Origin of the sequence: Streptomyces sp. NPDC046215 (genome assembly GCF_040646215.1) — a bacterium.
Taxonomy (GTDB): Bacteria; Actinomycetota; Actinomycetes; order Streptomycetales; family Streptomycetaceae; genus Streptomyces; species Streptomyces stramineus.
On the sequence record NZ_JBEYZW010000056.1, the window covers coordinates 1 to 46,937 of the forward strand.

General features: G+C 72.4%; 36 protein-coding genes and 1 tRNA gene. 23 read left to right on the plus strand and 14 right to left on the minus strand.

The features are described 5' to 3' along the window. The first annotated feature begins 352 nt into the window (after positions 1 to 352). The 6 genes from ABZ951_RS22765 to ABZ951_RS22790 all read left to right on the plus strand — a co-directional run bounded on the left by ABZ951_RS22765 (position 353) and on the right by ABZ951_RS22790 (position 7,657). Positions 353 to 2,221, plus strand: coding sequence for a PQQ-binding-like beta-propeller repeat protein (locus ABZ951_RS22765; protein ID WP_344086282.1), 1,869 nt, complete (start codon positions 353 to 355; stop codon positions 2,219 to 2,221). Between the two features lie 302 nt (positions 2,222 to 2,523). Beyond that, positions 2,524 to 3,234, plus strand: a complete 711-nt coding sequence (locus ABZ951_RS22770; RefSeq protein WP_344086279.1) for a LuxR C-terminal-related transcriptional regulator — start codon at positions 2,524 to 2,526, stop codon at positions 3,232 to 3,234. A gap of 90 nt (positions 3,235 to 3,324) precedes the next feature. Then, positions 3,325 to 4,371, plus strand: coding sequence for a galactose-1-phosphate uridylyltransferase (galT, locus tag ABZ951_RS22775; protein WP_344086275.1), 1,047 nt, complete (start codon positions 3,325 to 3,327; stop codon positions 4,369 to 4,371). After that, positions 4,368 to 5,336: a UDP-glucose 4-epimerase GalE gene (gene galE / locus ABZ951_RS22780; protein WP_344086272.1), complete on the plus strand. Its 969-nt coding sequence runs from the start codon at positions 4,368 to 4,370 to the stop codon at positions 5,334 to 5,336. Before galT ends, galE begins: the two co-directional genes overlap by 4 nt. Then, on the plus strand, positions 5,333 to 6,484 hold the full coding sequence (galK, locus tag ABZ951_RS22785; protein ID WP_344086269.1) for a galactokinase: 1,152 nt from the start codon (positions 5,333 to 5,335) through the stop codon (positions 6,482 to 6,484). The genes galE and galK overlap by 4 nt, the downstream gene beginning before the upstream one ends. 390 nt (positions 6,485 to 6,874) lie before the next feature. Continuing rightward, positions 6,875 to 7,657: a response regulator transcription factor gene (locus ABZ951_RS22790; protein WP_344086266.1), complete on the plus strand. Its 783-nt coding sequence runs from the start codon at positions 6,875 to 6,877 to the stop codon at positions 7,655 to 7,657. Here the strand turns inward: ABZ951_RS22790 and ABZ951_RS22795 are convergent. Next, positions 7,616 to 8,113: a MarR family transcriptional regulator gene (locus ABZ951_RS22795; protein WP_344086263.1), complete on the minus strand. Its 498-nt coding sequence runs from the start codon at positions 8,111 to 8,113 to the stop codon at positions 7,616 to 7,618. The genes ABZ951_RS22790 and ABZ951_RS22795 overlap by 42 nt on opposite strands. 119 nt (positions 8,114 to 8,232) lie before the next feature. On the opposite strand from ABZ951_RS22795, the gene ABZ951_RS22800 reads away from it, so the two are divergent. Beyond that, positions 8,233 to 9,057 carry a trans-aconitate 2-methyltransferase gene (locus ABZ951_RS22800; protein ID WP_344086260.1) on the plus strand — a complete coding sequence of 275 codons (825 nt, stop codon included), beginning with the start codon at positions 8,233 to 8,235 and terminating at the stop codon, positions 9,055 to 9,057. Between the two features lie 124 nt (positions 9,058 to 9,181). Here the strand turns inward: ABZ951_RS22800 and ABZ951_RS22805 are convergent, their stop codons facing one another. Continuing rightward, positions 9,182 to 9,871, minus strand: a complete 690-nt coding sequence (locus ABZ951_RS22805) for a TetR/AcrR family transcriptional regulator (RefSeq protein WP_344086430.1) — start codon at positions 9,869 to 9,871, stop codon at positions 9,182 to 9,184. Then, positions 9,846 to 10,871, minus strand: a complete 1,026-nt coding sequence (locus ABZ951_RS22810; protein WP_344086257.1) for a fatty acid desaturase — start codon at positions 10,869 to 10,871, stop codon at positions 9,846 to 9,848. Before ABZ951_RS22810 ends, ABZ951_RS22805 begins: the two co-directional genes overlap by 26 nt. A gap of 275 nt (positions 10,872 to 11,146) precedes the next feature. Between ABZ951_RS22810 and ppc the strand changes: the two genes are divergently transcribed. Beyond that, positions 11,147 to 13,840, plus strand: coding sequence for a phosphoenolpyruvate carboxylase (ppc, locus tag ABZ951_RS22815; RefSeq protein ID WP_344086427.1), 2,694 nt, complete (start codon positions 11,147 to 11,149; stop codon positions 13,838 to 13,840). Positions 13,841 to 13,919: 79 nt separating this feature from the next. Here the strand turns inward: ppc and pth are convergent, their stop codons facing one another. The 6 genes from pth to ABZ951_RS22845 all read right to left on the minus strand — a co-directional run bounded on the left by pth (position 13,920) and on the right by ABZ951_RS22845 (position 18,787). Then, positions 13,920 to 14,510: an aminoacyl-tRNA hydrolase gene (gene pth / locus ABZ951_RS22820; RefSeq protein ID WP_344086254.1), complete on the minus strand. Its 591-nt coding sequence runs from the start codon at positions 14,508 to 14,510 to the stop codon at positions 13,920 to 13,922. A gap of 85 nt (positions 14,511 to 14,595) precedes the next feature. Then, positions 14,596 to 15,171, minus strand: a complete 576-nt coding sequence (locus ABZ951_RS22825; RefSeq protein WP_344086251.1) for a 50S ribosomal protein L25/general stress protein Ctc — start codon at positions 15,169 to 15,171, stop codon at positions 14,596 to 14,598. 188 nt (positions 15,172 to 15,359) lie between these two features. Continuing rightward, positions 15,360 to 16,337 (minus strand): ribose-phosphate diphosphokinase, encoded by a 978-nt coding sequence (locus ABZ951_RS22830; RefSeq protein WP_344086248.1) that lies wholly within the window; start codon positions 16,335 to 16,337, stop codon positions 15,360 to 15,362. A gap of 73 nt (positions 16,338 to 16,410) precedes the next feature. Then, the gene (gene glmU / locus ABZ951_RS22835; protein WP_344086245.1) at positions 16,411 to 17,886 is read right to left on the minus strand and encodes a bifunctional UDP-N-acetylglucosamine diphosphorylase/glucosamine-1-phosphate N-acetyltransferase GlmU; all 1,476 of its coding nucleotides are present in this window, start codon (positions 17,884 to 17,886) and stop codon (positions 16,411 to 16,413) included. Between the two features lie 116 nt (positions 17,887 to 18,002). Next, a tRNA-Gln gene (locus ABZ951_RS22840) sits at positions 18,003 to 18,074 on the minus strand. A 29-nt stretch (positions 18,075 to 18,103) separates the two neighbouring features. Further along, entirely contained in the window at positions 18,104 to 18,787 is a 684-nt protein-coding gene (locus tag ABZ951_RS22845) for a hypothetical protein (protein WP_344086243.1), read from the minus strand. 155 nt (positions 18,788 to 18,942) lie between these two features. Between ABZ951_RS22845 and ABZ951_RS22850 the strand changes: the two genes are divergently transcribed. Then, a complete protein-coding gene (locus ABZ951_RS22850) occupies positions 18,943 to 20,313 on the plus strand; it encodes a histidine kinase (RefSeq protein ID WP_344086240.1) in 1,371 nt (456 codons plus the stop codon). Positions 20,314 to 20,401: 88 nt separating this feature from the next. On the opposite strand, the gene ABZ951_RS22855 is transcribed toward ABZ951_RS22850, so the two are convergent. Together ABZ951_RS22855 and ABZ951_RS22860 are read right to left on the minus strand one after the other, a co-directional pair. Next, on the minus strand, positions 20,402 to 20,908 hold the full coding sequence (locus tag ABZ951_RS22855) for an SUKH-3 domain-containing protein (RefSeq protein ID WP_344086237.1): 507 nt from the start codon (positions 20,906 to 20,908) through the stop codon (positions 20,402 to 20,404). 3 nt (positions 20,909 to 20,911) lie between these two features. Next, a complete protein-coding gene (locus ABZ951_RS22860; protein ID WP_344086234.1) occupies positions 20,912 to 21,451 on the minus strand; it encodes a YwqJ-related putative deaminase in 540 nt (179 codons plus the stop codon). Between the two features lie 353 nt (positions 21,452 to 21,804). On the opposite strand from ABZ951_RS22860, the gene ABZ951_RS22865 reads away from it, so the two are divergent. The 3 genes from ABZ951_RS22865 (at position 21,805) to ABZ951_RS22875 (ending at position 26,457) form a co-directional block, all read left to right on the plus strand. Next, positions 21,805 to 22,782: an HNH endonuclease gene (locus ABZ951_RS22865; RefSeq protein ID WP_344086231.1), complete on the plus strand. Its 978-nt coding sequence runs from the start codon at positions 21,805 to 21,807 to the stop codon at positions 22,780 to 22,782. A 7-nt stretch (positions 22,783 to 22,789) separates the two neighbouring features. After that, positions 22,790 to 25,357, plus strand: a complete 2,568-nt coding sequence (locus tag ABZ951_RS22870) for an SUKH-4 family immunity protein (RefSeq protein ID WP_344086228.1) — start codon at positions 22,790 to 22,792, stop codon at positions 25,355 to 25,357. Between the two features lie 260 nt (positions 25,358 to 25,617). Next, the gene (locus tag ABZ951_RS22875) at positions 25,618 to 26,457 is read left to right on the plus strand and encodes a cellulose-binding protein (RefSeq protein WP_361280561.1); all 840 of its coding nucleotides are present in this window, start codon (positions 25,618 to 25,620) and stop codon (positions 26,455 to 26,457) included. 49 nt (positions 26,458 to 26,506) lie between these two features. Here ABZ951_RS22875 and ABZ951_RS22880 read toward each other — a convergent pair whose 3' ends face one another. Continuing rightward, a complete protein-coding gene (locus ABZ951_RS22880; RefSeq protein WP_344086222.1) occupies positions 26,507 to 28,303 on the minus strand; it encodes a lytic transglycosylase domain-containing protein in 1,797 nt (598 codons plus the stop codon). A gap of 551 nt (positions 28,304 to 28,854) precedes the next feature. Here ABZ951_RS22880 and ABZ951_RS22885 point away from each other — a divergent pair. The 5 genes from ABZ951_RS22885 (at position 28,855) to mfd (ending at position 36,690) form a co-directional block, all read left to right on the plus strand. Next, positions 28,855 to 29,643, plus strand: coding sequence for an ABC transporter ATP-binding protein (locus ABZ951_RS22885; RefSeq protein WP_344086219.1), 789 nt, complete (start codon positions 28,855 to 28,857; stop codon positions 29,641 to 29,643). After that, complete coding sequence (locus ABZ951_RS22890) at positions 29,640 to 32,201, plus strand: FtsX-like permease family protein (protein ID WP_344086216.1); 2,562 nt, start codon at positions 29,640 to 29,642, stop codon at positions 32,199 to 32,201. The genes ABZ951_RS22885 and ABZ951_RS22890 overlap by 4 nt, the downstream gene beginning before the upstream one ends. A 214-nt stretch (positions 32,202 to 32,415) precedes the next feature. Further along, entirely contained in the window at positions 32,416 to 32,775 is a 360-nt protein-coding gene (locus ABZ951_RS22895; protein WP_344086213.1) for a hypothetical protein, read from the plus strand. After that, positions 32,753 to 32,896: a hypothetical protein gene (locus ABZ951_RS22900; protein ID WP_344086210.1), complete on the plus strand. Its 144-nt coding sequence runs from the start codon at positions 32,753 to 32,755 to the stop codon at positions 32,894 to 32,896. Before ABZ951_RS22895 ends, ABZ951_RS22900 begins: the two co-directional genes overlap by 23 nt. A 263-nt stretch (positions 32,897 to 33,159) precedes the next feature. Next, positions 33,160 to 36,690, plus strand: coding sequence for a transcription-repair coupling factor (mfd, locus tag ABZ951_RS22905; protein ID WP_344086207.1), 3,531 nt, complete (start codon positions 33,160 to 33,162; stop codon positions 36,688 to 36,690). Positions 36,691 to 37,051: 361 nt separating this feature from the next. Here the strand turns inward: mfd and ABZ951_RS22910 are convergent, their stop codons facing one another. Both ABZ951_RS22910 and ABZ951_RS22915 read right to left on the minus strand, forming a co-directional pair. Then, positions 37,052 to 38,518, minus strand: a complete 1,467-nt coding sequence (locus ABZ951_RS22910) for a DUF2079 domain-containing protein (protein ID WP_344086204.1) — start codon at positions 38,516 to 38,518, stop codon at positions 37,052 to 37,054. Between the two features lie 145 nt (positions 38,519 to 38,663). Then, entirely contained in the window at positions 38,664 to 39,407 is a 744-nt protein-coding gene (locus ABZ951_RS22915) for a hypothetical protein (RefSeq protein ID WP_344086201.1), read from the minus strand. 179 nt (positions 39,408 to 39,586) lie between these two features. On the opposite strand from ABZ951_RS22915, the gene ABZ951_RS22920 reads away from it, so the two are divergent. The 6 genes from ABZ951_RS22920 to ABZ951_RS22945 all read left to right on the plus strand — a co-directional run bounded on the left by ABZ951_RS22920 (position 39,587) and on the right by ABZ951_RS22945 (position 46,767). Next, positions 39,587 to 41,662: an N-6 DNA methylase gene (locus ABZ951_RS22920; RefSeq protein ID WP_361280565.1), complete on the plus strand. Its 2,076-nt coding sequence runs from the start codon at positions 39,587 to 39,589 to the stop codon at positions 41,660 to 41,662. Between the two features lie 290 nt (positions 41,663 to 41,952). After that, positions 41,953 to 42,864 (plus strand): hypothetical protein, encoded by a 912-nt coding sequence (locus ABZ951_RS22925; RefSeq protein WP_344086196.1) that lies wholly within the window; start codon positions 41,953 to 41,955, stop codon positions 42,862 to 42,864. Next, positions 42,861 to 44,411, plus strand: a complete 1,551-nt coding sequence (locus ABZ951_RS22930) for a serine/threonine-protein kinase (protein WP_344086193.1) — start codon at positions 42,861 to 42,863, stop codon at positions 44,409 to 44,411. Before ABZ951_RS22925 ends, ABZ951_RS22930 begins: the two co-directional genes overlap by 4 nt. Before the next feature lie 122 nt (positions 44,412 to 44,533). Beyond that, positions 44,534 to 45,154 carry a SurA N-terminal domain-containing protein gene (locus tag ABZ951_RS22935; protein ID WP_344086190.1) on the plus strand — a complete coding sequence of 207 codons (621 nt, stop codon included), beginning with the start codon at positions 44,534 to 44,536 and terminating at the stop codon, positions 45,152 to 45,154. A 34-nt stretch (positions 45,155 to 45,188) separates the two neighbouring features. Further along, positions 45,189 to 46,166, plus strand: coding sequence for a nucleoside triphosphate pyrophosphohydrolase (locus ABZ951_RS22940; protein ID WP_344086187.1), 978 nt, complete (start codon positions 45,189 to 45,191; stop codon positions 46,164 to 46,166). A 169-nt stretch (positions 46,167 to 46,335) separates the two neighbouring features. Continuing rightward, the gene (locus ABZ951_RS22945; protein ID WP_344086184.1) at positions 46,336 to 46,767 is read left to right on the plus strand and encodes a DUF6479 family protein; all 432 of its coding nucleotides are present in this window, start codon (positions 46,336 to 46,338) and stop codon (positions 46,765 to 46,767) included. Positions 46,768 to 46,937: the final 170 nt, after the last annotated feature.

Genomic DNA, 46,937 nt, shown 5'->3' on the forward strand with positions numbered 1-46,937 from the left:
AGACCTCGCCGACGCGGCGCACCGTCTCGATCCAGCAGCCGATACCAGCCCGCCCGGGGGGCTTCGCGATCCGCCGGGTCGGCCCTGAAAACCCCCTCGTTGCAAGGCCCCCGAACCTCCCGCTGACGGCCGGCCGAGGGGCAACATTCTCGTCACGGGCCGGTCTCAGGTGGTGGTCTCCCCCGGGATCGGCCCGTGCCGTGTCGGCGTCGGGTGATACAAAGAACACCCGCTCGCCTGCCGCCTGACTGGCGGGATGCCTGCCCGATTCGCTCCTTCCCGGTGGATTTTCGGCCATTGGGAACGCGGGGGAGACCGATCGGGTCAAGGACCCGCGTAAAGAGGAAAGCTGATGTCACAGCCGCCCCAGCCGCCCAACCAGCCGCAGGGGGTTCCCCCGACGCAGCCAGGCGGAGGTTTCGGAGCGCCGAACCCCTCGTACGGCTACCCGCCCCAGCAGCCGCAGGCACAGCCGGGGTACGGCTACCCCCAGACCCCGCCCCCGCCGCCGGCCGGCGCGCCCCAGATGCCGCCCCCGCCGCCGGGAGCCCCCCAGACGCCCCCGCCGCCCCCCGGGATGCCGCAGACCCCGCCCCCGCCGGGCGGCGGCTACGGCTACCCCGGCGCGCCCACCCCGCCCCCGCCGAACGGCGGCTACGGCTACCCCGGCGCCCCCACCCAGCCCTACGGCGCGCCCCAGGTGCCGCCCTTCGGCACCGCCCAGCAGCCCGGACAGTTCCCGGGCTACCCCGGCCACCCGGGCGCGCCCGCCCCGGGCCCCGGCAACGGCGGCTCCAAGCAGCGCATGATGGCGATCGTCGCCGGTGCCGTCGCGCTCGTCCTCCTCGTCGGCGGCGGCATCTGGTTCGCCACTTCCGGTGACGACAAGGACCCCGAGGTCTCCAGCGCCGGCAGCAGCCAGGGCACCGGCGGCAAGGGGGACAACGGCAACGGCAAGGGCGGCACCAAGCCGCAGACCGTCGACGGAAAACTGCTCTTCGAGGTGGAGCAGGAAGAAGTCAAGGACATGGTCAACGCCAAGGGCATGTGGGTCACCGACCAGGTCGTCGCCAAGAGCGACAACTACAAGATCGTCGGCTACGGCCTCTCCGGCGGCAAGAAGTGGGACCTCCCCCTCGACGGCGCGGTCTGCTGGGCCAATCCCAAGGCCACCGCCGACGGCAAGGCCGTCGTCCTCGTCAGCGACGGCAAGCCCAGCGAGGAGAAGAAGTACGGCGGCCCCTGCACCCAGGTCATCGCCCTCGACCTGAACAAGGGCACCAAGCTCTGGCAGAAGTCCGTCAAGGCCGGTGACCGGGACGTCACCTTCGACGAGGTCACCATCGGCGGCGGCACCGTCGCCGCCGGCGGCATCCGCGGCGGCGCCGCCTGGTCCCTCGACGGCGGCAAGGAGCTGTGGAAGCCCAAGGAGGACAGCGACAACTGCAAGGACGCCGGCTACGGCGGCGGCACCGACAAGCTCGTCGCCGTGCGCCGCTGCGGCGACTACGAGCGGCCCCTGGTGACCGTCCAGACGCTCGACCCCAAGTCGGGCGCCGTCAAGTCCTCGTACAAGGTCCCGGCCGGGCTCAACTACCCGCACATCGCCTCCGTCGACCCCCTCGTCGTCGCCGTCGCCGCGGGCGACTCCACGGGCAACGGCGCCTCGGACTTCCTCGTCCTCGACGACAGCGCCAAGGACGCCACGCTCCGCACCAAGATCTCCACGGGCAACGGCAAGTACGAGCCCAAGTGCCCCTCGACCGAGGTCGAGGGCTGCACCAAGATGGCCATCACCAAGGACACCCTCTACCTGGCCACCGAGGAGCACTCCTCCGGCAACGCCAACGAATACGGCCGCGTCAACGAGATCGTCGCCTTCGACCTGACCTCCGGCCAGACCAAGGGCAAGGTCGACGGCACCCCCGGCGCCCAGCTCGTGCCCCTCGGCGTCGACAAGGACGGCTACGCCCTCGGCTACCGCAACCCCACCTACAACGCCGGCGGCGCGGTCCTGCGCATCGACCCCAAGACGTACAAGGCCGACGTCGTGCTGAAGAACGCGGACTCCACGTCGAAGGCCGAACGTGAGCTCTCGCCCAACTACCAGCAGGCCGTCTTCGCCCAGGGCCGGCTCTTCCTGGGCACCAACTACCTCCACAAGAGGACGATCTCCGGCCTCGGCAAGCAGTACACCCTGCTGATCTTCGGCGGGAGCTGAGCACTCCCGGGAGTTGACGCCCCCGCCCACCCCCTCGCCCCCGCCACGCCGACCCGGTAGCGGTTTCCGACCGGTTGACGCACGATGAAGGGCGAGGAACGTCACTGAAGCCGCCATCCCTGTCCCTCACGCCTCCGTGCCTGAACGATCCGTTTCAGTCTCGAAGTACACGTGATTGACAGGGATTTCGGCATTCCGGGGGACTTCTCACGGGTAAGGGGCGCGGAACGTCGAACAAGCGTGTAGCTTCCGGGGGCAAGAGGGCCGAGGAGACGTACGCGGGCGACAGGGGGCAAGCGCACATGGGCGTGCGGCTCATGGTGGTCGACGATCACCGACTGCTGGCCGAGGCGCTCGCCTCGGCACTGAAGCTCCGCGGACACCGCGTGCTGGCCGCGGCCGCACCGAGCGCGGGCGCCGCCGACCTGGTGGTCAGCCGCGCACCCGAGGTGTGCCTGCTGGGCACCGCGACCCCCGCCGAGCCGGGGGCCTTCGACCCCGTCGTGCGGATCAAACGCGAACGCCCGCAGGTCGCCGTCGTCGTGCTCGGCCCCGTCCCCAGCCCGCTGGGCATCGCCGCGGCCTTCGCCGCCGGCGCCTCCGGCTACGTCCGCCACAACGAACGCATCGAAGGCGTCGAACGGGCCATGATGAAGGCCCGCGCCGGCGAGGCCGCCGTCGACCCCCAGCTGCTCCAGGGCGCCTTCGCCGAGCTCCTCAACCCCGCCGCCCAGCCCGACGACGAGGGCGCCCGGCTGCTCCAGCTGCTGACCCCCCGCGAGGTGGAGGTCCTCGTCCGGGTCGCCGAGGGCGAGGACACCCGCCTGATCGCGGCGGGCATGGGAATAGCGCCCAGCACCGCGCGCACTCACGTCCAGCGCGTCCTGATGAAGCTCGGCGTCGGCTCCCGCCTGGAAGCCGCCGCCCTCGCCGCCCGCACCGGCCTCCTCGACCGCGCCGCCGCCGGCGCCACGCCCCCCGCCCAGCGAACCCGCCCGCCGGGCGGCCCCTGAGCGCCCCCGCACCCCCGCCGTTGACGCACCCCGATTCCCCGTGATTCGTTGTGTGCGGTTCTGTCGGCGGGGACGGCGAGGGAGCACCGTGTGAAGAAGACGTCGACCCGCCTCGCGGACGGGCGGGAGCTCCTCTACTACGACCTGCGGGACGACGCGGTGCGCACCACCACCGACCCCCGGCCCCTCGACGCCGTCACCACCGGCTCCGAAATCCGCCACGACCCCCTCCTGGGCGACGCGGTGGCCATCGCCTCCCACCGCCAGGGCCGCACCTACCTGCCGCCCGCCGACGCCTGCCCGCTCTGCCCCTCCCGCCCCGGCCGGCCCACCGAGATCCCCGCCGACGACTACGACGTCGCCGTCTTCGAGAACCGTTTCCCCTCCCTCGCCGGGGACTCCGGCCGCTGCGAGGTCGTCTGCTTCACCCCCGACCACCACGCCTCCTTCGCCGACCTCGACGAGGAGCACGCCGCCCTCGCCCTGGCCGCCTGGGCCGACCGCACCGCCGAACTGGCCACCCACCCGGCCGTCCGGCAGGTCTACTGCTTCGAAAACCGCGGCGAGGAGATCGGCGTCACCCTCGGCCACCCGCACGGCCAGATCTACGCCTACCCCTTCGTCACCCCCCGCACCGAGCGCATGCTCGCCTCCGCCGCCGCCCACCGCGCCCGCCACCCCCACCAGAACCTCTTCGACGACGTCGTCACCGCCGAGCGCGCCGACGGCCGCCGCACCGTCCTGGACACCGCCCACTGGACGGCCTTCGTGCCCTACGCCGCCCACTGGCCCTACGAGGTCCACCTCTACCCCCGCCGCCGGGTCCCCGACCTGCCCGCACTCGACGACGCCGCCCGCGCCGAACTCCCCGGGCTCTACCTGGAACTCCTGCGCCGCTTCGACCGCCTCTTCGGTCCCGGCCACCCGCCCACGCCCTACATCTCCGCCTGGCACCAGGCCCCCTTCCACCACCCCCACCGCACCGAATTCGCCCTGCATCTAGAGCTTTTCACCGTCCGACGCACCCCCGGTAAGCTCAAATTCCTCGCGGGTTCCGAATCCGGCATGAGTGTGTTCATCAACGACGTGCCGCCCGAAGCCGCGGCTCAGCGACTGCGAGAGGCAGCGACCGAATGAGCACCCACAGCTACCTGGTCACCGGCGGCGCCGGCTACATCGGCAGCGTCGTCGCCGCCCGCCTGCTGGCCGCCGGGCACGCCGTCACCGTCCTCGACGACCTCTCCACCGGCCACCGCGCCGCCGTCCCCGACGGCGCCCGCTTCATCGAAGGCCGCGTCCAGGACGCGGGGGAGTGGCTGGACAGCTCCTACGAGGCGGTGCTGCACTTCGCCGCCCACTCCCAGGTGGGCCAGTCCGTCGCCGACCCCGAGCCCTACTGGCGCAACAACGTCGGCGGCACCGCCGACCTCCTCGCCGCCATGCGCGACGCCGGCATCCGCACCCTCGTCTTCTCCTCCACCGCCGCCACCTACGGCGAGCCCGCCACCGTCCCCATCACCGAGGACGCCCCCACCGCCCCCACCAACCCCTACGGCGCCACCAAGCTCGCCGTCGACCACATGATCAGCGGCGAGTGCGCGGCCCACGGCCTGGCCGCCGTCTCCCTGCGCTACTTCAACGTCGCGGGCGCCCACGGACCCCACGGCGAACGGCACGACCCCGAAACCCACCTGATCCCCCTCGTCCTCCAGGTCGCCCTGGGCGAGCGCGCGGCCGTCTCCGTCTACGGCGACGACTACCCCACCCCCGACGGCACCTGCGTCCGCGACTACATCCACGTCGCCGACCTCGCCGAGGCCCACCTCCTCGCCCTCACCGCGGCCCGCGACGGCGAACACCTCATCTGCAACCTCGGCAACGGCAACGGCTTCTCCGTCCACGAAGTCATCGAGACCGCCCGCAAAGTCACCGGCCACCCCATCCCCCACATCACCGCGCCCCGCCGCCCCGGCGACCCCGCCACCCTCGTCGCCTCCGCCGCACGCGCCCGGGAAACCCTCGGCTGGCACCCCACCCGCCCCGACCTCGCCGACATCGTCGCCGACGCCTGGGAATTCGCCCGCAGGACCGCGACCCCATGACCGCCCGGGCCGCCGCGACCGCCTTCACCCACACCTTCGGACACCCCCCGGACGGCGTCTGGGCGGCCCCCGGCCGCGTCAACCTCATCGGCGAGTACACCGACATCAACGAAGGCTTCGTGCTGCCCTTCGCCCTGCCCCACCGGACCTGGGCGGCCGCCTCCGCCCGCACGGACGGACGGCTGCGCCTGCACACCCGCCACGGCACCGGCGGCACCGTCGAGCTCCGCCTCGCCGACCTGCGCCCCGGCAGCGTCCGGGGCTGGGCCGCCTACCCCGCCGGCGTCGCCTGGGCCCTGCGCGCGGCCGGACACCCCGGCACCGGCGCGGACCTGCACTTCCAGGGCGACGTACCCGCCGGCGCGGGCCTGTCCTCCTCCGCGGCCCTGGAGCTCGCCACGGCCCTCGCCCTGGACGGCCTCCACGGCCCGGGGCGCAGCCTGCCCGAACTCGCGGCCCTGAGCCGGCGCGCGGAGAACGCATTCGTCGGCGTCCCCTGCGGCCCCATGGACCAGACGGCCTCCGCCTGCTGCATCCCCGGCCACGCCCTCCACCTCGACACCCGCGACCTCACCCACCGGCACGTCCCCTTCGACCCGGCGGCCGCGGGCCTGCGGCTGCTCGTGGTGGACACCCGGGTGAAGCACTCCCTCGGGGACGGCGCGTACGCGGCACGGCGCGCCGGGTGTGCGGCGGGGGCGCGCGCCCTGGGGGTGCGGGCGCTGCGCGACCTTTCTCCCGAGGACCTGCCGGGCGCGCTCGCCGAGCTGCCGGATCCGGCCGTGCGACCCCTCGTCCGCCATGTGGTCACCGAGAACCACCGGGTCGGTCAGGTGGCCGGCCACCTCGACGCGGGCGACCTCCGCGCCGTCGGCCCCGTCCTGACGGCCGGGCACGCCTCGCTCCGCGACGACTTCGCCGTCTCCTGCCCGGAGCTGGACCTGGTGGTCGCAGTCGCGAACGAGGCGGGCGCCCTGGGGGCCCGGATGACCGGCGGCGGTTTCGGCGGCTCGGCGGTGGTGCTGGTGGAGGAGGCGGCCGCGGAGGCCGTCGCCACCGCCGTGACGGCCGCCTTCGCGGCGGCCGGGCACCGCGCGCCGCGCGTCTTCACGGCCACCGCGGGCGCGGGCGCCCGGCGCATGGCCTGACGGCGCCCGCGCGGCAGGGGACCGACCAGCGCGTTCGGCCAACACCCCCGGCGGGCGGGGGCGGTGGGCCGGGGCGGGCGTGAACGACCGTGAATGACACGGACAACATCGAGTCGTTCCGTGTCGTTCGCTGCCCCAATACTGAACATAAAGCTCACCATGAACAGGCGGGTCAAGCAGTTTTGCCAATCGGCTTCCGGCGGCGGACCCCGGCCGTACGCTGATGCACAGCGTCGGTGGGGGCCGACGCTGATCAGGGGGCGAGACAGGCAGGTACGACGCCCGGGGTGGGGCAGTTGTCAGTGCACGGCGGCGGCCGTGCGCGCGTGACGGCTCCCGGACCCGGGCGCCGTACCCGCACTGGCCGCCTCCCGGGATATGGGGGTGGCTGTGGCACGTATTCGGGTTCTGGTGGTCGACGACCACCGCATCTTCGCCGAGTCGCTCGCCGCCGCCCTCGCGGCTGAGCCGGACGTGGACGTCTCGGCGGCGGGCAGCGGGCCGGCGGCGATGCGCGCACTGGAGCGCGCGCAGGGCGAGGGGCGGCGGTTCGACGTCCTGCTGGTCGACGCCGACCTGGGGGCGGTGGCCACGGACGTCGTACCGGGGCAGCTCCGCGGCCCCGTCCAGGAAGGCGCCGGGCAGCAGGAGGGCGCGGTCGACGGCATTTCCCTGGTGGCGGGCGTCCGCAGCGGCCAGCCCGCCGTGCGGACGGTGGTCCTCGCCGAGCGGGACGACCCCCGGCGGGCGGCCGCCGCGCTGCAGGCCGGTGCCGGTGGCTGGGTGGCCAAGGACTGCTCGCTGTCCCGGCTGCTGGCCGTCATCCGCGGGGTCCTGCGGGACGAGACGCACCTGCCGCCCGCCCTGCTGACGGGCGTGCTCAGGGAGCTCACCGCGGCCCGCAAACACCGCACCGAGAGCGAACGGCTGGTGGAGTCGCTGACCCCGCGCGAGCGCGAGGTCCTGCGGTGCATGGTGGCGGGGCTGGGGCGCAAGGCCGTCGCCGAGCGCCTCTACCTCTCCCCGCACACCGTCCGTACGCACATGCAGAACGTGCTGGGGAAGCTCGGGGTGCACTCCACCCTCGCCGCGGTGGCCCTGGCCCGGCGGGCCGGGGTGGGCCCGGTGGACCTAGCCGGGAACGTTGTCGAACGGGGCGGTCAACTGGCGTAGCAGGTCGGCCAGTTCGCGGCGCTGGGCGTGGGACAGCTCGGCGAGGATGGCGCGCTCCTGGGCCAGCAGCCCGGCGAGCGCCTCATCGGCGCGGTCCCGGCCCTCGGTCGTCAGGCGGACGAGCACGCCACGCCGGTCGCTGGGGTCGGGCAGCCGCTCGACCAGGCCCTTCTTGGCGAGCCGGTCGATGCGATTGGTCATGGTGCCCGAGGTGACCAGGGTCTGGGTGAGCAACTGCCCGGGGGAGAGCTGATAGGGCGCCCCGGCCCGGCGCAGCGAGGTCAGGACATCGAACTCCCACGGCTCCAGCTGGTGCTCGGCGAAAGCGATCCGGCGGGCCCGGTCGAGGTGGCGGGCCAGTCTGCTGACACGGCTCAGGACCTCGAGTGGTTCCACGTCGAGGTCCGGGCGCTCCCGGCGCCACGCTGAGACAAGCCTGTCGACCTCGTCCTCCATGACGATCAGTGTAGAGGGTCTGTCGACATGAAGTCTCTTGACGTCAAGAGACTTCTCCGGGGAAGCTGGGAAGGAGACCGTACGCGCCCCCGCACCCGGCGCCGCAAGGAGGCCCCGCCATGGACGCCACCCCCGCCTGGGACCCGCGGCAGTACCTCCGCCACGCCGGCCACCGCACCCGCCCCTTCCATGACCTCGTCGCCCGCGTCCCCGAGCTCCCCAGGACCCCGGCCCGCATCGCCGACCTCGGCTGCGGCCCCGGCACCGGCACCGCGCTCCTCGCCGCCCTCCGGCCCGACGCCCGCATCACCGGCCTCGACAACTCCCCCGACATGCTCGCCGCGGCCACGGCCCACACGGGCCCCACCGGCGGTGGCGGCCGCATCGACTTCGCCCACGCCAACATCGGCGCCTGGGAGCCCACCGAGACGTTCGACCTGATCATCTCCAACGCGGCACTCCACTGGGTCCCCGGCCACACCGACGCCTTCCCCCGCTGGGCGGACGCCCTCACCCCCGGCGGCACCCTCGCCTTCCAGGTGCCGGGGAACCACAGCGCACCCAGCCACACGATCCTGCGGGAGCTGTGCGAGGAGCCGCGGTGGCGGCAGCGGCTGGGCGCCGCGCGGACCGGGTCGGCCCGCGAACCCGCCGACTACCTGGCACACCTCTCCGGGCTCGGGCTCACCGCGGACGTCTGGGAGACGACCTACCTCCAGCTGCTGCCGGGGGAGGACCCCGTCCTGGACTGGCTGAAGGGGACGACCCTCCGGCCCGTACTCACGGCCCTCGCGGACGACCCGGGCGCCACGGAGGAATTCCTCCACACCTGCGCGACCCGCCTGAGAAAGGCGTACCCGAGGGGCCCGCACGGCACGGTCTTCCCTTTCCGCCGGATCTTCGCGGTGGCACGGAAGCCGGCGCCCAGCCCGCCCGGCGTTTGAGGGCAATCTTTGACCGTACGCAGGTCCGGGCGGCACGCCAGTGCCGGCCGCACGCCGGTACAAGCGGCACGTCAGCGCCAACCGCACGTCAGCGCAAGCGGCGAAGGGAAAAAACCCCGGGCCGTCAGGCCCGCCGGTGCCCGACGAGGCGCGGCTTCGCCTCCAGGCCGTCCAGCCCGTGCCACGCCAGGTTCACCAGATGCGCCGCCACCTCGGCCTTCTTCGGCTTGCGGACGTCCAGCCACCACTGACCCGTCAGCGCCACCATCCCCACCAGCGCCTGGGCATACAGCGGAGCCAGCTTCGGATCAAAGCCCCGCGCCTTGAACTCCAACCCCAGAATGTCCTCGACCTGCGTCGCGATATCGCTGATCAGCGACGCGAACGTGCCCGTCGACTGGGCCACCGGGGAATCCCGGACCAGAATGCGGAAGCCGTCCGTGTACGACTCGATGTAATCCAGCAGGGCGAACGCCGCCTGCTCCAGCAGCTCCCGCGGATGCCCCGCCGTCAGCGCCCCCGTCACCAGATCCAGCAGCTGCCGCATCTCGCGGTCGACCACCACCGCGTACAGCCCCTCCTTGCCGCCGAAGTGCTCGTACACCACCGGTTTGGAGACCCCGGCCTTCGCCGCGATCTCCTCCACCGACGTGCCCTCGAACCCCCGCTCGGCGAACAGCGTGCGACCGATGTCCAGCAGCTGCTCACGGCGCTCGGCGCCGGTCATCCGCACCCGCCGGGTACGACGGGCCCCCGCATCGGCCGCCCGGTTCTTGTTACTGGTGGAACTACTGTCGATCGCCACGCTGCCCATCATGCCTCCCCCCGCTACCGGCGGAAGCACCCACGGGCGGCGCAGTCCTCCGGGAGTCGATGCGGCTCGCGTCCGGCCACCGCACGTCATAGGCCCAGCCGGCCTTCTCGAACCAGCGGATGATGCGGGCGCTGGAATCCAGCTGCCCCTTCAGCACGCCGTGCCGCGCCGACGTCGGATCCGCGTGGTGCAGGTTGTGCCAGGACTCGCCGCACGACAGCACCGCCAGCCACCACACATTGCCCGACCGGTCACGCGACTTGAACGGCCGCTTGCCCACCGCGTGACAGATCGAATTGATCGACCACGTCACATGGTGCAGCAGCGCCACCCGCACCAGCGAACCCCAGAAGAACGCCGTCGCCGCGCCCTGCCACGACCACGTCACCAGCCCGCCCACCAGCGGCGGGATCAGCAGCGACACCGTCGTCCACAGGACGAACTGCCGGGACACCCGGCGGACCGCGGAATCCTTGATCAGATCCGGCGCGTACTTCGCCTGCGACGTCTGCTCCTCATCGAACATCCATCCCATGTGGGCCCACCACAGGCCCTTCATCAGCGCCGGCACGCTCTCCCCGTACCGCCACGGCGAATGCGGATCACCCTCCGCGTCCGAGAACCGGTGGTGACGCCGGTGGTCCGCCACCCAGCGCACCAGCGGCCCCTCCACCGCCAGCGACCCCATGATCGCCAGCGCGATCCGCAGCGGCCGCTTCGCCTTGAACGCCCCATGGGTGAAATACCGGTGGAAGCCGATCGTGATGCCGTGGCAGCCGATGTAGTACATCGCCACCATCAGCCCCAGATCCAGCCAGCTCACCCCCCACCCCCAGGCCAGCGGCACCGCGGCGAGCAGCGCCACGAACGGCACGGTGATGAAGAGCAGCAGCGCCACCTGCTCCACCGAACGCTTGCTGTCACTGCCCAAAGTGGCGGACGGAAGTGGGGTTTCCTGGGCCTTCGGCGCGTCTTCGATCACGTCGGGGCTTGCAGTCATGGGATCCCTCAGGGGCTCGGGGCACGGCTACGGGTCCGTAACCTACGGCTTCGTAAGTATGGCAGGGCGGCACCCCGAAGCACGAGGGCTGTGGACGACCGCGCGTCGGACGGCGACCTATGCTGGGGGACGTCGGACAGCGCGGTCCGCAACCCCTCCAGACGTGCTCAGAAACTCTGCAAGGAGCCGCACCTGTGAGCAGTGCCGACCAGACCCTCCCCGCCGCCGGAACCACCCCGCAGAGCGACGGCGACGAAGCACAGCGCAGCGCAGCCCTGCGCGCCGACATCCGCCGCCTCGGCGACCTCCTCGGCGAAACCCTGGTCCGCCAGGAGGGCGACGACCTCCTCGCCCTCGTCGAACGCGTGCGCGCCCTCACCCGCACCGACGGCGAGGCCGCCGCCCGCCTCCTGGGCGACACCGACCTGGAGACCGCCGCCAAGCTCGTCCGCGCCTTCTCCACCTACTTCCACCTGGCCAACGTCACCGAACAGGTCCACCGCGGCCGCGAGCTCCGGGCCAAGCGCGACGCCGAGGGATCGATCCTCGCCCGCACCGCCGACCAGCTCAAGGACGCCGACCCCGACCACCTCCGGCAGACCGTCCAGCACCTCGGCGTACGCCCCGTCTTCACCGCCCACCCCACCGAAGCCGCCCGCCGCAGCGTGCTCAACAAGCTCCGCCGCATCGCCGAGCTCCTCGACGCCCCCGCCACCGCCGGCGGCGAAAAGCGCCGCACCGACCTCCGCCTCGCCGAGAACATCGACCTGCTCTGGCAGACCGACGAACTGCGCGTCGCCCGCCCCGAGCCCACCGACGAGGCCCGCAACGCCATCTACTACCTCGACGAACTCCACGCGAACGCCGTCGGCGACGTCCTGGAGGACCTCGCCGCCGAGCTCGACCGCGTCGGCGCCGAGCTCCCCGCCACCACCCGCCCGCTCACCTTCGGCACCTGGATCGGCGGCGACCGCGACGGCAACCCCAACGTCACCCCCCAGGTCACCTGGGACGTCCTGATCCTCCAGCACGAACACGGCATCACCGACGCCCTCGAACTCGTCGACCTCCTCCGCAGCGCCCTCTCCAACTCCATCCGCAACAGCGGCGCCACCGAGGAACTCCTCACCTCCCTCCGGCGCGACCTGGAACTCCTCCCCGAGATCAGCCCCCGGTACAAGCGCCTCAACGCCGAGGAGCCCTACCGCCTCAAGGCCACCTGCGTCCGCCAGAAGCTCGTCAACACCCGCGAGCGCCTCGCCCGCAACACCCCCCACGAGCCCGGCCGCGACTACCTCGGCACCGCCGAACTCCTCGCCGACCTCCAGCTCATCCAGGACTCCCTGCGCGCCCACCGCGGCCGCCTCATCGCCGACGGCCGCCTCGAACGCGCCCTGCGCACCCTCGCCGCCTTCGGCCTCCACCTCGCCACCATGGACGTCCGCGAACACGCCGACGCCCACCACCACGCCCTCGGCCAGCTCTTCGACCGCCTCGGCGAGGAATCCTGGCGCTACGCCGACATGCCCCGCGACTACCGCCGCAAGCTCCTCGCCAAGGAACTGCGCTCCCGCCGCCCCCTCGCCCCCCAGCCGGCCCCCCTCGACGCCGACGGCGAGAAGACCCTCGGCGTCTTCCACACCATCCGCGAGGCCCTCGCCCGCTTCGGCCCCGAGGTCGTCGAGTCCTACATCATCTCCATGTGCCAGGGCGCCGACGACGTCTTCGCCGCCGCCGTCCTCGCCCGCGAAGCCGGCCTCATCGACCTCCACGCCGGCTGCGCCAAGATCGGCATCGTCCCCCTCCTGGAGACCACCGACGAGCTCAAGGAAGCCGACCGCATCCTCGACGAGATGCTCGCCGACCCCTCCTACCGGCGCCTCGTCGCCCTCCGCGGCGACGTCCAGGAGGTCATGCTCGGCTACTCCGACTCCTCCAAGTTCGGCGGCATCACCACCAGCCAGTGGGAGATCCACCGCGCCCAGCGCCGCCTCCGCGACGTCGCCCACCGCTACGGCGTGCGCCTGCGCCTCTTCCACGGCCGCGGCGGCACCGTCGGCCGCGGCGGCGGCCCTACCCACGACGCGATCCTCGCCCAGCCCTGGGGCACCCTCGAAGGCGAGATCAAGGTCACCGAACAGGGCGAGGTCATCTCCGACAAGTACCTCATCCCCGCCCTCGCCCGCGAAAACCTGGAACTGACGGTCGCCGCCACCCTCCAGGCATCCGCCCTGCACACCGCACCCCGCCAGTCCGACGAAGCCCTCGCCCGCTGGGACGCGGCCATGGACACCGTCTCCGACGCCGCCCACGACGCCTACCGGCACCTCGTCGAGGACCCGGACCTGCCCGCGTACTTCTTCGCCTCCACCCCCGTCGACCAGCTCGCAGAGCTGCACCTGGGCTCCCGGCCCTCCCGCCGCCCGGACTCCGGCGCCGGCCTCGACGGCCTCCGCGCCATCCCCTGGGTCTTCGGCTGGACCCAGTCCCGCCAGATCGTCCCCGGCTGGTACGGCGTCGGCTCAGGACTCAAGGCCGCCCGCGAAGCAGGACTCGACACCGTCCTGGACGAAATGCACGAACACTGGCACTTCTTCCAGAACTTCCTCTCCAACGTCGAGATGACCCTCGCCAAGACCGACCTGCGCATCGCCCAGCACTACGTCGACACCCTCGTCCCCGACCACCTCAAGCACGTCTTCGACACCATCCGCGCCGAACACGAGCTGACCGTGCAGGAAGTCCTGCGCATCACAGGAGAGCGAGAACTGCTCGACTCCAGCCCGGTGCTCAGGCAGACGTTCCACATCCGGGACGCGTACCTGGACCCGATCTCCTACCTCCAGGTAACGCTGCTGCACCGCCAGCGGCTCGCCGCGGAGCGGGGAGAGGAAGCCGACCCCACGCTGTCGCGAGCACTGCTGCTCACCGTGAACGGTGTGGCCGCGGGCCTGCGCAACACCGGCTGACGCCCCCGAGCGGCCTCGCCGCTTGTCCTCGAACGCCGGACGGGCCACCTGTCAGCCCGTCCGGCGTTCGCATGCCGGATCAGGAGTTGTACGTCCCCTGCGCCCGCTCCAGACCGTCCACGATCAGCGTCTCCACCGCGTCCGCCGCCCGGTCCACCTCGAACGCCAGCTCCTTGCGCTCGGTGGACGAGAAGTCCTTCAGCACGAAATCCGCGACCTGCATCCGCCCCGGCGGACGCCCGATCCCGAACCGCACCCGGCAGTAATCCGGCCCCAGCGCCTTCGTGATCGACTTCAGCCCGTTGTGGCCGTTGTCGCCACCGCCCAGCTTCAGCCGCAGCTGCCCGAAATCGATGTCCAGCTCGTCGTGCACGGCGACGATCCGCTCCACCGGCACCTTGTAGAAGTCCCGCAGCGCGGCCGTCGGCCCGCCCGACAGATTCATGAACGACATCGGCTTCGCGACGACCACCCGCCGGCCGGCCGGACCCGGCCCACCGAGCCGCCCCTCGACGACCAGCGCCCGCGACTTGTGCACCTTGAACTTCGCCCGCATGCGCTCCGCGATCAGGTCCGCGACCATGAAACCCACGTTGTGCCGGTTCGCCGCGTACTCCGGGCCCGGATTGCCCAGGCCCACGATCAGCCAGGGACTCGTGTCGTCCGTCATCTGCATACCTCCTTATAGCCAACCGCCGCCCCGCTCCGTGCGGAGCGGGGCGGCGGCGGCGAAGAAAAACCGAAGCAGGCGAGGATCAGGCCTCGGTGCTCTCGGCCTCGGCCGGGGCCTCGGTCTGGGCGGCCAGAACCTGCAGGACGACGGTGTCACCGTCGACGGCCAGGGAGGTACCGGCCGGCAGGACGACGTCCTTGGCCAGCACGGAGGCACCGGCCTCCAGGCCCGCGATGTTCGCGGTCACGGACTCGGGCAGGTGGGTGGCCTCGGCCTCGACCGTCAGGGTGTTCAGGACGTGCTCGAGCAGGTTGCCGCCCGGGGCCAGCTCGCCCTCGGTCTGAACCGGAACCTCGACCGTGACCTTCTCGCCCTTGGAGACGACCAGCAGGTCGACGTGGACCAGGAAGCCCTTGAGCGCGTCACGCTGGACGGCCTTGGGGATGACCAGCTCTTCGCGACCCTCGATGTCCAGGGAGATCAGAACGTTCGGCGTCTTGAGCGCCATCATCATGTCGTGGCCCGGCAGCGTCAGGTGAACCGGCTCGCCACCGTGACCGTAGACAACGGCGGGAACCTGACCGGCAACACGGGCGCGGCGGGCGAAGCCCTTGCCGAACTCGCGGCGGACCTGTGCGGGGATCTTGACCTCGGACATGAGCACTCCTCGTGAGCAAAAGGATCTGACGGCCGTTACCCGGCCCACGACAGACCTGCTGCGAAGAGCGCGTCGATAACGGACCGCCGCACAAAAAAGTGCGGCCTCCCTCGCCGAGCAACTTGTGAAGTGTACCCGGCGGGGAGACCGCCCAGAAATCGATCAGTACGCGACCGACCGGCAGACGACTACGCCTGCTCCTCGAAGAGGCTCGTCACCGAACCGTCCTCGAACACCTCGCGCACCGCACGCGCGATCGTCGGCGCGATCGACAGCACCGTGATCTTGTCCAGCTCCAGCTCACCCGGCGTCGGCAGTGTGTTCGTGAACACGAACTCACTCACCTTCGAGTTCTTCAGACGATCGGCCGCCGGACCCGACAGCACACCGTGCGTCGCCGTCACGATGACGTCCTCCGCACCATTGGCGAACAGCGCGTCCGCCGCGGCGCAGATCGTGCCACCCGTGTCGATCATGTCGTCCACCAGGACACACACACGACCCTTCACATCACCGACGACCTCGTGCACGGTGACCTGATTGGCGACATCCTTGTCACGGCGCTTGTGCACGATCGCCAGCGGCGCGCCCAGACGGTCGCACCAGCGGTCGGCGACCCGCACGCGGCCCGCGTCCGGAGAGACAACCGTCAGCTTGTCGCGGTCCACCTTCGCGCCCACGTAGTCCGCCAGGATCGGCAGCGCGAACAGGTGATCCACCGGGCCGTCGAAGAAGCCCTGAATCTGGTCCGTGTGCAGATCGACCGTGAGAATACGGTCCGCACCCGCCGTCTTGAACAGATCCGCGATCAGGCGGGCCGAGATCGGCTCACGGCCACGGTGCTTCTTGTCCTGACGGGCATAGCCGTAGAACGGCACCACCACGGTGATGCTCCGGGCCGAGGCACGCTTCAGGGCATCGAGCATGATGAGCTGCTCCATGACCCACTTGTTGATCGGAGCCGTGTGGCTCTGCATCAGGAAGCAGTCCGCGCCACGCGCCGACTCCTGGAAGCGGACGTAGATCTCGCCGTTGGCGAAGTCGAACGCCTTGGTCGGGACCAGGCCGACGCCCAGCTGATGCGCGACCTCCTCGGCAAGCTCGGGGTGGGCGCGGCCGGAGAAGAGCATCAGCTTCTTCTCGCCGGTCGTCTTGATCCCGGTCACAGCACAGTCTCCTTGGATGTCGCTTTGTGTGCGCTTATCACGGTACGCCCCGCATGACGTACCCGTGTCACGGTCACTGCCCGCCGTCGGTCTCCCGACCCTCCGCACGGGCGTCCTGGCCAGCAGCAGAAGCGGCCTGAGCGGCTGCGCTTCCCGGGCGCTTACGAGCCACCCAGCCCTCGATATTCCGCTGCTGCCCACGTGCGACAGCCAGCGAACCCGGGGGCACATCCTTGGTGATGACCGAGCCGGCCGCGGTGTACGCGCCGTCCCCGATCGTGACCGGAGCCACAAACATGTTGTCCGAGCCGGTCCGGCAGTGCGAGCCGATCGTCGTGTGGTGCTTGTTCACACCGTCGTAGTTCACGAAGACGCTCGCGGCGCCGATGTTCGTGAACTCACCGATCGTCGCGTCACCGACGTACGAGAGATGCGGCACCTTCGTGCCCTCGCCGATCACGGCGTTCTTCATCTCCACGTACGCGCCGGCCTTGGACTTCGCCCCCAGCCGCGTGCCCGGCCGCAGGTACGCGAACGGGCCGACGCTCGCACCCTCGCCGATCAGCGCGCCCTCCGCCACGGTGTTGCTCACCGTGGCGCCCGCGCCGACCGTGGTGTCCGTCAGCCGCGAGTTCGGCCCCACCTCGGCGCCCGAGGCCACATGGGTGGCGCCCAGCAGCTGGGTGCCCGGGTGCACGACCGCGTCCGGCCCGAACGTCACCGTCACGTCGACCAGCGTCGAGGCCGGGTCCACGACCGTCACACCGCTCATCATCGCCGCGTGCAGCAGCCGCTCGTTGAGCAGCTTGCGGGCCTCGGCGAGCTGGACGCGGTTGTTGATCCCCAGGATCTCCCGGTGGTCCCCGGCCACGGCCGCGCCCACCCGGTGCCCGGCCTCGCGCAGGATGCCCAGCACGTCGGTCAGGTACTCCTCGCCCTGGCTGTTGTCCGTGCGGACCTTGCCGAGGGCGTCGGCGAGAAGCTGGGCGTCGAACGCGAACACCCCGGAGTTGATCTCCCGGATGGCGCGCTGCGCGTCGTCGGCGTCCTTGTGCTCGACGATCGCCGTCACGGCACCGGTCGCGTCGCGGACGATGCGCCCGTAGCCGGTGGAGTCGGGCACCTCGGCGGTCAGCACGGTGACGGCGTTGCCGTCGGCCGCGTGGACGTCGCTGAGCTTCTTGAGCGTCTCGCCGGTCAGCAGGGGGGTGTCGCCGCAGACCACGACGACGGTGCCGGCGAGGACGACCCCGCTGTCACCGAGGGCCTCCAGGCCCATGCGCACGGCGTGCCCGGTGCCGTTCTGCTCGTACTGCACGGCGGTGCGGGTGCCGGGGTCGATCTCCGCCAGGTGTGCGGATACCTGCTCGCGGGCGTGCCCGACGATCACCACGAGGTGCTCGGGGTCCAGCTCGCGGGAGGCGGCGACGACGTGTCCGACGAGGGAACGGCCGCAGATCGCGTGCAGGACCTTGGGGGTCGCCGACTTCATGCGGGTGCCCTCACCCGCTGCGAGGACGACGACGGCTGCCGGGCGGTTGGCGCTCACGGGTGTGCCCTTCGGCTTCGGGTGGTGGACATCCGAAGGATACCGGTGCGATTTCCGGTCGAAACGCGGGCGGGTCCTGACCTGGGGGTCAGGACCCGATGCATTCGAACTTTGAGCTCCGCTGCCAGGACTCGAACCTGGAAAAAGGACTCCAAAGGTCCCCGTGTTGCCAATTACACCACAGCGGATAGCAAGCCGCCCCAAAAGGGACATTCCGCTAGGCGGCTGGCTTGACCCCCAACACTATGCCGTACCACCAGCCTTCGATGCGACGGTATAGGTCAGCGCCTTGTAGGACCCGTACCGTCAGGCACCCTCGGTAGTTCTCTCCTACGTTCTTGCGGACAGTCTTCGGGTTGTGTCTCTTGAGGGTCGTCTTGCCGAAGGAGCCGATACCGATGCCGACGTGTTCTGCCCAGAAGTGCTCTGCTGCGGCTACATCGGCGGACTCATGGATCAAGACATGGAATCTGAGCCGGCTGTTCTCAACCCCGAGTAGGCGTAGCCAGGCCAGGTAGAGGCTGATCATGTCCGGGTCGCTGTTGACGAAGGTGACGAGTTCACTCCGTCGGTGGGGCTTGCTCTTTGTGCCTTCTGCCCAGTAGAGGGCAACGCCCGCGATGAACAGCTCGCGGTCGGAGATGCGGCCTATCTCCTGGGTCGCAGCGCTCTTCGTCTCCTGTCGTTGCAGGTCGCGTGCCCTGCGGAGTGGTTCCCAGCGTGCCTCGGCCATCGCGCGGCTGTGCTCTGTGATCTTCCTTGCCGGTCTCGGCAGATCCCTCACCCACAGCGACACCGAGCTCTTCGACACCCCCAGCTCCGCGACGATCTCGTCGTACGTCCTGCCCGCCAGCCGCAGCTCGCGGGCCCGGGCCTGCATGTCCGTTTTCGGTTGGACCATGTGCTCAGCTTCGTCTCGCATGGGCTTGCATGTGGCGAAAACACGGTCGATTCAACAGTTCGAGGGAAACCGGCAGGTTTCACCCCCAATCGCACCCGCCCCGTGCTGCCGCGCGTACCGGAAAACGGGTGGCGGGCGCCCGTAGTCTGGGTGGTATGACCACAACGGGGGCAATCGCGGAGGCGGGCGCGCGGGGCGCGTCCGACGGGCCGTGGTGGTGGGCGCGCAAGCGCGGTTTCGTACTGGATGTCCTGCTGGCCTTGGTGTCGGCGGTGGAGTGCGCGGTGGAAGGCGTCGTCTTCGCCGAGCAGGTCGGTGCGCCGGAGCCGCTCGGCGCGGCGGTGGGGGTGCTGGTCGGTGCCTCGCTGGTGCTGCGGCGGCGGTTGCCGATAGTCCTGGTGCTCGTGGCGATCGCGATCACGCCGGCCGAGATGGGTTTCCTGCTGAGCGTCGTGGGCCTGTACACGCTGGCCGCCTCGGAGGTGCCGCGCCGGCTGACGGTCGTGCTGGCCGGGGTCTCGGTCGTCGGGACGTTCGTCGTGGCGTTCGTGCGGTTCAAGCAGGACCTGAGCCAGGACGGCTACGAGCCGGGCGTGTGGCTGGTGATGTTCTTCTCGGCGCTGATGGCGCTGGGGCTGGCCGCGCCGCCGGTGCTGATGGGCTTGTACGTGGGGGCGCGGCGCCGGCTGGTCGAGAGTCTGCGGGAGCGGGCGGACGGCTTGGAGCGGGAGCTGTCGCTGCTGGCGGACCGGGCGGAGGAGCGGGCGGTCTGGGCGCGGAACGAGGAGCGCACGCGGATCGCGCGGGAGATGCATGACGTGGTGGCGCACCGGGTGTCGCTGATGGTGGTGCACGCGGCGGCGTTGCAGGCGGTGGCGTTGAAGGACCCGGAGAAGGCGTCGCGGAACGCGGGTCTGGTGGGGGATATGGGTCGCCAGGCGCTGACGGAGTTGCGGGAGATGCTGGGGGTGCTGCGGACGTCGTCGGACGGGGCGGTGGCCGGGATGTCGGCGGCGGCGGATTCGCAGCGGTTGGCTGAGGTGGCTTCGGCGGCTTCGGCGCGGGTGTCGGTGGGTGCTGTGCCGGGTGGTGCGGCCGGTGGCGCGGATGCGGGTGGTGAGGGTCCGAGGCTGGTGGAGCTGGAGGATCTGGTGGGTCAGTCGCGGGCGGCGGGGATGGTCGTGGAGCTGTGTGTGGAGGGGGAGGAGCGTTCGTACGGGGTGCGGGTGGAGCGCACGGCGTACCGGGTGGTGCAGGAGGCCCTGACGAATGTGCACAAGCACGCGCCGGGGGCGAAGGCGACGGTCCGGGTGGCGCACCGGGAGGGTGAGGTGGCGTTGCAGGTGGAGAACGGTCCGTCGGAGGGTGGGGCGGATGCGGGGTTGCCGAGTGGTGGCAATGGGCTGGTGGGGATGCGGGAGCGGGTGTCGGCGCTGGGTGGGGTGTTTGTGTCGGGGCCGACGGATGCGGGTGGTTTTCGGGTGTCGGCGGTGATCCCGGGTGCCGGGGGCGTCGGCGGGGTGTGAGTTCGGCTGGTTTTCGCCCTGGTTTTGGCTGGTTCTCGCTGCCTGGGCGGGGCTGTGTGGGTGGTGGGTGGCGGCGGCGCCGGAAGGTTCAGGTGCGGGGGCCTGCCGAGAGGCGTGAGGGGCGGGTTCCGGTGACGAGGGCGCCGATGGCGCGGTCGATGTCGGAGCCGAGGTACCAGTCGCCGGAGTGGTCGAGGCTGTAGACGCGGCCGTGGGTGTCGATGGTCAGGAGGGCCTGGCCGTCGGCTTCCTGGCCGAGGGGGCAGACGTCGGCGCCGAGGGCGCGGCCGAGGTCGGCGACGGTGCGGGCGAGGTGGAGCCCGTGGAGCGGGTCGATGTGGAAGGGCGTGGGGGCGATGTGGCGCCCCGGACCGGGTGCGGTGATGTGGAGGCCGCCGAATTCGGCCCACGCCTCGACGGCGGCGGGGAAGACGGTGTGCCGGTGGCCCGCGGGGGAGGTGTGGGCGCGCAGGGCGTCGGCCCAGTTCTCGGCGGCTTTGATGTCCCAGCGGCCGGGTTGCCAGCCGGCTTCGCGGAGGGCGGCGTCGACGGCGACGGGGAAGCGGGTGGCGGCGGTGCGGTCGAAGGCGCGCATGGGTCAGCTCTTGCCGTTGGCGGGGGCGGCGGGGTCGACGGCGCGCACCCCGAAGTGGGTGAGGAGGGCGGTGCAGGAGCGGCAGGGGGGTGCGTAGCCGCCGTGGTGGGGGTCGCCGTCCTCGCGGATGTGGCGGGCGGTGAGTTTGGAGTGTTTGAGGGCGCGTCTGGCTTCGCCGTGGGTGAGGGGTTTGCGGGCGGCGCGTTTGCTGCGGCTGCTTTCGAAGGCGCTGAGGTAGCGGGTGAGGAGGACGGCTTCGGGGCAGCGGCCGGTGAAGCGTTCGCGGCGGTCGCTGGTGAGGGTGTCGAGGAAGTCCTGGACGAGGGGGTGGAGTGCCGGGGGCTGGTCGGCTTTGCCTCCGGTGCAGGTGAGGGTCTCGCCGCGGACGGAGAGTGCGGCGGCGACGGCGGGCAGGATGCCGTCGCGGCGGTGGAGCAGGGCGGGGGGCCGTTCGGCGTCCTCGGTGGCGCTCCAGCTGAGCCGGGGGTCGCCGGGTGCGGTGGCACCTTCGTCGGCGGTCCGGCGGTCCTGAGTCGTGTGCATGGTGGTTCTTCCCTCCCGTGCAATCCCCCTGTTGCGGGGATCAGACTGCCAAATGGGATGGCCGGTGTGGAAGTCAGGTCTGGGTTGGGTGAGTGCTGTGTGATGTTCATGTGTCGGGTGATCACTCCGGGGACTCGGCTGGTCGTGGGGGTGGGCGGGGGTCCGGGGCGGGGGTGCGGGGCGCGGTCCGCCGCTTGCGGCACCGCATAGGCTGTGCCGCACGGGGTGTTCTCGGCCATGGGGACACCGTCCGGCCGGGCCGTCCCGTGGCACGGCCGGGGGTCTGGTGGTTCGCGGCGTTCGCCGCATATGTCCGGGCCGCCAGGGGACACAGCCAGCAGGGGGCATCCGCCATGACGACAGGTCGGCTCGGGCAGCAGGCCGCGCCACCGAACACGGCCTACGCCGGGCAGGTCGTGTTTTTTCCGGATCCGGTGCGGTCCGGCCGCTATCCCAAGGGTGTGCGGGTGGACGAGGACGGTTTCCCGGATTTCTCGCCGTACGCGCGGGCCGCCGCCGAGATCGCGGAGCCGCCGGAGGGGTTCGGCGTCGACGAGCTGCGGCTGACGGACTACGTGTCGGCGAACGCCGCCCTGCACGCGGAGGGGCACGAGCTGTGGTCGTCCCTGCCGCCGGTGGCGACGCCGCACGGCTGGACGTGGCACCACGTGGCGGGCACGCGCCGGCTGGAGCTGGTGCCGGTCGAGGTGAAGGCGCTGCTGCGGCACCACGGTGGGCTGGCGACGGCCGCCGTGGACCAGGACAAGCGGGGCACGCGGCCGTTGCAGGAGACCCGGCCGGTGCACTTCGCGCTGCCGCAGCGGGATCTTGCGGTGACCGAGGAGCAGGTGCAGGGCGTCGAGGAGGATCTCGGGTACCGCCTGCCGGGTGCTTACCGGGCGTTTTTGAAGGCGGCGGGCGGCTGTGCCCCGGTGGGCGCGGCGCTGGACGCGGAGCTGGGTCTGCTGGTGGACCAGCCGTTCTTCACCGTCCGGGACGAGTCCGCGGTCAATGACCTCGTGTATGTGAACAAGTGTCTGCGTGACCACTTCACCAAGGACTATCTGGGTGTCGGTTTCGTGCAGGGCGGTGTGCTCGCGGTCAAGGTGAAGGGCGAGGCGATCGGGTCGGTGTGGTTCTGCCCGTACGACGACGCCCGGGACCAGGACGGCTGGACGGTGCAGGAGCGGGTGGAGCGGCTGCTGCTGCCTTGTGGTGAGGACTTCGACGTGTTTCTCTCGCGGCTGGCCGGCGGCCCGCCGGAGCTGGAGACCGTCGCGAACCTGATGGTCGACGGTGGCTTCGCGTACGCCGTCCCGGTGGAGGGGTGAGCGCGGGATGGTGACGTTCGCGCAAGCGCAGGAGCGCGGGGAGCGCTGGGCCAATGCCGAGGTTCCGGCGTATCAGCACCGGGAGGTCCGGGTGCGGGAGTTCGACCTGGGCTTCGTGGTCTGGGCCGAGGACCGGGCGGAAGGCCCGACGTCGGACGGTGGCCAGGTGCGTCTGGTGATCGCCCGGGACAGCGGGGAGACCACGCTGTGGCCGGGGCTGCCGGTGGGTGAGGTGATCCGGCGGTACGAAGAGGAGTACGGGGTCGTGGACGAGTCGGTGCCGGTGGCGGACACGCCGCCGAAGCGGCTGGACCTGGAGGCGACGTCGTTCCTGCTGAGTCCGCCGCAGTGGCTGCAGGACGCGGCGGACGCGATCGGGATCCCGGACCGGCGGTCGGGCGCGGGCTCCTCGCCGGCTCCGGCGCCGGCCCCGGTGCCCGTTCCGCCGCCGCCGGCACCGGTGGCGGCGGCCCCTGAGGTTGCTTCCGCAACGGACGAGCCGGTCGCCGCCGCGGCGGTGGACGAGCCGGCGGGTGAGCCCGCCTGGGCCGACGCGAACGTGGCGGAGGCCGCGGAGGACCGGTCCGTCGGTCTGCCCGCGACGGTCCTCGCGCCCGCGCTGTCGGGTACGGACGAGGACGACACCCCGCCGGCGGGCAGCCGGCCGGACGCGAAGACGGCTCTGATGGCGACGGGCAGCGCGCTGCCGCCCACGGCGATCGCTCCGGCGATCGAGGACCCGAACGCGGGGGCCTCTGGTGTTTCGCAGGGGGCTGCCGGAGTGCATGGTCAGTCGCAGGCGCCGGGCGCTCCGGTGCCGCCCGGTCCTCCTGGCGCGCCGGGGATGCCGGGTGCGCCCGGTGCGCCCGGTGCCCCTGGCGGGCCTGCCGCCGGGGCGGGCCGGCCGGGTGCCGGTGGCCCGGTGCCGCCGGGCCCTCCCGGGGTTCCTGGTGCTTCCGGTGCTTCCGGTCCTTCTGGTCCTTCTGGTCAGCCGGGTGCCGGTGGTCCTGGGCAGGTCGGCGAGCCGGGTGCGTCCGGGGTGGGCCGGCCGGGTGCCGGCCCGGTGCCGCCCGGGCCTCCTGGTGCCCCGGGTCAGCCCGCTGCTCCTGTGCACCACGCCGCGACGATGCTGGCGAGCCCGGGGACGCCGGGCATGCCGGGTGCCCCCGCGGCTCCCGGTCAGCCGCACCTGCCGGGCGCTCCCGGCGCCCCGGCCGGCCGGCCGGGTGCGGGCGGCCCCGTGCCTCCGGGTCCCCCCGGCGCTCCGGGACAGCCCGCCGCGGGCGGTCCCGTACCGCCCGGGCCTCCCGGTGCCCCGGGTCAGCCCGCTGCTCCTGTGCACCACGCCGCGACGATGCTGGCGGGTCCGGGGACACCGGGCATGCCGGGTGCGCCCGGTGCCCCCGGTCAGCCCCCCGCCGCCCCCGGGCAGGGTCCCGGCGGTGTGCACCACGCCGCGACGATGCTGGCGGGTCCGGGGACGCCGGGGATGCCGGGTGCGCCCGGTCAGCCGCACCTGCCGGGTGCCCCTGGTCCGGCCCCCGTCCCGCAGGCTCCCGCGTACGGCTATCCGCAGGCGCCCTCCGGGCTGCCGACCGTCGGGCCCGGCTACATGGCCGTCCTGCGCTACCGCGCGCCCGACGGTTCGGAGCAGCAGCTGATCCGGCGCAGCGCGCCGGGCACGCCGCACCCCGAGTGGCAGATCCTGCACGAGCTGCGGGCGATGAACGTGCCGCCGCAGCAGGTGCTGGAGCTGCACACGGAGCTGGAGTCGTGTGACCTGCCGGGTGGCTACTGTGCGCGGATGGTGCGGGAGACGTGGCCGCAGGTGCGGATCAGCCACACGGCCGCGTACGGGCGGGACCATGTGACCCGTCAGCAGGGTGTGCGTCACCTGGTGGAGCACCAGGGCGAGTTGCACCAGGTCGCGGACGGTCCGGCGCGGCCTGCGCCCAACCGGGTGCCGTTGCCGCATCCGTCGCAGGTGCAGGTGGCGCCGCCGGTGGGTCCGGATGTGATCGGGCGTGAGCTGGCGGAGTCGTTCGGTCCGCAGGGTGTGTTCCGGTTCGAGCAGCGTGCGGTGTCGCGGCAGGGTGTGCCGGACGTGGTGGCGCAGACGCTGGTGTGGGCCGGTGTGCCGGTGGACTTCGGTCCGTTCTTCTGGGGTCAGGCGCAGCCGGGTCGTCCGGTGCCGACGCTGGGTGAGCTGGCGGCGGAGCGCGGTGTGCGGGCGGCGCCGGACGCGGGTTCGTATCTGGTGATGGGCAGTGATTACGGCCGTCAGCTGTGTGTGCAGTACGGGACGGCGCACATCGTGGCGGTGCCGTTGGAGGCGGGGCCGGACGGTGGTCCCGTTCCGCCGCAGTTCGTCAACACGAGCCTGCCTCAGTTCGTTCGCTCTTTGGCGCTGCTCGGCAAGATGTGGCGCTGGCGCTACGGTCTGACGCCGGAGCAGGCCGGGCGCTGGACGGTGGATTTCCAGCAGCAGTTGGCGGCGTTGGACCCGGCTGCGACGGCGTCGGCGGAGAACTGGTGGGCCGTGCTGGTGGAGCAGATGTGGGACGGTCTGTTCTAAGGGCCGGCTGATGTGTTGAGGGCGCAGGGCGTTCGACCCTTGGTGAGGGGTTGGGCGCCCTGTGTCGTCGGTTGGCGCATTCTTGACAGAAGAAGCGGGCGGAGTGTCGCGTTATGGGCATTTCCGTCGTCCAGGAATGATGTGCGCCGGACCGCGTCACATACCGGGTATCCGGGCTATAAGGGGCTTCAAGGATGAGTGCATCGGTATCTCCAGACGGTTTGGCTGTCGTCCGGGGCCGTGGTTACCGGCCTGATCAGGTGGAGCGCGCCCTCGTCGAGTTCGCGCGCCGGCGGGATGCGGCGTGGGAGCGGGCGGCCCGGCTGACGGTGCTGGAGCGGGAGATGGAGGACGAGCTCGCCCGGCTGGGGCAGCTGGTCGGGCAGCTTCCGCCGCAGACGTACGAGTCGCTGGGGCACCGGGCCCAGGGGCTGCTGTTCACCGCCCAGGCGGAGGCCGCGGGGCTGCGGGAGCGGGCGGACGCGGCGGCCGGCGAGGCGCGGGAGGCCGCGGAGGCGCACGGGCGGGCGGTGCGGGAGGCCGCGCACGAGTGGGCGGTGGCGGTCCGGGGCGAGGCGGACGAGTGGGCGCGGCGGGCGACGCTGGCCGCGGAGTCCTTCGCCGACGAGGTGCGGGCCGAGGCGCGCCGGGAGGCCAAGGCGCGGCGCGAGGACGCGCAGGCGGCGCTGGTGGAGATGCGCGAGCGCACGGCGGCCGCCCTGGCGGAGCAGGAGCAGGAGCACGCGGAGCGCTGGGAGGCGGCGGGCCGTGAGATCGCCGAGCGCGAGGGCGCGCTGGAGCTGCGGATCGCGGCGATGGAGGAGTACGCGCGCAACGCCCTGGCCGAGGCGCAGCGCCGGGTGGCGGAGGCGGAGGAGGCGGCTCGGCACGGTCAGGAGGACGCCGAGGCGCAGGGGGCCGCGCTGATCGCGCACGCGCGGGTGCGGGAGGAGCGGATCACGCGGGACACGGAGCGGGTGCTGCGGGAGCACGACGAGCGCCGCGAGGAGCTGCGGGCGCACATGGCGCACGTGCGGCACAGCCTGGCGGCGCTGACGGGAAAGCCGGTCGCGGAGGACGCGGGCGCGGGCGAGCTGTGAGGGGTGCGGTCCCGCCTGTGGGGGCGGGACCGCGGGTGTCGGCGGTCTGTCAGGTCGCGGGGGTGCTCTTGGGCTTGACGCCGGCGGGCGTACCGGTGGGCTTGTCCGCGGGCTTGGTGGTTTCCGGCTGGGGGCCGGTGACGTTGAGTTGCAGGAGAAGGGTCGTTCCGTTGGCGGTGACGATCCGGAGGGCGTAGCCGCCGGTGTGCTCGTCGGCGTACAGGGTCGGCAGGGTGACGTTGCCTTCCTTGTCGGTGGTGCCCAGATCGAGGGTGCGGACCGGCTTGCCGTCCTTGCCCTTGAAGTAGGGGCCGGCCTTGACGTCGGTCTTGCCGTCGGGGCTGGTCACGGTGGCGGTGACGGTGGTGCCTGAGACGGACTTGCCGTTGCCGCTGGCCTTGAGTTCGACCTTGTCGGTGAAGGCTGTGCCCGCGCCGGTCTGGAGCGGCTTCTCGCTGCCGACGCGGACGAGCTTGTCGACGGTGCCGACCTTGACGGTGGCGTCGAAGTCGGCGGAGGCGCCCTCGCCGGTGCCGCCGACGATCGTGGCGCGGACGACGAACTGTTCCGCCCGGGTGCCCGCGAGGAGCTGGGGCGCGGTGGCGATGCCGTCCTTACCGGTCGTGACAACGGGCTTCTTGTCACGGCCGATGAAGTGGCTCTCGGTGCCTTCGACGCCGACGATCTCGAATCGGACGCGGGTGCCCGCGGTGTGCTTCCCGGCGCTGTCCCAGGCGCGGACGCTGGCCCGCTTCTCGAAGACGTCGACCGTGACGGCCTCGATCGCGCGGTCGCCCATCCGCTCCAGACGGGTCGCGGGGGCAGGCGTCGGCTTCGATCCCTCGTCGCCGCCGGGCTTGTGAGGCGGCTTCGGCTCGGCGGGCGGGGTCGGCTTCGCCGGAGGCACCGGCTTCGACGTGCTCGGCGGCGTGGGCTTCGCCGGCGGGACGGTCTTGGCGGGCGGCGTCGGCTTGGTGTGCGGCGTCCGGCCGGGGCTCGGGCTGGTACCGCCGGGGGCGCTGCCGCCCGGGGTGATGCCGCTGCCGCCGGGGGCGTCCGGCAGCTCGGTGACGTTGCCGCTCTGGTACGTCCGCATCCAGGCGAGGACGGCGTTCACGTACGCGCGGGAGGGGTTGTAGGCGAGGACGGCCTTGTCGAGGTCCCTGGGGTTGTTGAGGTCCCGGTTGTTCGCGCACAGGTAGCGGGCGGTGCCCAGGGAGGCGTCGAAGATGTTGTTGGGGTCCTTGATCCCGTCGCCGTTGCCGTCGGCGCCGAAGCTCTCCCAGGTGGACGGGATGAACTGGGTGGGGCCGACGGCCCGGTCGTACTCGGTGTCGTCGTCCCAGCGGCCGCCGTCGGTGTCTTTGATGACGGCGAACTCGCCGCCGGTCAGGCGGGGGCCGAGGATCTTCTGGTCGGCGAGCCCGTCGGCGTTGAGGTGTCTGCCTTCCATGGTGCCGTGGTGCGACTCGACCTTGCCGATGCCGGCGATGAGCTGCCAGGGGATGTGACAGCCCGGCAGTTCGGCCTGGGTGGTCTGCGCGGCCTTCTGGTAGGCGGCCAGGGCGGTGGCGGGGATGCCGGAGGCGCTGTCCGTGCCCCCCGCGCCCTCGCCGGGCTTGCCGGGGAGCCCGCCCGGTGAGCGCGGCTTGAGGTCGGGCAGGGTCAGGTTCGGCGTGCCGTGGGGCAGGCCCTGGGGGTTGTCGGGTCCGGGCGCGGTGTCGTCGGCGTCAGCGGTGTTGTGCGGCGGGCTGACGCCGACCGCGGCGGTCAGGCTGGCGACGAGCAGAGCCGTGCACAGTCCCTGCCGGGAGACGCTGGCAGCGCGAGTACGAAGTATCTTCACGGTGTCTGCTTCCTAGGGAGACCGGCGGCCGGTGCGAGTGAGGTCGCACGTCACCCCACTCGGCCAAGCCGAACACTAATTCCCTCTGGCCTCCGTTGTCCTGCCGCGGAATCGGCTTCACGGTTTCTTCGCCCCTCGTTCCCCTCTCTCGATCGGCTCTTCGTCCGATTCCTGGCGTTTGTCCCTGCTGGGCGGGAAGTGACGCCGTACCAGGCAGCCCGGGGTCCGTTCCCCTTGCACGCACTCGCGGGAGGACGAGCCGTCCCCGCTCGCCGGACCGCGCGGAGACGCCCGGCCGACCCCGAGACGGGCAGGGGCGCGGGGCCGTTTCCCTTAGGGGGCCTTCCGTACTTTCTCCTGCCCGCCGCGGCCCGCCGGTTGGTACCGCAGCAGGAGGAGCGGGCACGGGCCGCTGCCTAGCCTTTTTACGGGCGGCCGGAGCACGGCGGTGGGGGTAGCACCACCTTCAAGACGCATACAGGCACCATCGTGATCGCCGCCGTGTTCCCGCAGGCTGAGCAGGTAACCGGACACAGGCATAGGAGACCACCGTGACAACGGCTGTATCGATTCCCCGGGCCGGGGGCGGCGAAGGGCACGCGGCCGTCGCGGCGAGGGCCCGCCAGGTGGTCAAGTCCTACGGCTCGGGCGAGACGCGGGTGACCGCTCTCGACCGTGTCGACGTGGACATCGCCCGCGGGCGATTCACCGCCATCATGGGCCCGTCCGGTTCCGGCAAGTCGACCCTCATGCACTGCCTCGCCGGTCTCGACACCGTCACGTCCGGACAGATCTACCTCGACGAGACCGAGATAACCGGCCTCAAGGACAAGAAGCTCACCCGGCTGCGCCGCGACCGCATCGGCTTCATCTTCCAGGCGTTCAACCTGCTGCCGACGCTCAACGCCCTGGAGAACATCACGCTCCCCATGGACATCGCCGGCCGCAAGCCGGACCGGGCGTGGCTGGACCGTGTCGTGGAGACCGTGGGCCTCTCCGGCCGCCTCAAGCACCGGCCCAACCAACTCTCCGGCGGCCAGCAGCAGCGCGTCGCCGTCGCGCGCGCCCTCGCCGCCCGACCCGAGATCATCTTCGGGGACGAGCCGACCGGCAACCTCGACTCCCGCGCCGGCGCCGAGGTGCTGGGCTTCCTGCGCCGCTCGGTGGACGAGCTCGGCCAGACCATCGTCATGGTCACCCACGACCCCGTCGCCGCCTCCTACGCCGACCGGGCGCTGTTCCTGGCCGACGGGCGGATCGTCGACGAGATGCACAGCCCGACCGCCGACGCGGTCCTGGAGCGGATGAAGAACTTCGACGCGCGCGGACGGGTGTCATGACCGTTCTGAGGACCTCCCTGCGCAACTTCGTCGCGCACAAGGGGCGCATGGCGCTCTCCGCCGTCGCCGTCCTGCTGTCCGTGGCGTTCGTGTGCGGCACGCTCGTCTTCACCGACACCATGACCGCCACGTTCGACAAGCTGTTCGCATCCCTCGCCTCCGACGTCAGCGTCAGCGCCCAGAAGAACGACGACGCCCAGCAGACCGGCACCCCGCAGACCGTGCCCGCCTCCCTGAACGACCGGCTCGGCAAGGTCGAGGGCGTCGCCAAGGTCGAGCCCCAGGCCACCAACCAGCAGATCAGCGCCACCGACGCCCGGCACAAGAGCATCGGCCCCGCCTCCGGCGCCCCCACCGTGGGCACCAACTGGGACGAGAGCCAGAAGAAGACCGTCGACATCACCGGCGGCCACGAGCCGCGCGGCCCCACCGAGGTCGCCGTCGACACCGACACCGCCGACAAGCACGGCCTCAAGCTCGGTGACACCCTGCACGTGAGCGCCGCCCCCGGCGACTTCACCGTGCGGATCACCGGCCTCGTCACGTACCGGACCACCAACCCCGGCGCGGCCCTCCTCTACTTCGACACCGCCACCGCGCAGACCAAGCTGCTCGGCACCGCCACCGCCTATACCGGCTACGCCCTGACCGCCGCCGACGGCGTCAGCGACGAACAGCTGAAGAAGAACGTCACCGCGGCCATCGGCACCGACTACACCGTGCACACCGCTGCCGAGAGCAAGGCTGAGAACAAGAAGGACGTCGGCTCGTTCCTCGACGTCATGAAGTACGCGCTGCTCGGCTTCGCCGGTATCGCCCTCCTCGTCGGCATCTTCCTCATCGTCAACACCTTCTCCATGCTGGTCGCCCAGCGCACCCGCGAGATCGGCCTGATGCGGGCCATCGGCTCCAGCCGCAAGCAGGTCAACCGGTCGGTGCTCGTCGAGGCGCTGCTCCTGGGCGTCGTCGGCTCGGTCCTCGGCATCGGCGGTGGCATCGCCCTGGCCGTCGGCCTGATGAAGCTCATGGGCTCCCTGGGCATGGAGCTCGACACCTCCGAGCTGACCGTCAAGGCCACCACACCCGCCGTGGGCCTCGCGATCGGTGTGATCGTCACCGTCCTCGCCGCCTACCTGCCCGCCCGCCGGGCCGGGAAGATCTCCCCCATGGCCGCCCTGCGCGACGCGGGCACCCCCGCCGACGCCAAGGCCGGCAAGGTGCGGGCCGCCGTCGGGCTGCTGCTCACCGCCGCGGGCGCGGCCGCGCTCCTCGCCGGCGGGGCCGCCGGGAAGGCGTCGTCCGGCTCGCTGCTCCTGGCCCTGGGCGTGCTGCTGACCCTGATCGGGTTCGTGGTCGTCGGCCCGCTGCTGGCGTCCGTCGTCGTGCGCGGCCTCAGCTTCGTCGTGCTCCGCCTCTTCGGCCCCGTCGGCCGCCTCGCCGAGCGCAACGCGCTGCGCAACCCGCGGCGCACCGGCGGCACCGCGTCCGCCCTGATGATCGGCCTCGCGCTGGTCGCCGCGCTGTCCGTGGTGGGCTCCTCCATGGTCGCCTCGGCCACCGACCAGCTCGACCGGTCCGTCGGCGCGGACTTCATCCTGGAGGGCGGCAACGCTCCGTTCAGCCCCGCCATGGTCAAGGCCGTCAAGTCCGCCGACCACCTCGCGCACGTCACCGAGAACACCGACGTCAGCGCCAAGATCACCACGCCCGACGGGAAGACCGCCACCGAGCGGCTGACCGCGGCGAGCCCCACGTACGCCCAGGACCTGCGGATCGAGACGGTCCGGGGGGAGCTGGCCGACGCCTACGCCAAGGACGCCATGTCGGTGCCCGAGGGCTGGGCGAAGGACCACGGCGTGAGCCTCGGCGACCGGCTGACCGTCACCATGGTCGACGGCCGCGCGGCCCGGCTCAAGGTCAACGCGATCACCACGGACGACACCACGTTCGACAAGGGCGCGATGTACACCGACATCGCCACCGCCCGGCGCTACCTGCCGGCCGACAAGATGCCGGCGGTCGGCATGATGTTCGCCAAGGCCGAGGACGGCCGGGCGGACGAGGCGGCCGCGTCCCTGAAGGCGGCGCTCACCGCGTACCCGCAGATCGAGGTCCGTGACCAGGCCGACTACAAGGACCTCATCAAGGGCCAGGTCGACCAGCTCCTCAACATGATCTACGGGCTGCTGGCCCTGGCGATCATCGTGGCCGTGCTGGGCGTCGTGAACACCCTCGCCCTGTCGGTCGTCGAGCGGACCCGGGAGATCGGCCTGATGCGGGCCATCGGCCTCTCCCGCCGCCAGATGCGCCGGATGATCCGCCTCGAATCGGTGGTCATCGCCCTCTTCGGCGCCCTGCTGGGCCTGGGCCTGGGCATGGCCTGGGGCGCCACGGCACAGAAGCTGCTCGCCCTGCAGGGCCTGGGGATCCTGGAGATCCCCTGGCCGACGATCACCGCGGTGTTCCTCGGTTCGGCGCTGGTCGGCCTGTTCGCCGCGCTGGTCCCGGCGTTCCGGGCGGGACGGATGAACGTCCTGGACGCCATCGCGACGGACTGACCGAAGCGGTGCGGACGGTGCGGGCGGGGGCTCCGCACCGCCCGCACCGGCCCCGGCCCGGCCGCGCCACGGGGGTGCGCGTCGGGGCCGGGGCCTTTTCCGTTCCGTGTGCGGCCGGGACGTGGCACGGCCGGCTGCGCTCCCGGTGTCGCGGTCCGGCCCGTCCGACCCGCTCGATTGCCGTACGGTGATCGAGCGACCCTTGGGAGGACGTATGACCACGCAGCCGGTTCACGATGGTGGGGCACTCATCCCCAGGCCCGAGAAGACGTTCCCCGCGCTACGGGCCGCACTCGCGCAGGTCGCACCGTCCCGGCTGGCGGAAATGACAACCGAGCGCGACACGGTCTTCACGATGGCCACCCAGGCCAACAGCTTCGGCCCCATCGCCATGTTTCAACTCAAGTGGGCCACCGTGATCGAGGTAGAGCGGTTTCCGGACATCGCCCGACGTCTGCACGGCGCGGAGTACGCCGCACAGACCCTCGAGCGGGAGGACCCGGCGTGGCGGGCGGCCATGGACGAGATCCGGGAGATCATGGACGCCGCCCGTGCGCAGGTCGCCAGTGGGTGACTGGGGCTGGGAATACGACCCGGATGCCCAGCACGTCATCGGGGAGATGCCGGACCTCGCGTTCGTCGCGCTGATGGAAGAACGCGCCGACGAACTGGTTCGGGCGGCGGCCGCCCTCTAACTCGACGGCACCGCCTACCAGGGGAAGTCGCCCGGCTTGCAGGAGGAAGTCCTCCCGAACGGGATGTTCCAGTACCTGACCGTCGTGCGGCAGCAACGCCTCTATATCGTTCAGATCACCCCCTGGCCGCTCTGACGGGCGGGTGTCGAGCCTCTGCGGTGCGGCCGCGATTGTCGGAGGCCCGTCGTAGTGTGGGGTCAGCCCGACCCGTGTCGCCCGCGTCGGGCCGTTCGCGTTGCCCACCCCCGGGACGGAAAGCCTCCATGAGCCTGCACGGTCTGCTCGACGCCGTCGTCAATGATCCGGCGCTCGCCGAAGCGGTGAAGGCCGCGGCCGACGGGAACCGGCCGCACCTCGACCTCGTCGGCCCGCCCGCCGCCCGCCCCTTCGCCATCGCCGCCCTCGCCCGGTCCGCCGGCCGTCCGGTGCTGGCCGTCACTGCCACCGGGCGGGAGGCCGAGGACCTGGCGGCGGCGCTGCGCTCGCTCCTGCCGCCCGACGGCATCGTGGACTACCCCTCCTGGGAGACCCTGCCGCACGAGCGGCTCTCCCCGCGCTCCGACACCGTCGGCCGCCGCCTCGCCGTGCTGCGGCGCCTGGCCCACCCCTCCGCCGACGACCCGGCCGCCGGGCCCGTCAGCGTCGTCGTCGCCCCCGTGCGCTCCGTGCTCCAGCCGCAGGTCAAGGGCCTGGGCGACCTGGAGCCCGTCGCCCTGCGCACCGGGCAGAGCGCCGACCTGGGCGAGGTCACCGAAGCCCTGGCCGCCGCCGCGTACGCCCGGGTGGAACTGGTCGAGAAGCGCGGCGAGTTCGCCGTGCGCGGCGGGATCCTCGATGTGTTCCCGCCCACCGAGGAGCACCCGCTGCGCGTGGAGTTCTGGGGCGACGATGTCGAGGAGATCCGTTACTTCAAGGTCGCCGACCAGCGGTCCCTGGAGGCCGCCGAGCACGGCCTGTGGGCGCCGCCGTGCCGCGAGCTGCTGCTCACCGCCGCCGTCCGGGCCCGCGCGGCCGAGCTCGCCGAGGAGCACCCGGAGCTCGGCGAGCTGCTCGGGAAGATCGCCGAGGGCATCGCGGTGGAGGGCATGGAATCCCTCGCCCCCGCCCTGGTGGACGACATGGAGCTCCTCCTCGACGTCCTGCCGGCCGGCTCGATGGCCGTCGTCTGCGACCCCGAGCGGGTCCGGACCCGCGCCGCGGACCTCGTCGCCACCAGCCAGGAGTTCCTCCAGGCGTCCTGGGCCGCCACCGCGGGCGGCGGCGAGGCGCCCATCGACGTCGACGCGGCCTCCCTGTGGGGCATCGCCGACGTCCGCGACCGGGCTCGCGAGATGGGCATGATGTGGTGGTCCGTCAGCCCCTTCGCCGCGGACGACGAGACGGACGCGGACACCCTCAAGCTCGGCATGCACGCCCCCGAGGTCTACCGCGGCGACACCGCCCGCGCCCTGGCCGACACCAAGGGCTGGCTGGCCGAGGGCTGGCGCACCGTCTACCTCACCGAGGGCCACGGGCCCGCCGCCCGCACCGTCGAGGTGCTCGGCGGCGAGGGCATCGCTGCCCGCCTGGACGCGAGCCTTAAGGACCTCTCCCCGAACCTCGTCCACGTCTCCTGCGGCAGCATCGACAACGGCTTCGTCGACCCCGGCCTGAAGCTCGCCGTCCTCACCGAGACGGACCTCTCCGGGCAGAAGTCCGCGAGCAAGGACCTGGGCCGCATGCCCGTCCGCCGCCGCAAGACCATCGACCCGCTGACCCTCCAGGCCGGCGACTACATCGTCCACGAGCAGCACGGCGTCGGCCGGTACATCGAGATGGTCCAGCGCACCGTGCAGGGCGCCACCCGCGAGTACCTCCTCGTGGAGTACGCGCCGGCCAAGCGCGGCCAGCCCGGCGACCGGCTGTACATCCCCACCGACCAGCTGGAGCAGGTCACCAAGTACGTCGGCGGGGAGGCGCCCACCCTGCACCGGCTGGGCGGCGCGGACTGGACGAAGACCAAGGCGCGGGCGAAGAAGGCCGTCAAGGAGATCGCCGCCGACCTGATCAAGCTGTACTCGGCGCGGATGGCCGCACCCGGTCACACCTTCGCCCCCGACACCCCCTGGCAGCGGGAGCTGGAGGACGCCTTCCCCTACGCGGAGACCCCCGACCAGCTCACCACCATCGCCGAGGTCAAGGAGGACATGGAGAAATCCGTCCCCATGGACCGCCTCATCTGCGGCGACGTCGGCTACGGCAAGACGGAGATCGCGGTCCGCGCGGCGTTCAAGGCGGTCCAGGACGGCAAGCAGGTCGCCGTGCTCGTGCCCACCACGCTGCTGGTGCAGCAGCACTTCGGCACGTTCTCCGAGCGGTACGCCCAGTTCCCCGTCGTGGTGAAGGCGCTGTCGCGCTTCCAGAGCGACTCCGAGGCCAAGGCGGTCCTGGAGGGGCTCCGCGAGGGCTCCGTCGACATCGTCATCGGCACCCACCGGCTCTTCTCGTCCGAGACGAAGTTCAAGGACCTGGGCCTGGTCATCGTGGACGAGGAGCAGCGCTTCGGCGTCGAGCACAAGGAGCAGCTGAAGAAGCTCCGCGCCAACGTCGACGTGCTCACCATGTCGGCCACGCCCATCCCCCGCACCCTCGAGATGGCGGTCACCGGCATCCGGGAGATGTCGACGATCACCACCCCGCCGGAGGAGCGCCACCCGGTGCTGACCTTCGTCGGCCCCTACGACCAGAAGCAGATCGGCGCCGCCGTCCGGCGGGAGCTGCTGCGCGAGGGCCAGGTCTTCTACATCCACAACCGGGTGGAGTCCATCGACCGGGCGGCGGCGCGGCTGCGCGAGATCGTGCCGGAGGCGCGGATCCGGACGGCGCACGGGCAGATGGGCGAGAGCGCGCTGGAGCAGGTCGTCGTCGACTTCTGGGAGAAGAAGTTCGACGTGCTGGTCTCCACGACGATCGTGGAGTCCGGCATCGACATCTCCAACGCCAACACCCTGATCGTCGAGCGCGGTGACAACTTCGGCCTCTCGCAGCTGCACCAGCTGCGCGGCCGGGTGGGGCGCAGCCGCGAGCGGGGTTACGCCTATTTCCTCTACCCGCCGGAGAAGCCGCTCACCGAGACCGCCCACGAGCGGCTGGCCACCATCGCCCAGCACACGGAGATGGGCGCGGGCATGTACGTGGCGATGAAGGACCTGGAGATCCGCGGCGCGGGCAATCTGCTCGGCGGCGAGCAGTCCGGGCACATCGCGGGCGTCGGTTTCGACCTCTACATCCGGATGGTCGGCGAGGCCGTGGCCGACTACCGGGCGGCCATGGACGGCGGCGCGGAGGAAGAGGCGCCGCTGGAGGTGAAGATCGAGCTGCCGGTCGACGCGCACGTCCCGCACGACTACGCGCCGGGTGAGCGGCTGCGGCTGCAGGCGTACCGGTCGATCGCCTCGGCGAACAGCGAGGAGGACATCCGGGCCGTCCGCGAGGAGCTCACCGACCGGTACGGCAAGCTGCCGGAGCCGGTGGAGAACCTGCTGCTGGTCGCGGGGCTGCGGATGCTGGCCCGGGCGTGCGGCGTCGCCGACATCACCTTGCAGGGCTCGAACGTGCGCTTCGGCCCGGTGGAACTGCGGGAGTCGCAGGAGCTGCGGCTGATGCGCCTGTACCCGCGCACGGTCCTCAAGCCGGCCACCCGGCAGATCCTGGTGCCGCGCCCGACGACGGCCCGGGTCGGCGGAAAGCCGGTGATGGGCCGGGAGCTGCTGGCGTGGACGGGCGAGTTCCTGACGACGGTGCTGGGCTCTTAGCGTCCGCCGCCGGACGGGCGGGGCGGCGGGGCGCCCGGGGGCACAAGGGGCGCAAGAGGCACGGAGGTGGGCGGGGTGGCTCGGCAGGGCTGGTGACGCCGGTGCCGGTGTGGCGGTGCCGGCGTGTCGGCGCCGGGTGGCGGTGGGCGCGTGGTGGGTGCTTGGTGGCGGGCGGGCGGGCTCTGGCCGTGGGCGCGGGGTGCGGTGAGGAACCGGTTCGGCGGACGGGGCTCCGCCGCCCCGCTCCGGCCTTGCCCGGTGGCCGGCGCGTGATGCGGCGGGGGCACCCGGTGCGGTTCCGCTGGGTTCGGGTCCGGGGTCCCGCTCGGTTCGGGTCCGGTCCGGGCCGTGCCCGGCCGGTTCAGTCTCGGGCGGGGGTGACGCGTTCGAGCACGGTGTAGCCGCCGTCGCTGCCGAGGAAGGCGTACGAGCTGCCGGGGTGCTGTTGCTCGGCTTCGGTGACGAGGTCCTCGGCGGACCGGCCGTCGGTGCCGCTGCGGGCCACGAAGTCCGGGGCGATGCCACGGGTGTCACCCAGCCAGAAGACCCGGCAGCGGGCGGTGAGACGGCTCACGGGCCCCACGTCGGACTCGACGGTGGCATTGTCGGGGATGCGCTCCAGGAGTGCCTCGGCGGCCCGGACGTGGGCCGGCACCCGGTAGGTGGCGGTCTCGGTGAGGCCGTAGAGGGGCAGGGAGGCGGTCAGCGCGAGAGCGGCCGCGAGCGCTGCCCCCGGCATGTGGTGCGCGTAGGAGCGCAGCCAGGGGCGGCGGCTCTCCCGCGCGCCGGCTATCGCGTCGGTGAGGGCGATGAAGACGACGGGCATGAGGACGGCGCTGTAGTGCCAGTCGGTGCCCCAGTAGTGCTCGTCATGGGAGAGGAACCGCCAGCCCAGGGTGGGCAGGGCGACGATCAGCAGGGGTGAGCGCAGGGCCAGCAGACCGGTGGTGGGCAGCAGCACCCACAGCAGGGTGCGGGCCGCGGTGTCGAGCGGAACGGTGGGGGCGGAGCCGTCGTCGCCGCTGAGCTTGGTCCAGTAGTCGTAGCTACCTCCGTGGTTGAAGCCCGGGATGACGATGCCGAAGGTGAGGGCCGCGGCGATCAGGCCGAAGGCTATGAGCCCGAAGCCGGCGGCCGCCGCGCCGGGCCGCTTGCCGGTGCGGCCCCGCCGCAGCAGGATCAGCGCGCCGACGGCGGCGACCGTAACCCCCAGGTCCTCCTTGACGAGGACGAGCGGTACGGCCCACCACACCGCGGCCCGCCACTGGCCGCGCACCACCGCCTCCAGGGAGAAGGCGAGCAGCGGCATGGCGAAGGCGATCTCGTGGAAGTCGAAGTCGACCGCGCGCTGGACCCCCCACGACAGCCCGTAGGCGACCCCGATGGCCAGCCCCCGCTTCCGGCCCAGCAGCCCGGCGGCGAGCCGGGTGACGGGTATCGCGGACAAGGCGAACAGCGCGGCCTGGGCGACGAGCAGGGTCACGGGCGAGGGGAAGGCCCGGTAGAAGGGGGCGAGGAGGGCGGTGACCGGGCTGAAGTGATCCCCGAGGATGTTGGTGCCGGGGCCCTTGAGGTCGGCGACGGGCGCCTGGAGACGGGCGTAGCCCCGGATGGCCTGCTCGAAGATGCCCAGGTCCCAGGACATGGTCAGCATCCGGCGGTGCCGGCACACCGACAGCGCGGTGTAGAGGAGAAAGAGGACGCCCGCCAGGAGGTACGGGTCGAGGCGTGGAGCCCGGAGGGTGGGGCGCGGGCTTTCTTCGGCGGGTGCCGCCCCGGCCGCGCGCAGCCCCGGCGCCGGGCTGGTGGTGGCTGCGGCCGAGTCCATGGGGGAGTCCTTCGCTCGGGACCTGGGGGTGACTGTCGGAAAAGATACGCGGGGCCCGTAGGCGCCTTTGGCCCCCTGGGGAAAGACGAGCCGCCGGGCGGACCGGTTCACCTCGGTTCGGCCCCTCTTGTCAGCCCGTCTCTTGTCAGCCCGTCTTCTTCCAGACCGCGCATCCGTTGGTCTTGAAGTAGGCGTCCTCGGCGGTGACGGTCACGATGCCGCTGCCCGAGACGTTCTCGTTCGCCTCGATGGAATCCACCTCGTGCAGGGCGTCCTTGCTGCGCTCCCAGTAACACCCGGTCTTGTTCCCCTCGGCCTTGTAGGTGCCGGGGGCTATGTCGACACCGACGCGGTACATGCCGTTGCCGGGGACCTCGCTCTTCGGGGTGCCGCTCTTCTCGCCGGACACCAGGGTCCAGCTCTTGCAGCCGCGGGTCTTGAAGATCTTGTCGCCCGTGCCGATGGTCACGTAGCTGGAGCCCACGACGTTGTCGTTGGCGAGGATCGAATCGACGTCGCCCTTGGAGTCCTTGCTGCGCTCCCAGTAGCACCCGAGCTTGTTGCCCTCGGAGTGGTAGGTGCCGGGCTTGATGTCGGAGCCCACCTGGTAGGTGCCGTTGCCGGAGAGGCCGGACTTCTTCTTCCCTTCCTTTCCCTTGCCGTCCCCCTTGTCCTTCTCCGCGCCTTCTCCGGCGCCCTTCCCGCCCGTGTCCGTGCTGTTCCCCGTGTCCGCGTCGGCGGCCCGGGCGGTGGCGGGCTTGTCCTCTTCGCCGCCGCCGGACACGGCGCCGCCGATGGCGACGACCGCGACGACCGCGCCGACCCCGGTGAGGACCTTGTGGCGCGCGAACCAATTCCGCTGCTTCGGCTGGTGAGCGTGGTGAGACATGGCTGACACCTTTCGGCGTGAGGAAGTTCGTGAACCGATGGATCAATGACAACAGACCGTGTGAACCGAGTCAACCATGTTCACGAGATTGGGTGAGTTCACGCTGTGAAGGGGTTTGCTCGAACCTCGCGGGTATGCTCGGCACACAGCGAGTGACGGACGAGAGGGAGGGGAGCCCGGTGCCCGACAGCGCAGCGGAAGTGACCGCGGCCGGGATCGCCCGGCTGGCCGGAGTGGGTCGCGCGGCGGTCAGCAACTGGCGCCGGCGCCACCCCGATTTCCCCCAGCCCGTCGGCGGCACCGAGACCAGCCCGACCTTCGCCCTCGGCGACGTCGAGACATGGCTGCGCCACCAGGGCAAGCTCGACGAGGTGCCGCTGCGAGAGCGGGTCTGGCAGCAGCTCACCGGCCACCCCGCGGGCGCCCCGGCCGCGCTGCGCCACGCGGGTTCGGTGCTCCTCCTCGTCCGCGACCGGCCCACGACCTGGCTGGAGCTGGCCGCGCTCACCGACCTCAAGCTGGCCGAGGAACTGCCCCCGGCCCTGGACTCCGTGCTCACCGCCCGGCTCGGGGAGGGCCACCCCGTCGCCCTCCCGACCCCCGCCGAGCTGGCCGTCGCCTCCGCCCTCCTGCGCGGCGCCGCCGAACTCGCCGCCGCGCGCGGCGCGGGCCCGGTCTACGAATTCCTCCTGGGCCGCCACCTCGACGCCAACCCCCGGCAGTACACCCTCACCCCGCCGGGCCCGGCCGAGCTGATGGCCGCCCTGGCCCGGGGTGCTGCGGGCGGGCAGCGGCCCCGCACCGTCCTCGACCCCGCCTGCGGCACCGGCAGCCTGCTCCACGCCGCCGCCACCGCCGGTCCCGCGCCCGCCCCCGCGCTCCACGCCCAGGAGAGCGACGCCGACCTCGCCGCGCTCACCGCCCTGCGCCTCGCCCTCCAGACCGATTCCCAGGTGCGGGTGCGCGCGGGCGACAGCCTGCGCGCCGACGCCTTCACGGACACCGCCGCCGACGCGGTGCTGTGCCACCCCCCGTTCAACGAACGCAACTGGGGCCACGAGGAATTGGCCTACGACCCCCGCTGGGAGTACGGCTTCCCCGCCCGCACCGAATCCGAGCTCGCCTGGGTCCAGCACGCCCTCGCCCGGCTGCGCGACGGCGGCACCGCCGTCCTGCTGATGCCCCCGGCCGCGGCCTCCCGCCGCTCCGGCCGCCGCATCCGGGCGGACCTGCTGCGCCACGGCGCCCTGCGCGCGGTCGTCGCCCTCCCCGCCGGTGCCGCGCCGCCCTACGGCATCCCGCTGCACCTATGGATCCTGCGCCGGCCCTGCGCCCAGCCCTCGCCCACCCCGCACGTCCTGCTCGTCGACACCGCCGACCTCGCCCCTGCGGGCCGCGACAAGCTCCCGTGGCAGACGGTGCAGGGCGCGGTCCTCGACGCCTGGGAGGGCTTCGACCGGCACGGCACGGTCGAGGAGAAGCCGGGCCGGTGCCGCTCCCTGCCCGTCATCGACCTTCTCGACGACGATGTGGACCTCGCGCCCGCCCGCCACCTCCCCCCGCCCGCCGCCGGCGGCGGCACGGCCGAGCTCGCCGACGTCCACGACCGGCTCACCGTCGCCCTGCGGCGGACGGGCGAGCTCGCCCCCGTCCCGCCCGCCGACACCGCCGCGCCCGGCCGCTGGCCCACCACCACCGTCGGTGAACTCGCCCGCGCCGGCGCCCTCGTGCTCCGCGCCGGCGGCCCCGGCGCCGCACCCGGCACCGGCGCCCCCACCCCACCCGTCCTGACCGACTACGACGTGAAGGCCGGCGGCGCGCCGTCCGGCACCCTCCCCGAAGGAGCGGCCGAGGAGCCCGTCCTCGTCGAGGAAGGCGATGTCGTCGTGCCCGTCCTGGGTGACGGCACCGCGGCCCGCGTCATCGACGGTGCGACCGCCGGCGCCGCCCTCGGCCGGGGCCTGTTCCTCCTGCGGCCCGACCCGGCCGCGCTCGACCCCTGGTTCCTCGCCGGCTTCCTGCGCGGCACCGCCAACCAGCGCCAGGCCAGCAGCTACGCCTCCACCGCCACCCGCCTCGACGTCCGCCGCCTCCAGGTACCCCGGCTGCCCCTCGCCGACCAGCGGCGCTACGGAGCCCACTTCCGCAACCTGGCCGCCTTCGAGGAGGCCCTGCGCCTGACCGAACGGCTCGGCGAGCGCCTCATACAGGGGCTCTACGACGGGCTGACCGACGGCAGCGTCCGCCCGGAGTGATGCCGGACGGGGCCCGCATCGCATGGTGACGGTTTGCTGCGGGGGCTGCGCCGGGGTGATGACGGTTGCCGTGGGACCTGCGCTGGGCGGTGACCGCCATCGCGGCGCCCGTGCCGGGTAGGGGCGGCCGCCGCGGTGCCCGTATCGGGTAGTGACCGCCGCCGCCGCGCCCGTGCCGGGCAGTGACGGTCGTCGGAGTGATCCGTTACACCGCCTCATTCGTACAACTGCGCCAGTGTCGCCCGAGTCGATAGATAGGCTCAGGAACAACCCGCACTCCAGGAGCAGCAATGAACGGCCCCGGCCTCGCACCGCCGCAGCCCCACCGCACCGGTAGACCGATGGTCCTCACCATCCGGGTGATCGTCATCGTCCTCACCGTCGCTTCGGCCTGCCTCCTGTGCTGGGTGCCGGCGCTGCGCCTGGCGATCATGCGCCGACGGGCCCAGGACTGGGCGCTGTTCTGGGTGACGCTCGTGGCCTCCTTCGTCTGCCTCTCGACGTTCCGCCGCTCTCTCACGGGTACCGCCTGGAGCGACGTGGGCCTGGCCGTCCTGCTCCTCATGGGTGCCGCGACCCTGACGCACTACCTCCGCTTCGACATCCGCCACCACCGCGCCTCCGGCGCCCGGCAGCCGCTCGCCTCCACCCCCATCTCCAACAACACCCCCATCTCCCACACCACTCCGGCTCCCGCCTACCCGGCTCCCGCCTTCCCGGTCACGCCGGCCACCGACCCGCAGCACGCCTACCTCCGGCCGCAGCCGCGTACACAGCCGCCGCCCCGCCCGTACGGTGGGACGCCGGACCCGGGCCTGCACCAGGAGCTGACGCAGCCCCAGCAGGCGCCGCTTTCCCCGCCCATGTCCCCTCACATGCCCCCGCACATAGCCCCGCGGTCCGACGCGGCCCGCGACCGGCAGACGCCGCCGCCCCGGCCGGCCCCCGCCCGCCGGAGCACGTCCCGGGCCCGGCACGCCCGCCCGTACCCCTCGCCGGAGCAGGCCGAGGCCATGACGGTGGATCAGGCGCCCCCGATACCTCGGGCCCCGGGCCCGCACCAGCCCCCGCCGCCCGGGCACCCGCAGCTCCAGCCGCGCCCCGGCCGCCCCCAGCGCATCGACCAGGTGCGCGCGGAGCTCGACGAGCTCAGCGACCTCCTGCGCCGTGAGCCCCGGGGCAGCGGGGAGCACGACCGGTGAACGGCCGCGTCATCGCCGGCCGCTACGAGCTGGCCACGGTCATCGGCCAGGGCGGCATGGGCCAGGTGTGGACGGCCTACGACCAGCGCCTGGACCGCCGGGTGGCCGTGAAGCTGCTGCGCCCCGATCGGATGGCGGGCACCGAGGGCGCCGACGAGATGCGCCGGCGCTTCGTGCGCGAGTGCCGGGTCACCGCCCAGGTCGACCACCACGGCCTGGTCACCGTGCACGACGCCGGCAGCGACGGCGACGAGCTCTACCTCGTCATGCAGTACGTCGAGGGCGCCGACCTTGCCGACCACCTGGCCGAGCACGAGCCCTACCCCTGGCCCTGGGCCGTCTCGGTGGCTGCTCAGCTCTGCTCGGTGCTCTCCGCCGTGCACGCCGTGCCGATCGTCCACCGCGACCTCAAGCCCCGGAACGTCATGGTCCGCCCCGACGGCTCCGTCCTCGTCCTGGACCTCGGCGTCGCCGCCGTGCTCGACAGCGACACCACCCGCCTCACCCGCACCGGTTCGCCCATCGGCAGCCCCGCCTACATGGCCCCCGAGCAGGCCATGGGTGGCGCGGTCGGCCCGTACACCGATCTGTACGCCCTGGGCGTCCTGCTGCACGAACTCCTCTGCGGCGAGGTGCCGTTCGCCGGGTCGACGGCCCTGGGCGTGCTCCACCGTCACCTCTACGAGCCGCCCGTCCCCGTCCGCCGGCTCCGCCCCGAGGTGCCCCCGGCGCTCGAGGAGCTCGTCCTGCGCCTGCTCGCCAAGGACCCGCTGCACCGGCTGGCCGGCGCCCAGGAGGCGTACGAGGCCCTCGCGCCCCTGCTGCCCCTGCCCGACCGGTCCACCCCCACCGCCTTGGGGCCCATGAACCCCACCCGCCCCTTCCTGCTGCCGCACGCCCCCTGGCCCGACCGCTCGACCGCGGCCGCCCACCCCGTGCCCCCGGCCGCCACAGCGCTCGTCGGGCCCCCGCCGCCGGCCCCCAGCGGCCCGGATGTCGCCGAGGCCGTCGAAGAGGTCAAGCGCCTCCTCGATCAAGGCGGCATCACCCAGGCCGTGGATCTCCTCGGCTCCATCCTCCCGGCCGCAGCGGCCGAGCACGGCGAGCGGTCCGCGGTCGTCCGCACCCTGCGCAAGCAGTACGCGGCCACCCTCATGGACGACGGCCAGTACCGGCGCGCGCTCCCCGAACTGCGCCGCCTCGCCGACGAGTACACCGCCGAGAGCGGCCCGCACGCCGCCCGCCAGGTGCTCCGCTGCCAGTACGACGCCGCCCAGTGCCTGGAGCAGCTGGGCGAGGCGGTCGCCGCGCTCAGCGAGTACCGCGCCCTCCTCCCCTATTTCGAGGGCTACCCCGACGACCCCACGACCCCCCTCGAAGTCCGCCGCCGCATAGGCCACTTGCTGCTCTCGCTCGGCGACCGGCAAGCGGCCCACGAGACGCTCGTCGCCCTCCTCCACGACGCCGAGCGGCTGCACGGCCCGCACCATCCCCTGCCCGCCGAGATCCGGCACACCCTCCAATGGCTGGGGCAGGTGCGGGCCTGACCGCCGGCGCGGGACAGCCGCGCACGCAGCCGACGCGCGAATCGTTGGTCGAATCGGTGGCCCGGATCACAGTGACTCCCTAACATCGAGGGACCGTCGCACGATCTTTGCCGGGAGGCTTCATGATCCGCCGAAGGACCGCGCTCTCCGTCTGTGCCGTCGCGCTGCTCGCCGCGGCCCCGGCCCTCACCGCCTGCGGCGCCACCGCGCACCCGGGTGCCGCGGCCGTCGTGGGCAACGACCGGATCACCGTCTCCCAGCTCCAGGGCCAGGTGAAGCAGGTGCGGGAGGCGCAGCGGTCCTCCCCGCAGGGCCCCCAGCTGGTGGCGAACAGCGCGCGGCTGGGCCAGGACACCCTGGTGCGGCTCATCCAGTACCGGATCGTGGAGAAGGCCGCGAAGGACAACGGCGTCGAGATCAGCCGCCGGGAGCTGCAGGAGCAGCGCGTCCGGGCCGAGCGGGCCACCGGCGGCGCCGAGGCGCTGCAAGGCAGGTACCTCGCGCTCGGCATCGCGCCCGACCAGATGGACCGGGCCCTGACCATGGACCTCACCCGCGCCAAGCTCGACAGGAAGTTCGGGGCCGCCCAGGCGGTCGGGATCCTGATGCGCACCTCCAACGCCCTCCACGTCGACGTCAACCCCCGCTACGGCACCTGGGACGCCGAGCGGGGCACCGCGCAGCCCCGGCAGGAGCCCTGGCTGCGGCCCGTCACCTCGTCCGGCGGTCAGGGCCTGGCCTGAGCCGCCGCGCAGGCGGTCACATAACCTCGACAGTGTGAACGACACCGCACCGGGCCGCATCGTCCTGCTCACCACCAGCCACCGGGTCGCCCCGGGCCTGCTGTCCTGGCCCGCCTGGCAGGCGCTCCGCGGCGCCGACCGGGTACTGTGCGCCGACCCCGGCCACCCGCAGCTGCCGTATCTGGGGGAGGCCGGGATCGAGGTCGAGCACGGCTTCGCCACCGCCCGCGAGCTGGTCGACTTCTGCACGGAGGGCGGCCGCGCCGCCGTCGTCCTCACCTCCGCCGAGGGCGAGTCGGCCCTCACCGACGGGCTGGCCCGTCTCGCGGGCTCCGGCCGCGAGACGATGCCCGCCCTGGAGCTGCTGCCCGGCTCCTACGACCTGCCCGGCGCCCGGCTGCTCGATCTCGTCCAGGTGATGGACCGGATCCGCCTCGCCTGCCCGTGGACGGGCATCCGCACCCACGAGGACCTGGCGAAGTACGCCCTGGAGGAGATGTACGAGCTCCTGGAGGCCATCGAGACCGGTGACCGGGAGGCGCTGCGCGAGGAGCTCGGTGACGTGCTGCTCCAGGTCGTCTTCCACGCCCGGATCGCGCAGGACGACCCGGACGAGCCGTTCTCGGTCGACGACGTGGCGGGCGTGATCGTCGACAAGCTCATCCACCGTCACCCGCACGTCTTCGGTGACGAGTCCGCCGAGACGCCCGAGGACGTCAAGGCGCACTGGATGCGGACGAAGGCGGAGGAGAAGGGCCGGGAGTCGGTCACCGAGGGGGTGCCGCTGGGTCAGCCGGCGCTCGCCCTCGCCGCGAAGCTGGCGTCCCGGGTCCGTGCGGAGGCCATCGACGTCGCCCTCCCGGCCGGGGACGGCGTCGGCTACGAGCTGCTCGCCCTGGCGGCCCGGGCCGAGGCGGAGGGCACCGACCCCGAGACCGCCCTGCGCGCCGCGGCCCGCACCTTCCGCGACGCGATCCGCGCCGCGGAGAGCGCCCGGGGCGCGCGGGACTGACGGGGAGCCGACGGAGGGGGACGTCCGGCCACCGCGTCGGGCCGCCCCGCCGACCACCGCGTCCGGCCATCGTGTCGGGACATCGCGCCCGGCCGCCCCCGCCGTCCACCGGACACCCGTTCGGCGTATACGCAGACTTGTCCGGGCGACCTCCGGGTACCCGAGTTGCATGCGCATCGACCACACAGTTCTCGCCGCCCCCCACTGGGTCGGCGGTGTCGCCCCGTTCATCGTCGGCCTCTTCGTCGTCATCCTGCTGATCGCCGCCGTGGCCAAGGGCATGCGGAAGCGGGACCAGGAGCCACCGCCGCCCAGCCAGCCCCAGCGGCGGTCGGGCGCCTGGCAGACGCGGGAGGAGCACGACGCCGGGCCGCACTCCCCGGACCACGGCCCCGGCCACCAGGACGACGAGAGCGCGGTCGGCTACGTCACCGAGCACCGCGAAGCGGACGAGATGCACCCCGAGGCCGAAGGGGAGCGGGTGCTGCCCCACGAGGTGAAGAACCCGGGCAGCCACCCCGAGGAGCTCTCCGACGAGCGCAAGAAGTGGAACCCCGGGAGCAGCGGCGGCTTCGGCAGCGGCGGCGGTGGCCACACGTGATCGGCTCCGCCTAGGGTTCTGCGGCGGTGAGCGCCCTGCGGGCGCGTCCTCAAGCGCCGGACGGGCTGGAAAGCCCCGCCCGGGGGTGTGGGCGCAGCACAACATCCCCGGCGGGGGTGTGGGAGGCGGGCACGCCCCCCCACCCGGCCGACCACCCCCCCCCCCCGAGG

Bases quoted from the DNA above. Each gene is read 5' to 3' on its own strand.
- ABZ951_RS22945 (WP_344086184.1), top strand. From the start codon at position 46,336: ATGCGCATCGACCACACAGTTCTCGCCGCCCCCCACTGGGTCGGCGGT.
- ABZ951_RS22825 (WP_344086251.1), bottom strand. From the start codon at position 15,171: ATGTCCGAGGTCAAGATCCCCGCACAGGTCCGCCGCGAGTTCGGCAAG.
- ABZ951_RS22890 (WP_344086216.1), top strand. From the start codon at position 29,640: ATGACCGTTCTGAGGACCTCCCTGCGCAACTTCGTCGCGCACAAGGGG.
- ABZ951_RS22805 (WP_344086430.1), bottom strand. From the start codon at position 9,871: ATGGGCAGCGTGGCGATCGACAGTAGTTCCACCAGTAACAAGAACCGG.
- ABZ951_RS22865 (WP_344086231.1), top strand. From the start codon at position 21,805: ATGACGACAGGTCGGCTCGGGCAGCAGGCCGCGCCACCGAACACGGCC.
- ABZ951_RS22860 (WP_344086234.1), bottom strand. From the start codon at position 21,451: ATGCACACGACTCAGGACCGCCGGACCGCCGACGAAGGTGCCACCGCA.
- mfd (WP_344086207.1), top strand. From the start codon at position 33,160: ATGAGCCTGCACGGTCTGCTCGACGCCGTCGTCAATGATCCGGCGCTC.
- galE (WP_344086272.1), top strand. From the start codon at position 4,368: ATGAGCACCCACAGCTACCTGGTCACCGGCGGCGCCGGCTACATCGGC.
- ABZ951_RS22915 (WP_344086201.1), bottom strand. From the start codon at position 39,407: ATGTCTCACCACGCTCACCAGCCGAAGCAGCGGAATTGGTTCGCGCGC.
- ABZ951_RS22870 (WP_344086228.1), top strand. From the start codon at position 22,790: ATGGTGACGTTCGCGCAAGCGCAGGAGCGCGGGGAGCGCTGGGCCAAT.
- galK (WP_344086269.1), top strand. From the start codon at position 5,333: ATGACCGCCCGGGCCGCCGCGACCGCCTTCACCCACACCTTCGGACAC.
- ABZ951_RS22935 (WP_344086190.1), top strand. From the start codon at position 44,534: ATGATCCGCCGAAGGACCGCGCTCTCCGTCTGTGCCGTCGCGCTGCTC.
- ABZ951_RS22795 (WP_344086263.1), bottom strand. From the start codon at position 8,113: ATGGAGGACGAGGTCGACAGGCTTGTCTCAGCGTGGCGCCGGGAGCGC.
- ABZ951_RS22765 (WP_344086282.1), top strand. From the start codon at position 353: ATGTCACAGCCGCCCCAGCCGCCCAACCAGCCGCAGGGGGTTCCCCCG.
- ABZ951_RS22810 (WP_344086257.1), bottom strand. From the start codon at position 10,871: ATGACTGCAAGCCCCGACGTGATCGAAGACGCGCCGAAGGCCCAGGAA.
- ABZ951_RS22850 (WP_344086240.1), top strand. From the start codon at position 18,943: ATGACCACAACGGGGGCAATCGCGGAGGCGGGCGCGCGGGGCGCGTCC.
- ABZ951_RS22855 (WP_344086237.1), bottom strand. From the start codon at position 20,908: ATGCGCGCCTTCGACCGCACCGCCGCCACCCGCTTCCCCGTCGCCGTC.
- ABZ951_RS22910 (WP_344086204.1), bottom strand. From the start codon at position 38,518: ATGGACTCGGCCGCAGCCACCACCAGCCCGGCGCCGGGGCTGCGCGCG.
- ABZ951_RS22800 (WP_344086260.1), top strand. From the start codon at position 8,233: ATGGACGCCACCCCCGCCTGGGACCCGCGGCAGTACCTCCGCCACGCC.
- pth (WP_344086254.1), bottom strand. From the start codon at position 14,510: ATGACGGACGACACGAGTCCCTGGCTGATCGTGGGCCTGGGCAATCCG.
- ABZ951_RS22770 (WP_344086279.1), top strand. From the start codon at position 2,524: ATGGGCGTGCGGCTCATGGTGGTCGACGATCACCGACTGCTGGCCGAG.
- ABZ951_RS22925 (WP_344086196.1), top strand. From the start codon at position 41,953: ATGAACGGCCCCGGCCTCGCACCGCCGCAGCCCCACCGCACCGGTAGA.
- ABZ951_RS22845 (WP_344086243.1), bottom strand. From the start codon at position 18,787: ATGGTCCAACCGAAAACGGACATGCAGGCCCGGGCCCGCGAGCTGCGG.
- ABZ951_RS22895 (WP_344086213.1), top strand. From the start codon at position 32,416: ATGACCACGCAGCCGGTTCACGATGGTGGGGCACTCATCCCCAGGCCC.